Origin of the sequence: Limnobacter sp. SAORIC-690 (assembly GCF_002954425.1) — a bacterium.
Classification (GTDB): domain Bacteria; phylum Pseudomonadota; class Gammaproteobacteria; order Burkholderiales; family Burkholderiaceae_B; genus Limnobacter; species Limnobacter profundi.
Window position 1 is genome coordinate 3074271 of record NZ_MQVZ01000001.1, and the last position, 56533, is coordinate 3130803.

A 56533-nucleotide genomic window follows, 5' to 3' on the forward strand; every position below is an offset into this window, starting at 1 on the left:
ATCAACCACTGGGTCGGTGATACCTCCAACCACATCATCAACGATATCTGTGACTGGGTCGGTGATACCGCCAATGCCGTCAGTGATGCCACCCACAATGTCGGTAATAGGGTCAGTCACTGGCGACAAATCCAGATCAGGCAAGGAGCCCACCAGAGAAGCAATGTCATCAAACGTTGAATCAAGATTCAGCAAACTGCCCAACTGAGGATTGGCACCTACATTGATCGTACCCAACAGGTCGGTCAGTGCTGTGGAAACCTCGCCAGCGTCTTCAAAAATACTCAAACCCAAATCACTGCTGGGCAGACCATTTTGCGCCGCAAACTGGTTCTGGACATCGCCGCTCAAGTTATCAAATACAGGCTCGAACGTGGTGTTCAGCAAATTGATTTGATCAAGCACAGCATCGATTGCAGTTTGGAGGCTTTCAGGGCTGGGGTTTTGGCCCAAACTGCCGATCAGGCTGTTCAATGCATCGTCGGGGTTTATTCCGCCACCACCTTCCAGCATGGCCATAAGCTGAGCAAACTCTGCAGAGACCGGCACCAATGAACCATCGGGATTGGCGACAGGCTTGAGCAAAGTGAAATCTGAAACCTTTGAAAGATCAGTGGGCTGTGACAAAGCCTTGTTGCCCAAACCGGCCAAACTTGCAGACTCACCCACGGTGGTTTTACCAAAGGTAACCGGGGCTGCGCTGGCCACTTGAGCCGCCATGCCCATGGCACTGGATGCACCACTTAAATCGGCTGCTGCCACTGCACCCAAAAGGCCCGCACCTGAATACGCGGGGGACAATCCCGAAAAACCGCCACCAGATGGGTTCGATTGATGCAATTGACTTTTCGCCGCACTGCCAGGAAAACCGGAGTTGGCGCTTAAACCGTCGAATTCGGATGTGTTCAGGGTAGATTGCAAAAACTGCATGTTCAGAGCAGACGGATCAGCAAGCTGCTGTTCAGCACGCTCTACAGCCCGATCTTCGGCCGTGCTCTTCATGTTTTGAATATCATCGCCCATTTTTGTCATTCCTTTGGGAATCGCCCCACTCATGCCAGTTTCTCAGGGTTCCTGCCCTGCGAATGGATGAATTAAGGCAGTAAAATGCCCCTGTTTGACCAGTGTGAGCACTTTACTGACAAAAATCAAGACTTTACCGATAAAATCTGGGATCGAGAACAGGCGCTGGTTTCAGGGTTGGGCGCAGTTCTTTTTCAGTCGTACTGCCCTGCACGCGGCTGCGTTCCGAGCTTTTCTCAACCTCAAGCCGCTGCGCCGGGGTCAGTACAAATCCAGCTGCCTTCTCCACTTCGGTCTGGCTAACATCCAGGCCAAGCTTTTCCGCAATTTTTTGATCAGCCGGGCTGCTGGCAATGTCGGCCGTATCTTTCAAGCTACTCTCCAGGCGCTCGCGCTCGGGAGTTTTCGAGAAAAACAACTCAAACCAATCGCCCTCTGCACCGGGGGTTGGCATCATCAAGCCCATAGCATGCATCAAGCGGAAACTCGCATCCCGTGCATCAAACACTGCGTTAATGTATGCAATCAAAACGTTGAAGTACTCAACTTGGGCATCCAGCATCACGATCACGGTTTCACGGCCAAAATCACGAAGCCTTTTGCGGTTTTTGAATACCTGCAAAGAATCGGCATAAGCGCCGCGCAAGGTCACCGATCGCGACTGCCCGGCTGACCATTTGCCCCACTGAAAGCGGACACTTTCCTCGACCCGCAATCGGGCTGCGGCCAGTTGGGCACGCCGGGTATCAATCGTGGCTGCCGCCTGATTCACTCGAGCGACCTGTTCGCCGCCTGAAAAAGCGCTGTACTGCAAACGCAGGTTCACGGAGCTGTCGGTTCTGTCACCAGTAAAGGGGTCGGGTTCACCAAAAAATTGCTGAATACCCACCAGGTTCAAAGACGGGTACAGGCTTGCATCCTCAGCCGTGTAGTTGTGTCGCGCTTTCACGATCTGGCTTTCAGCCACACGAATTTCCGGGTTGGAAAACAGCGCTTTCGTGACCGCTTCATCTACCAGCTGGGGCAACATGTTGCGCTGAATTTCCAGTTCCGGCACGTTGTAGCCCTCGGGATAAACACCGAAGTAACGGAAGTAAGTGGCACGGGCCTCTTCAAACTGTCCTTCAAAATTCACCAGCCGGTCACGGGTGACCGCCAAACGGGCTTTCGCAAATTGTGCATCGGTGACGCCGCTTCCGCCCAACTCAACCCGACGCTCCTCAAGGGCCAGCAATTGGGCGACGGCTGCCTCTGCGGCTCGGGAGGCTTCCACCAACAAGGCATTGCGCGACAAAGTACTGCTGGCCAAAAAGCCTTCGAGCACCACGTCTTGAATTGTTTTTACAAATTGCCCATCTGCGATAGTCCCATCGGTTTCAGCCGCTTTTACTCTCGCAGTAATTCGACCCGCGGTGTACAGGGGCTGGGTCACCGTAATGTCGGTCGATTGTCGGTTGGTCACTGTTGAACTGGAACTGGCATTGGCACCCACAGTAATTCTGGGGTAATAGGCAGCGCGGGCACCATCTTCAATAAATTGCGAGGCATTCACATTGATGCGTGAAGTCACAATTTCAGGGTTGGTGCGCAACATGTTCAGAAAGCGAATTTTGGTGAGCTCTTCCTTGCTCATTTTTGCTGCCTCTGCCGGAGCTATGCGTCGGGCACGAAACTCGTTGTTGTCGTTACCTACATTGGCAGAAGGCTGGTCGCTCGCGGGCAGATCTTGCGCACCCACGGGAAATGCAAGAAGGCCCGCAATCAGCACACACAGTGCTTTGCGAGCCCATACGCCCCCCTGGGTCATGTCCAATTGTGTTGTCATGTGTTGCTTTATGGTTCTCTGAAGGCTTCTTGCTTCAGCTTCAATACAGGTTTTAACAAATAATAAATAAAGGGTTGCGAACCCACGTTAATGTCAACTTCAGCGGTCATGCCCGGTGAAATGCGCAGCGGCGCATCGGGCGTGCCAAAAAATGCCTTGTCTGTGCTCACAATCAAGCGGTAATAGGGGCCGGTTTCTTCCGTACCAGGGTCAGTGTCAGCTGCAATTTGGGTCACCTTGCCGGGCAAAGTGCCATAGCGCAAAAAGTCATAGGCAGACACCTTCACTTCCGAAGGTTGGTCCATGCTGACGTAGCCTCGGTCTGCGGGTGAAAGTCGGGTTTCAACCACCAACACTTCATCCACTGGCACCACTTCCATGATGGGCTCACCCTGGCGAACCACGTTGCCCACGGCCTGTAACTTCAAGTTTTTCACCACGCCATCGATGGGTGACCGAATCACGGCACGGTCGCGCTGATCGCTGGCTCGATCAATTTCATCTTTCAAACTGGCCAACTGGCGTTCAAGCGTTGTTAATTCATCCGCAGCCCTGCGGCGGAACTTGCCATCTTCTTCCACTCGGCGAGCACGGCTTTGCCCAACAGTGGCCTGGGCTGATGCAATGGTTTGCCGCATCGAGGCAATTTCAGCGGTCAAACTGTCGTAATCACGTTTCTTGGTCAAATATTCAAGCTGAGACACAAGGCGTTCGCGAACCAGTTCTCGGGTAATTTCCAGTTCACGCAGGGTAGTCACTGCGCGATTCTCCAAGCCTTCAAGCTTGGCTTGCAATTCGCCCACCTTACCCTGGTTGCCCAGCATCTGGCTGTCATTCACGCCCAGAATACCGTTCAATTCAGTAATGCGGGCAATGTAGGTGGACTGCTCGGTGCGATACAAATCGGGATAGTCTGCAATAATTTCTGCGGGATATTCTGGTGCCTTGCCCGAAGCCTCGCCCAGCAAACGCGCACGGCTCATCTCCAATGCGGCACGCCGGCTTTTCAATTCTTCAATGTTGATGCCCGAAGTGGCCAGGTTCAGTTGAACCAACATGGACCCTTCTTTCACCAAATCACCCTCTTTCACAGCCAGGTCCTGAACAATACCGCCTTCCAGGTGCTGAATACTTTTGACCCGGGTCGATGGAATCACCTTGCCCGGCGCAGTAACCACCTGGTCAACGCGGATGAACAAGGATGCGAACAAAGACAGCGCAATCAAACCCAGCGCAAACCTGCTTTTGGTGTCGAACCCACCACCATTGGGTTTGTAAAGGGCGGGGACCTCATAGGGCTTCAAATCATTTTTGCCGACTTCGGCCAATGCATTGTTCGACTTCATGATTTCTCGACCTTCGCTCATCACGCTTGAGCGGCCTTGCCGCCCGCATCCGTATTTGCCTGTCCTTCAGCACCATTGGCCCCCAGCGTCTGCTTGGCAGCCTCGGAAGTCACTTGCGACGCAGCTTTGGGCGCGGCTGGCACGGGCTTCGGTACAGAAATGCCATACAACAATTTCAGCATTTCCGGTGTCGCACCAACGTGCAACTTTGAAGCCTTGTCCAGATAAATGATCTTGTCGCAAATCGACATTAAACGCACTGAATGCGTCACCATGATGATGGTCTTCACGGTGGCCAAGCTTTTAAACACGGCCATCAAGTGGGTTTCTGCCGCAAAATCCAGGTCGTTCGTGGGTTCATCCAGCAACAACACGGGCGCGTCCGACAAAAACGCCTGGGTAATGGCAACCCTTCGGCGTTGCCCACCCGACAAGCGGTTACCCCCCTCGCCCACTTGCGTCATGTAGCCATCTGGCATTTTTGCGATGAATTCATGCGCACCAGAACGCTTGGCAGCCAACAAAATTTGCTCGTCACTGGCATCGGGGTTGGACCGGCGCAGGTTCTCAACAATCGTGCCTTCAAACAATTGCGATGTTTGGGGCAAAAAGCCAATCCACTTGGCAAGTTCCTGCCGAGAGAACTGTGACAAATCGTATTCGTCCAGCAACACACGGCCGCTTTGAGGCTCATAGAGACCACGCAGCAATTTCAACAAAGTTGATTTGCCCGCGCCGTTGTCACCTGCCAAGCCGTAAATACCACGGGGGCCAATTTGAGCCGAAACCGACTTGACCACTTCCTTTTGTGCACCAACGTGCTGATAACTTACATTTTCAAGGCGCAAAGCGCCCGAAGGCATGGGCAGGTTCAAACCAGTGTGTTGCTTCTCCTCATCTGCGGCAAACACTTTGTTCAAGCGGTCTGTGGCTTCACGGGAATGTGCAATCGAGCGCCAGTGACCAGTCAATGCAGCCAACGGGCCAATCGCCTTGGCAGCCAGCATGTTCGAGGCAATCAGTCCGCCCACCGTCATCCATTGGTTAATCACTGCGTAGGCGCCCACAGCCGTAATGGCCACGTTCACACACAGCATGATGGAGACCGACAACTCGCGCTGGTCTTCCATTTCACCATTTTTCTGAAATGATTCCTGGACCCAGGAGTTATAGCTTGACACCCAGGCCCGCTTGGCAGAATCGTCCTGCACCAAGCTTTTAATCGCTTCACGGCCCCGGCAAACCTCGGCCAGCACTTCATCCCGGCGGCGAGCGCGCGAAAATTCCTCCACTCGGCGCTTGCGGAATTCACCCGAGCTGTACCAAGACAAGGCGGCCAAACACACCAAGCCAATCAGCACCACGGGCAATACAGGCATAGCGATAGTGGCAATCAATCCAATGGCCAGAATGGCAAATGGCAGATCAAGAATGGTCATGGCAACCGCGCCACTCCAGACCACGCGCACGGTGTCCACATCTTTAAACAGGGAATACCAAGCCGCAGTTGAACGGGCCTCCAACTGTCGCAATGGGATCGACAGAATCTTGTTCATCAATTTGCTGGCGATTTGCCCGTCAATTTTTACCGCAGCCACACGCAGAACTCGAGCCCGGAACGAACGCAAAATCAGATCTGCTGCAAGCAAAATACCCATGCCGATCAACAAAGCGGTCAGTGTATTCAGGCCCGAGCGGTAAATAACCCTGTCATATACCTGCAAGGAAAATACCGCAGGGAATAAGGCCACCAGATTCACGAAAATCGACAACAACGCCGCACGCTTTAGCAAAGGCAAGGCGCTGCGAATGACCCCCTCAACTGTTTTTGAGTTGGATGCGTCGACCGCATTACTCCCATCGGCGGCGGCATCTCCCGATTTTTCCGGTTTCAAGCCGAAATTCCAGAGCGCTTCGAGTCTTTCTTTGAACAAATATTTAACCGACATTGCGAGTCCCTAGGTTACACAGCGCCTGCCGAACCAGCCATGCGCAACTGCTGCGCCTTGAGTCGTTCAAGCAATACCAGGTACGAGGCGATCAAACGGACAACAGCAGGGCGCATGCCGGCCAACTGTTCGCGAGTCAACTTGGCCAACGGGTTTTCCAAGCGGGTATGGGCATCGGGCTGCGCATCAATTGCACGGCATACCCGCTCAAATACATTGCTAAGCGCGGCGTCCACTTCAGCTTCAGTCATCGCGGAATACAACACTTGTGGCTTGGCATCAATCAAACTCAAACGCTCTTGCCAGTTCAGTACCGATTTGGCCAACACGGGGTCCAATCTCAACTGTCCTTCAAATGCGGTGCGCTCGGCTCCACGCATCACACCAAGTACGTAGTCGGCAGCCAACCAGTTTTTGTCGTCGTCAGTCATGCGGCCCCCTTATGCCATGTATCCGGATTGTTCAGCGTCCTGGCGACGCGAATTGTTCGCAGCCATGGTTGCCAAACCTTCGGACTGAAATTCGTCGTATACGGTTTTCAATTCGATCAAGCCCCTGCGAACCCAGGTTTTAACGGTGCCCAATGGCACGTCCAGGTGCTCTGATATCTCTGCATGGCTCATGCCGTGGGTATAAGCCAAAGTAAGCACCTGGCGATATTTGCCTTCAAGGCGTTGCACGCAGGCCTGCATTACCCGGCTGGTTTCCTTGTCATCGCTGCTGGTTGAATGAGCTTCAAACACCAATTCATTGGGTTCGTCGTCCTGGTCAGAAAACTGGTCCAGGGAAATTGAATTCACGGTGTGGCTTTGCTGGGCGATTAGGTCAAGTGCCCTGTTTCTCACCACTTGGTGCAACCAGGTTTCGGGTGCAGACAACTTGTTGTTGAAAGTGTGGGCGTATCGCCAAAGGCGGATATAGGCGTCCTGAAGCACGTCTTGAGCCATGCCAGGCTCCCGAACTATGCGCAACGCAACAGCAAACATCTTTCGAGACGTGAGTTGATACAACTCCTCAAACGCCTTTCGATCGCGATTTGCAATTCGTTCAATTAAAGAAGCGAGCTCTTCTCTCAACCTGGCTGTCCCCGAGATGAAGTCATCTGTGTGTGTTTGATACGTCCTGTCACTGTTAATTTACAGTCGAGCCAGACTTTGGTTTTGTCAAAAAGGCCAAGTTTTACTGCTCAAACCACTGAATAGGGCCACCCAACACGGGGGATGTAACTCCTAAGTATCCCCTAGCTAAGGGATACTAGCAAAAGTTCCGATTCCAGAACAGTACTTGCATTGTCTATTTGCTTACATAGTAGGTCGAAATGCAATCCCCCCCAAAGTAATTAACCCGCTTGAAATTACCTACGGAGCATTGAATCCAAAATTTATCGCCTGAAGTACAAAACGAATAAGCAGCAACCCAAACAAATCCAAAAGCGGGGCGAACGATGACCTTAATACCGAGCTGGCCGAGCCAGCCACACATGGGTGGGACTATGAAGAATGAAAAGGGCTTGGCAGGTCGACCACTAACGCCCCGCGAAACGGGCATTCAGAGTACCTCCCCGGGCAGGACCATCAGCCTTCAGCCATGTTCGTCACCAACCGGACAACCCTTGAAGAAATCGACAACCACCTGGCCAGCGCCGAAACGCGAATCGTGGTGATTACCATTGAAAAAGGCAACAGGCATGGCGAGGCCGTGGTTCAACACATTGGTGCAAGCTATTCCGATGTTCGAGTCGTATTGGTTTGCGAAGGCAATGCGCAAGACATTCTGGCGATGGCATTCAAACCTGGCGTGTGGGCTTGTGTAGGCCGCCAATCGTCAGTGGAAACGCTTCGCGAGGCAATAGACACCGTTGCCGCAGGCGCCCGTTATGTGGCCCCTGAACTGGTGAATAACAAAACAACCCCTTCTTACGGCTCTTCCGAGCAGCAAAACCTGGGGGGCCAAATTAATCCACTGGCCGACCAAGACGAAGGCGCTCAATTGACCCGCCGTGAACGTCAAGTGCTTACCTTGATTGCTCAAGGCCGTCCTCGCCGTGAAATCGCAGAACTGCTGAAGGTTTCACCGCGCACTATCGACGCTTACCGCGCGCGTTTGCTGCAAAAGTTGAATCTGGATTCCAGTGTTCAACTGGTGAAGTACGCAATTTCCGCGGGCATGGCCAGCTAAATGTAAGTTGGGCAAACCTCAATAACAGCAGATTAAAACCCCGCAACGCTGCGGGGTTTTTTATTTGTGCGGCTAAAATAGGGGTTTAGCGCAACTGAACCCTCCCCCAAACATGAACAAAAAAGCTCTGGTGCTGTTTTCAGGTGGACAGGACAGCACTGTTTGCCTGGCCTGGGCACTGTCCAAATTCGACCATGTTGAGACAATTGGTTTTGATTATGGGCAACGCCACCGCATTGAACTGGAATGCCGTCTGACTGTATTGGACAGAATCCGTGAGCAGTTTCCCGAATGGGCGCACAAACTTGGCGAAGACAGAGTGATTGACCTGAGCTGGCTGGGACAGATTTCCGATTGTGCACTGACGGAAGAGCGTGAGATCGAACTGAACGAGACAGGCTTGCCCAACACCTTTGTACCGGGCCGCAATCTGGTGTTCTTTTTGATTTCATCGGCTGTGGCTTACCGCAGAGGTTTGTCTACCCTTGTGGGCGGCATGTGTCAAACCGATTTTTCGGGTTATCCCGATTGCCGTGAGGACACGCTGAAAGCCCTACAAGTGGCCACCAACCTTGGCATGGCAAGCTCGTTCCGGTTTGAAACACCACTGATGTGGATCGACAAGACCGAAACTTTTCAGCTGGGCGAGCAGCTGGGCGGCAAAAAATTGCTGGAAATTATTGTTCGCGACACCCACACCTGCTACACGGGCGACAGAAGCCACGAACATGAATGGGGGTTCGGTTGTGGTGAATGCCCGGCCTGCGATTTGCGCAAACGTGGCTGGAAAAACTACATTTCACAACAGAATCAATAGCTTGAAACACCAAAGAACAACATCCCCGAAAGCCGCAACAGGCTTGGTTTTGCACAACTTTTAGGCAAGCGAAGAATAAATGAAATTATTTTGCAAAAACGTTTGACACAAAAATTTTTCTTGCTATAATTTCGTTCTCTCAACGACGACATGTTGTTGAAATGCGGGAATAGCTCAGTTGGTAGAGCGATACCTTGCCAAGGTATAGGTCGCGAGTTCGAGTCTCGTTTCCCGCTCCAAATTCCTAAGGGGAAGTGATACACTTCCCCTTTTCTTTGCCCGCCACATTTTGGTGGAACACCCTTGGCGGGGTGGCAGAGTGGTCATGCAGCGGACTGCAACTCCGTGTACGCCGGTTCGATTCCGACCCCCGCCTCCAAGTTTTCAAGCCATCAGCGGGTGGTGAAATTGGTAGACACAACGGACTTAAAATCCGTCGCTTACCGTAAAAGGGGCGTACCGGTTCGATTCCGGTCCCGGGCACCAAAACGTGTAGTTATATTCCTAAGGCATAATCGCCTACAATAATTTCCGCATTTATCCTGAATCGCCAAATTGCACCGAGGTGGAATGCGTTTGAACCATTTCCGCGGCAGTTTTGAGGTAACCCTATGCTAAATACCAAGGTTCTGATTGTGGACGATCATCCAGCAGTGAGAATGGCATTGCGCATGGTACTTGAACGCGAGGGCTTTGAAGTCAAGGAGGCCAGCGATGGAAGTCAAGCCATTCAGGCAACAAGAGAACATGAACCAAATCTGGTCGTTCTAGACATCGGTTTGCCCAAGCTGGATGGTCTGAATGTCATTCAACGCCTGCGCGCACTAACGCCAACGCTAAAAATCATCGTCTTGACTGGTCAACCAACTGAAATATTCGCTCAACGTAGCTTGCAGGCAGGAGCTTCCGGATTCATTCACAAACAGGAAGACCTATGCGACCTGGTGACCGCAGCGCGCGCTGTGTTGAGTGGTCATACCTATTTCCCATCAGTTGCACTGCCTGCCGGCCGCCCTTCTCAACATGGCGCTTCCGACCAGGAGTATCTTGCTACACTTTCAGACAGGGAATTGATTGTGCTAAAGCGTTTGGCGCGTGGCCAACGCAACCAACAAATTGCCGACGAGCTCTTGCTCAGCAGCAAAACCGTCAGTACATACAAAACCCGTCTCATGCAAAAAATCAACGCGTCCTCCCTAGTGGAACTGACTGACTTTGCCAGACGCAATGGACTTGCCTAACATTTTGTATTCGGCATGGCCTCGGCATTTGCTGAGCAACTGCATGATCTGCCTGATCTGTTTGATGGCTTGGCCGAACGTAGCCGCCGAGAGTTATTCCATCCCCATTCAATCAGCAGGTCAAAATGTGACGCCTCATTTAAGACTGGGTATCACTGCCCCCGATTACCCACCTTTCGATTTTGTGGTTCAAGGCAAATCGTATGAGGGGATCGGCGCAGACTATGCGCTGCTAGTACAGGACAAACTGGGCATTCCAGTTTTTGCGGTGCAGTTCAATAATCGCGATGAGGCCATCCGTGCCTTGCAAACGGGGAGCATCGACTTACTGGCCAATTCCAATACGTTTGAGGCCAGCCACACCGGTATTGTGCTCAGTACACCGTATCTGGATGATCTACCCGCCATTTCCACTCGGATTGATTTTGACTGGACACAGCAAAAAGACTACACAGACCTGACCGTAGTAGCTGCCTACGATTACCTGCCTTTGAACGTTTTACAAAGCCGATTCCCTGGTGCACTCATCAAGCAAATGGACTCGCCCGCCAAAGCGATGGCAGCACTGATTTATGGCCAGGCTGACTTGATGTTCAGCGAACTGCAGGTCGCCGGATACCTGATTGATCACAACTACCCCAACGCAGCAAAAATTGTCGCCACCGACCCGGCCCGTGAAAAGGGGCTTGGTTTTGCCTTAAATGCTGACAACACGCATTTACAGACCAGGATCAACAAAGCAATCCAGCAGATTGCACCCGCAGAACATGCACTAATCGCTCGCCGTTGGAGTGTGGCAGGCCTTGGAGCGACTTCGAGTGCGAGAACGGTCACACAGAACCAGACCTTGCGCGTGGTAGTAGACCGAAGCTCCCCACCATTGTCGTATTTCGATGAGCAAGGCACCTACCGCGGCATTACGGCAGATCTTCTGGCGCGCATTTCTCTGAGCACGGGCCTGCGGTTTGAGTTCAAACCTGTGAACGGTCTGGAAGATGCACTGCGCACAGTTAGAAATGGCCAAGCTGATATCTTGGTGGACTTCAATCCCGACAATGATCGTGAACAATACCTTCAGTTCAGTCGACCCTACTTAAGCAAGCCATTTGTCTGGATAGGTACCACCTCATCAATCGCAGCGCCTCCCGAGCCCGACCAATCTGTTTCAATTGCACTACCGAGGGCCCACACGCTCATTGCTTACCTTCAAGGCAAGTATCCAAAAGCACAGCTGATCGAAACCAACAACAACGCAGACAGCCTGGAGCGTGTCAAACAGGGGCAGGCTCAGTACACCGTCATGAACCTGAGCACCGCAAGTTACTACCTTTCCAGAAGCGAGGATTCACGACTCAAGATGCTCGGTGAATTGGATGAACCGCTGGCCAAAGCAAGTTTTGGAGTTTCACGGAACAATCTGGAGCTGCTCGGTTTGCTGGACAATGCCCTTCGCCAAATCCAGCCTGATGAAATCAATGCATTGGCCAACCGCTGGCGAAACAATGCGGTGGTTCAACTGAGCGACTGGCGAGACTACAAATCCATCTTGCTGCAAGGTGCCCTGCTTGTTATTGCTGCACTGGTACTGTTCGCTGCGTGGAACTTTGTCTTACGACGGCAAATCCGCTTGCGCAAAATGGCCGAGCAAGAGTTGACCGATCAACTCAACCAACGTCAGCAACTGCTCAATGAACTGGCCTCGGCAAAAAAACAGGCTGAAAAAGCCAATGCTGCCAAATCTGTTTTTCTGGCCACGATCAGCCATGAAATCAAAACACCACTCAGCGCAGTCATGGGCACACTTGAACTGGAACTGGAGAAAACAGCCGAGAATAGCGACCGAGTAGAACCTTTGAAAACCGCTTTGAGATCTGCGTCGGAGTTGTCGCGACTAATTAGCGACATCCTGGACACGGTTCAAATTGAAACCGGGCACTTGTCGGTTCACCCTGCCCCAACAAACTTGAAAAAACTGTGCGAAGAGCTTATCCAGAATTTCAGCGCAACTGCCGAACAGAAAAATCTTGCGCTGCAACTTCAGTGGACTGGCCCGGAACATACTGAGGCGATTCTCGACGACTTGCGGCTTCGACAAATACTGGGCAATTTGATCAGCAATGCAGTGAAGTACACCTTGACCGGACAAATCACATTGCATGTCAAAGTCAGCCAGAAAGCTCCCGACAATGCTGCTTTTCTATTTACAGTGACAGACACGGGGCCGGGGATCTCCACTGAACACCTTGAGAATTTATTCAAACCTTTTGAAAAGATACAATCTTCACCGGCTGGCGGCACACAAGGTACTGGGCTTGGACTGTACATTTGCAAAGAGCTCGCCAAACTCATGGGTGGGGAACTGTCCATGCAAAGCCAGCCAGGTGAAGGCACCCGCGCCAGTTTCAAACTGACTTGTCCTATCGCTGGTTCAGTCAGGCCAGAACATGCAGAATTCACTGCTGGTGAATCAGTTACCAAAACCATCCAACCTTTGCGCATATTGGTTGTTGATGACCATGCGCCCAATCGGATTTTGCTCGCGCAACAGCTAAATTATCTTGGGCATCAAACCTTGCAGGCCAGGAATGGTGCTGAGGCATTTGACTTGTGGAAGACCCATGCCTTTGATTGTGTGCTAACCGATTGCAGCATGCCAGTCATGGATGGATTTGAACTTGCAGAAGCCATTCGCCGGCAAGAACAATCCGAAGGCCAAACGGCTTGCCTGATACTGGGCATCACAGCCCACGAGGGGCCGGATATTCGCCAACAGTGTATGAATTGTGGCATGAATGATTGCCTGGCCAAACCACTGGGATTGCAAACTTTGAAGGCAAAGCTTTTCCAATACACGGTCAATCACAAACCGGCAGATCCCCTGTTCAAAATGTCAACACTGCGAACGCTCTCGGGCGACAACACCGAGAACATGCAAACACTGTTGCAAACGCTTTTGGATGCGAATCTTGAAGATCTGCTCAAACTCAAACAAAGTTTGATGGGCAACGCACATCAAGAGCAGGCAGAGATCATTCACCGCATTAAAGGTGCCGCCAAAATGATTGGTGCGTACCGTTTACTCAGAACCATAGAAACCTACGAAGGTGCCAGTAACATGGAACAACGCACCGCGCTGGCCCGTGAGGTTAGTGATGCATTGGAGCGGTTGATTGAAGCGATGCAGCAGCAGACTCATAACCCTCAATCGTGACCGAATGCTCACGTGGATTGCCCGAATTGTCAATGGCTGCAAAACGCACCAACGCACCTTGCACACCGGGACATGCAGGCAAATCGAATGTGGCGTCGCCAAACGGCATCAACATGCCAGCGTCCAGACGCTGGGTTTCTGGGCCGTCAGCATATTCTAGGTAAGCAAAGCTGACGTGATAAGGCCCAGGATTGCGAACGCTCAACTTGCATGCATTGGCCACTTGAGAAACCTGCCAATCCAGCATGGTAAGCGCCGTATCCGGTTTTATCGTCAGATTGGGTGGACGCACGAACACCTTGAGTTGTGTGCGCATGGTTACCACCAACTTGGCGGCCTCCTCGTCCATGTTTTGGGTTGATGGCGGCACTTCAAGCACATTGAGCCAATACAACAATTCCCGATCACTCGGTTTTCTCTCGGGCAGGTACAAAATCCGAAGGTTTTGCATATCGCCGGAATTCATTTTAAAAATGGGGGGCAACACCACGAAAGATGGGTCTGCTTCGTCTGGGCCCGTATCAGCCTCACCATGGTCAATCCAGGTTTGAACCAGTACGGGGTAAGAATTTAAGTTTTTCAGGGAAAGCGAAAATTCTTGACTCGTTGAATGAATAACCAGTCGCGTTGACTGCGCCACCACACCCGACCACGCTACATTTGAACAAATCAGGGCAAACACACAAACAATCAAACGAATAAACATTTTATTGAACACGGATCAGCACCTGTACGTTCGCCAGGATTTGCCCTGGCTTCACTTCAACGCCGGCAATTCGCTCGAGTTCAGCCTCAAACGCTTCATGATACAAATCAGTATCCCCAGGCCCCTTGTTCCAACCTTGGTTGGGTGAAGCCACGGGGTACCATCCACCCTGCTCACCGGCACCATATAAACGCTGCCCGCCCAAGATAATCATCGGACTGCCGTTTCGGTAAATCCGAATTGCCACACCTTTGGCAGAATACGATGCGCCGTAAGCGTCAGACACTATGTGAGACAAACCCAAAGTAGAGTTGAGAAGCCCCAAAGAATGTGCATTAGAGACTGAACCTTTCGAAGGCAAAAATCCAATCGCGGTCTGGTCTGCACTGGTACCGGATCGTGTTCCAGTCTGACAGTGAAACTCCAAATCGAAAGGTATCCTCCGTGTTTCACCCCGATTCAAGGCTTGCACTGTAATCGGCGCGAATTGAACCGTGGGTGTTACATTGAGCACTGCACAGGTACGTGAGCGCCGAATTGTAGTGCTCGAGCCGAACAAGCTAATCGCACCCGGCCAATTGTCATAACTGCCACCACGGCTGCTGGCAGAGGACGCGCCCACCGACGGATACTGCCGACCTGGGCCCTTGATGGCGATCATGCCATTCAAACTTGCGTGGTTATTCGCCGCTGACGACACTCGATCAATCACGCCCTCACTATTAGCTCGAATCAACTCAACGTTGATTGTGGCCAAATTCTTGGCCTTCACAAGCAAATATCCACGACTGTCGGTGTCCAGCCCTGTCAATGGCCGCTCCTGCCAAAAATGGCTGAAATACTGCCCGGTTGCCAAATTGGTGATGCGCATCAACATATCAGGAACTGCGGTTCGATAAGCTCCTTGCAAGCCAATTGAAGCTCCATCAGTCAAACCATCAGCGGCACCTCCGTAGCTGTCCAGTCCATTGGTGGCGTACATCTCGTACACCGCATCACTCGAAGCGCAACGAAAGAAAACATGTTCTGAATCGTAGCCCCAATTCCTACCAGAACGTCGCCTTCCGTAAAGGGCAAATGGTGCAACCGCTGAGTCAATAATCGAGCCCAAAGGCTGAAAAGACGCATCGGTTATATTGACTACGCTCGATAAACCCAAATCATTACCACAGCTGGGGCAGGCACCTTGCCAGGCATCTGCAACACCCTCACCCGGCAGAATCTGATTGTTCGGTGGTTGGCCGGTGCCGGTGTAAGTCCCAGTGACGCGGTAGCATGTAGCGTTGGCAGTCAATGTTGTTAAAAGTAGAAAGGCTGTACTGATAAACACAAAGACTATGCGAATGAATGAGTGTTTGGTCAAATTTTTCATGATCGCCCCCCCTGGGTCAGGCAATTGGACTCCAGCCGAATCAAAGGCATCTGCTGCTCATCTGCCGACAAGGAATAAGGCAACAAACACAGGCGCTCACCCTCAGTATCCAGTTCAACACTCAAATATCCCTCTTCGGCATCTACCCGAGCAAAAATTCTCGAAGCCTGCCCCACCGTGCCCACAACGCGTCCTTTCTTGTCTTTCACAATCGCCCCCAAAGGCAAGGTTTTACCTTTCTCACCCTTGGCGCGCACCAATACGCCGTAACCCCTCAGGGTATCAAAACGCAGTTTCACTGCTGCACCCGCATAAGGAGCCACCTCATGTTTACTGACCAATAAATCAGTGCGTTGGTCCATCTTCGCGGAGTCAATCGAAACCTCGTTGTAACGGTAAGGACTAAGCATGGCACCACGGCATATCCATCTTGATCAATTCGCGCGCCTTGTCCGTTTTTTACCTCTGCACCCTCAGCACCTTTGGCCTCCACCAGGGCGAAAGTCTCTCCCAAATAAGGCCCCAAGGTAAGCCCGCCATCATGAACAACTGCCGACCCCCGCATGGCCATTCCAACTTGGTAGTACCCCTCGCCTTGCGAAAACGAACCTGAAAGTGTTCCCACAGGCAAACGGGTTTGCGCGCTGATCCCGGCGTAGTTGGTGCGCTGATGGGTATCTCGGCCCACATCAATGCCATAACTTGTATTGTTCCGTTCGCCCAAAGTGCCACTGACCGAGCTTTGAAGCTGTGACCCGCTGTTTTGCTGGTGTGAAACAGAGGCTGATACGCTAGGCGCGGTGGGTAAATCATCAAGAGGTAACGAGATTGACAACATCGAAAGATTGTCCGGTGTGCCATCTTGCGTTTGACTGCGTGTGTGGGAAAAGCCGTAACCCAGTTGCCCAGCTGAATTGAAATAGGACAATTGCAACTGCTTGTCGCGATCTGGTGAGTTGTAATAATCGCTGCTGGAAGCGGTCAAATTGATCTGCCCCCATTTGCCCAGGGGTTGCCCAACGCTGAGCACCAATTGGTTACGTTGCTGCTGAAACAACGATTCAGCCAGGGCTTGCGACTGCACCACCTGAGCATTCCGCCTTGAGAAGGCTTGAGCCAAATCGACAAACCCTTCGGTTGAATAGCGGTAACCTGCCAAGGCAAAGGTGGTGTTAGTGACATCCAGATGCTTGCTGTAATTGGTTTCAAAACGCCAACCTTCAGATCGACCTGTGTCATCAACGCTTGTGGCTTGGGTCAAATTGACACCAAATGCACCATACCTGGTGGCCAGTACACCGCCCCCCAGAAATGAGGCATAGTCTCTGGCCAGACGAACCCCCGTATTCAGCGTGATCTCATTGCTCAAACCCAGTTGGTAAGTCATTTCACCGAACAGATCGTTCGATGAGTTTGAAACACCATCACGCAACTGCCCCAATGTGAAGCTGTAGCGCCCCATGCCAGGCCGAATCGATTCGGGAACCGCAGAATAAGGTACGGTGAAGCGTCGGCTTTGCCCGTTGGATTCCACCACTTCTACCTCCAGATCTCCCTGATAACTGCTTGCTGCCAAATCATCAATTACAAATGGCCCAGGCGACACAGTCGTTTCGTAAATCACCTGCTGATTCTGGCGAACAATCACCCGGGCGTTCGACGTTGCGGCGCCTCGCACCTGCGGGGCATAAAACCGCAAATAGCCTGGCAACATTCGTGTATCCGATTGCAAATTCAATCCCCTGTACCCCACGCTGCCAAATAGACTGCCAGAGACAAATGAATCGCCCAAAGTCATCTCGCTTTGTAGCGAAGGCAAAGCGCGCTGAACGTAAGTACGGATTGAATCCCAACGTTGGGTTCGAGCCCCGGCACGTTCGGAGGCGTTAAAGGAAGATTGGTGCCTGAAACGCCACAGCCCCACATTAAAACCAGTATTCAAACCCACAAAGGCGTAGCGGGACGGTCCGAAATTTTCTATTCGACTTTCCTGAATATTCACGCTGTAATTGGAAAACAGCATGGACTCACCCGCATCCCATTGGGATGGAGACACGTAGGCTCGGGGAGTACGGCGCATGCTGGCCTGCGGTATCGATATATCGAGTCGCAATTGGCCAACATCAAAGTGATGAAACGCACCCTCTACCCATTGCGCAATGGGTCTGCAATTGTTCGACTGTTCTTCGTCGACTTCACCCAACACCGCGCCTGCCTGCTCCAGCAGATCCCGCTTCAAGCAAGGCAATGGCTGCCCAGACTCATTGGCCTGAAAAGCTACATCTTCGCGCCCGGCAAATGCCTGGTTGATGTACAGATCAACGCGATAGTTGCCTGCCGGAAACCAGTCACTGGCATTAAAACGTGACAGATCAACCGATGCCCCCATCAGCAGACTACTGTCGAACTGATAAGCAACACCCGCCAGGTTTGCGCTGCTTTCTGCAAGCAAAGTCCCCGGGAATGCTGCGTACAGTACTGTCAGCAAAAACAATCGCCCTGCGAAGCACATGACAACTCACCTTTGCACGTTCGCAGTTCGGGGGCGGCCCGCGCCGTAATCATCAATCCACTGATAGCGAATGGAAATTTCACCCTGATCCGTAACCTCGGGATCGTCAACCATCCACATTTGGCGGGCGAATGGAGCCACCATTCGTGAGTCGACTGTGTAATCAGCAGTCTCAGAACTCAGTTTTAATCCGGTCAGAGTGATGAAAAATGGAGACGGATTGCTGGCCACCAAAACGTATCCCAAATCTCGCTTCTGAATCTGAAATTCAATGGCATCTCCCGCCGTAGCTGGGTCTGCGTGAATGGTTTCGGGTCTATAAAACAGTTTCAATCGATTCCTAATCATGACAAGCACCTTGTTGTTGTCCTGCTGATCCGAACTCACTGGCGGAACTTGCAGTACATTCAAGTAAAAAAGACTTTCCCTGTCTTTGGGCAAATCGTTTTCGAGGTACCGAAGCCTGAGCGATTGGCCACTTTTTGGCTCCATCCGAAACACGGGTGGAGTAATGAAAAAGCGCTCATCGTGTGCATCGGGTCTTGATTCAGGATCCCCAGAATCAACCCACACCTGAATCAGATTGGGAAAGTCATCCTCATTCGAAATTCGAACTTCCCGTTGAGCAACAGCAGCGCTGTAAACAACCCGGGTAGCCTCAATAACCACGCTAGCCTGGCTTGGCGCTGGAACCAACCAAGGACCCCGCGCCAACACCACATGCAACACAGCGCGCATCAAAGGTACGAATAATCGATCAGCAAAGATGGAATTGGTCGCATGCATACTTCATTCGCCTCAATCAGGGATAAGCCAACGAATACTGCAAAGAACCACCTACCGAACCAGCGGTGGCGTTATTGCTTGGCGTGAAATACCGAATCGCGTACTGACGTTCCGCTGAAGTGCTGCCAGCAGCAAGCGTGGCCAGGGGAACGGAGGAAGTTGTGCGCAAATTTACCGGTGTTCCGTTCACAGCATTCAACAACTGCAATTCCACATTGCTGGCCGTGCCTGTTGTATTGGCAATATTGCCAGCTGTGGTCATGTCAGCTGCGACAAACACTGTGCTCACCGAAATGGGATTTTCTTCATTTGCGGTGCATCCCTGTACCGAAATTGTGAACGGTGTTTCGCCCGCATTTCCGGTTCGATTCAATTGAGCAACTGCCACCGAGGGCAACAGAACAACCGGATTCGCTTGCAGACCATTGACAGAAACCGAACAGGTTTGTGCTGTTACCTCCCCGACAAAACGGATGGTGTTGTTGGCCTGGGCAAGTGCCGGCAAAGCACAAACTGCGGCTACAAAAGCAAACTTTTTTAACATCATGAATTCTCCTAAGTTTGTTAATCAAATCAGCCAGTTAAGCTTATGCTGCAGCGCAACTGAATGCTGTAATCCAAAACCTGTAGGGCTGTAGGAAATTTCTGATTCAAGAAAAGGAAAACCGGGTTATCGGTTGGTTGCAACTGCCTTCCCAAAGGGCGGCAGGCCAATGATTAGGGCGTACAATAGATGCCTTGCGTTTAGAACAACCTCAAAGAACAACATCGTGACTCGCCGAATTCTTGTTACCTCTGCCCTGCCCTATGCCAACGGTGCCATTCACTTGGGCCACTTGGTCGAATACATTCAGACCGATATCTGGGTTCGGTTCCAGAAAATGCAAAGCAACGAGGTGTACTACGTGTGTGCCGATGACACCCACGGCACTCCAGTCATGTTGCGTGCGCAAGCCGAGGGCATCAGCCCCGAAGAATTGATTGCTCGAGTCAGCACAGAACACCAACGCGACTTTGCCAGCTTCCATGTGGGCTTTGACAACTACTATTCCACCAACGCACCCGAGAACAAAGCCCATTGCGAGACCATTTACACGCGCTTGCGTGATGCGGGTTTGATCCAAACCCGTTCGGTTGAACAGTTCTATGATCCGGTCAAGGAAATGTTTTTGCCCGATCGCTTTATCAAGGGCGAGTGTCCAAAGTGCGGTGCGAAAGACCAATACGGTGATTCATGCGAGGTGTGCGGTGCCACCTATCAGCCCACTGAGCTGAAAAACGCCTACTCCACAGTGTCTGGTGCTGCCCCTGTGCGCAAAAGCTCCGACCATTACTTCTTCAAGCTTTCAGACCCGCGCTGCGAAAACTTCCTTCGCCAATGGACTCAAAGCGAAGGCCGCCTGCAAGTTGAAGCCAGTCGCAAAATGCAGGAATGGTTGGGTGAAGAAGGCAGCGGCAAACTGGCCGACTGGGACATTTCCCGCGACGCACCCTACTTCGGTTTCGAAATTCCAGATGCGCCCGGCAAGTACTTCTACGTGTGGCTGGATGCACCTGTAGGCTATTTCGCCAGCTTCCAGAATCTGTGTGAACGAATCGGCGTGGACTATCAGGAATTTCTGAAAGCAGACACCAACACCGAGATGGTTCACTTCATCGGCAAAGACATTCTGTATTTCCACGCCCTGTTTTGGCCAGCGATGCTTCAGTTTGCCGGTTTGCGCACGCCCACCAAGGTCAACGCACACGGCTTTTTGACAGTCGATGGCGCGAAAATGAGCAAAAGCCGCGGCACCTTCATTACCGCCGAAAGCTTCATTCAACAGGGCTTGAACCCGGAATGGCTGCGCTACTACTTTGCGGCCAAACTCAATTCCACCATGGAAGACCTGGACCTGAGTTTTTCAGATTTCACCGCCCGAGTGAACAGTGACCTGGTCGGCAAATACATCAATATCGCAAGCCGAAGCGCGGGTTTTCTGGTGAAAAACTTCGAAGGCCGCGTGCTTGATTCCGCCATGCAACACCCGCTGCTTGCAGACATTCGCGCACAGGCTGCCGCAATTGCTGCACATTACGACGAACGTGAATATGGCAAAGCCATTCGCGAAGTCATGGCCTGCGCCGACAAAGTGAATGCCTACGTGGATCAGGAAAAGCCATGGGAATTGGCCAAGAACCCGGACAAGCAAGCTGAATTGCAAACCGCTTGTTCGATTTGTCTTGAAGCGTTCCGCTTGCTCACCCTGTATTTGAAACCAGTGCTGCCAGTACTGGCCGGCAACGCCGAGAATATTTTGGGTGTCGCGCCAATGACCTGGGCCGATGTGAATACTCCGTTGAGCAGCGCGACACCTGTGCAGGCATTCAAACACCTGATGCAGCGCGTGGATCAAAAGCAAATCGACGCTTTGATAGACGCCAACAAACAATCTTTGGCGCCTACTTCAGCATCCCCTGTGAAAACCGACGCCAAAAAATCTGCCACGTCAGTTGCAAGCACCGCGTCAGGCGAATACATCAGTATTGATGACTTCACCAAGATTGACCTACGAATTGGTTTGGTGAAAGAGTGCAAGGCAGTGGAAGGCTCCACGAAATTACTTCAACTCACGGTCGATCTGGGCGAAGAAAAACCACGCAATATTTTTTCGGGTATCGCTGCGCACTATCAGGCAGAGCAACTGACAGGGCAGTACGTTGTGGTGGTGGCCAACCTGGCACCACGCAAAATGAAATTTGGACTTTCTGAAGGCATGGTGTTGTGTGCAGCATCGGATGACGACACCGCATTAAGCACCCTGACAGCGTTGGGCAAACTTACGCCAGGAATGAAAATCAGCTAAAAGGAAAACATGGCCACCCCCCAGTTTCTGAAAACGCTCAAGCCATTCAAACCACGTATTGTGGACAGCTTGCAGGGATACAACTCCCAGCGTTTTTTGAAAGACCTGGGGGCAGGCATTACCGTGGGCGTGGTTGCCCTTCCTTTGGCCATGGCCTTCGCAATTGCCAGCGGGCTTGAGCCCCAAACCGGCCTTTTCACCGCCATTGTGGCGGGCTTCATCATCTCCGCCTTTGGCGGATCCAGCGTTCAAATTGGCGGCCCTGCCGGTGCATTTATCGTGGTGGTGCTCGGCATCGTCAACCAATATGGCGTGGCCAACCTGATCGTTTGCACACTGATGGCTGGGGGGCTACTGTTCCTCATGGGCTTGACTGGCCTAGGAAGCCTAGTGCGACTCATACCGGTCAGCATTGTGATCGGCTTTACCAACGGCATCGCGGTATTAATTGCACTGTCTCAAATCAAAGATTTCTTTGGTTTGAACATTGATGTGACCCAAGGCAATTTTTTTGAAAAGAACTGGGCCTTGCTGCAGGCTATTCCTGGCCTCAATTGGTCTGCATTCGCGCTTGCCAGCATAAGCCTCGCGTTCCTTTTTCTATGGCCCAAATTGTTTGCTGTGCTCAGCAAAGAACACTCTGAAGGCACGTTTCCGAAAATTCTTCAAAGTGTTCCCGGCTCTGTGATATTGCTGGTTGCTGGCACCCTGGCTGCCTACATTCTTGGGCTTGACGTTGAAACCATCGGCAGCAAATTTGGCGAAATTCCACGCAGCCTTCCAACGTTGACCCTGCCGTCCATCGAGTTGGCCAGCGTTCAAACGCTAATTGGCCCCACCTTGACCATTGCATTTCTGTGCGCCATCGAATCGCTGTTGTGCGCGCGCGTGGCCGACGGCATTACCCATGAGAAACACGACCCCAACCAGGAATTGATGGCTCAGGGTTTGGCCAATATCGCCTCGCCCCTGTTCGGCGGCATGCCGGCCACGGGCACCATCGCCCGCACAGTGACCAATATCCGTTCTGGAGGCAACTCGCCGATTGCTGGCATCATCCATTCATTGGTGCTGCTCACCATAATGCTGTTGGCTGCACCACTGGCTTTTCACATACCTTTGGCGGTATTGTCGGCGGTGCTCATGTTCGTGGCCTACAACATGGGTGAATGGCGAGAATTCCCAAAATTGAAGCAGTACAGCAATGTCTACAAAATAATCATGCTGGCCACCTTTCTGCTCACCGTGATTGTTGACCTGACCGTGGCTGTTGAGGTTGGCCTGGTTCTAGCCGGGATATTTTTCATTTACCGGGTATCCACGCTCACCGAATTTATTCCCGTTTACCTCAAAGATGAAGACCGCGCCAAGGGTATTGTGGCCTACACAATTTATGGATCTCTCTTCTTTGCAGTGGTCGGGAAGATAGAGAATCTGATTTTGAACACCAGCAAGACCACTCGAATTTTGGTTCTCGATCTTCATCAAACCATTTCAATCGACACCACAGCGCTGGAATGCCTTGAAGAACTGAACGCTGATTTACAGCGTGCGGGTCACACACTGATCTTTTGCGGCTTGAACAGTCAGGCGTTATCCCTGTTCAAACGCAGCGGTTTCATGGCTCAGCTCCATGCCGGGCAACTACAAATCGACTTTTCTGCAGCGATGGCACACGCCCATGCAATTTCCATCGAGGATCGGGCTGGCGCCTGATAAAATAGAAATATCCTTTAAAAACCATTTATTTGGCACGCCACCATGCAATACGAATCTGAAGCAACCCAGTTTTTAACACAACTCAAAACTGAACGTCCCCATCTGGAAAACGAACAGCAAAAAGGTCGCGCCCTATTGTGGGACAAACAACTGGACAAGAAGCTTCAAGAAGGCTTTAAGGAAGCCAAGGTTGCACAAAAACCCTATGTGTATCAAAGCAAATAAAGTGCAGCCACTTTGAGCAGCGAACTCGACGACATCAGCGTACTAAACCCCAACGACAGCACCCCCAACACGGTGGATGGTGTGGGTTTGGCCCGTCTGTATGGCGCACCGCTGTTCAACATGCCCAAAGACCTGTACATACCACCAGACGCACTGGAGGTGTTTCTGGAGGCTTTTGAAGGCCCGCTGGATTTGCTGCTTTACCTGATCCGCAAGCAAAACTTCAACATTCTCGACATTCCCATGGCGGAACTGACCCGCCAGTACCTCACCTACATTGAAGAAATTCGTACCCGCAACCTTGAGTTGGCTGCTGAATACCTGCTCATGCCGCCATGCTGATCGAGATCAAATCTCGAATGCTGTTGCCCGTGATTCCCAAAGATGGTGAAGAAGAAGCGGAAGACCCGCGCGCCGAGCTGGCTCGCCGGCTGATTGAATACGAACAAATGAAGCTGGCAGCGCAAGAGCTCGACAAGGTGCCCCTGGTGGGTCGGGATTTCTGGATTGCTCACGCCTTCCACGACCCAAATACTGTTGAACGTTTTCCTGATGTAAACCCAGAAGAACTGCGTGATGCCTGGCAGGCGATTTTGCGTCGCGCATCCCTGGTGAAGGCGCACACAATCTCTCGAGAAGAATTGTCGGTGCGTGAACACATGACCATGATTTTGCGTCGTCTTCAAACCCAAAAGTTCGTTGAGTTTTTCGACATGTTCGACATTGAACGTGGCGTGCCCGTGGTGGTGGTGAACTTCATCGCCATGCTGGAGCTGACCCGTGAGGGCTTGGTGAAAGTAACGCAGGCTGAACCGTTTGCGCCGATCTATGTTCGGCTTGGGTATGAAGCCACAGGTGGCAACGGCGTCGACAGCATCATTCCTGCGTAAGTCGGCACATCCGTTTTCTGAGGGTGGCCCAGTCGCATACCCTTTTGCGCCAGAAAGCCTGACTACCCCCTTGTTGTTGATGAACCACCCTAAGCGCACCCGCTAAAAAGCGGGCGGGCTGCGCTTTCGGCTTTCAGCCGAACAGGCGGTGAATCAACACCAAGGGCAGGCTTTCTTGACTGGCGCTGCAAGGGCATGCTTACCGAGCCCGCGCAGCAAACGCTGGTGACTGGCGAGTTGCGGCTTGCGGCTTGCGGCTTGCGGCTTGCGGCTTGCGGCTTGCGGCTTGCGGCTTGCGGCTTGCGGCTTGCGCGAGCATGGTGCGCTACGTGAGGTTTGGATGCTGCACCGCCTTGCCGACTTTGCAAGGCTTCCCGGCGGATTCGCAGCGCGGGGCGATTGCGCAGCAATCGATGCGAAGACGCGTTCGCGTTTCGCATGCCCCAAGCCAGAAGCATCAAGCCGGAATCAGAAGACTTGCTAAGGCGAGGCGGTGCAGCACCCAAACCTTACAAAAACGTGCCAATGCCACGCAACAGTCAGTTAGCCGAAAAAGTCTTTGACCTTGTCCATCCAGCCTTTCGCCCGCGGCGAGTGCTTGTCACCATCAGCCGTGCAAGACTGCTCAAATTCCTTCAGCAACTCTTTCTGTCTTTCTGACAAGCGCACCGGCGTTTCCACCACAATGTGACAGAACAAATCACCAGGGTAGGATGAACGCACACCCTTGATGCCCTTGCCACGCAAACGGAATGTTTTACCTGTTTGCGTACCTTCAGGAATATCAAATGACGCTTTACCTCCCAAAGTGGGCACCTCAATGGTGCCGCCCAACGCAGCAGCGGCAAATGAAACCGGCATCTCGCAATGCAAGTCATCACCATCACGCTGGAAAACTGCATGCTCTTTCAGGTGTACTTCCACGTACAAATCACCAGCGGGGCCACCATTCACACCAGGCTCGCCCTTGCCACTCAAGCGAATGCGCATGCCATCGTCAATACCTGCGGGCACCTTCACTTCCAGGGTTTTATTGGTCTTCTTGCGACCCAAACCTTCACAGTCGTGGCAGGGGTGCGGAATCATCTTGCCGGTGCCATGGCACTTCGGGCAGGTTTGCTGCACGCTGAAAAAACCCTGGGTCATGCGCACCGCACCCGATCCACCACAGGTAGAACAGGTTTCAGGCTTGGTGCCCGGCTTGGCACCACTTCCAGAGCAAGTACCGCAGTTGTCCCAAACCGGCACGCGGATTTGGGTATCAAAACCTTTGGCCGCCTGCTCCAGCGTAATTTCCATGTTGTATTTCAGGTCTGAACCACGGTACATCTGCGACTGGCGAGAAGCACCACCGCCTGCGCGGCCACCAAAAATATCACCAAAAATATCGCCGAAGGCATCTGAGAAATCCGAGAAGCCACCTGCACCGCCGCCACCCATATTGGGGTCCACACCCGCATGGCCGTGTCTGTCATAGGCCGCACGTTTCTTGGGGTCAGTCAACATCTCATAGGCTTCTTTGGCCTCTTTGAACTTGGCCTCCGCATCCTTGCTGTCTGGGTTGCGGTCGGGGTGATACTTCATGGCCATTTTTCGATAGGCTTTTTTCAGCTCATCGTCTGTGGCATTTTTTTGTACACCCAAAATCTCGTAGAAGTCCCGTTTTGCCATGTCAGTCTCGTTTCATGCAGCTGTTCGCGAAACACTGCTTTTATTCGTACAAAAAGGGCTTCACTGAAAAACCGCAACATATGCAGCCAGCCAGTGTGCCCTTGGTTTTTGGCGAGGCACCCACAAAGGCGCCTCGCTGCCAACATTACTTGTCTTTCACTTCCTTGAAGTCTGCATCTACTACATCGTCAGCATCGTCTTTCTTGGAAGAGGCCTGCTGCTCGGCACCACCTGGGTTTGCACCTGCCGCGGCTCCTTCTGCAGCTTGTTGGGCCTGCATGTCTGCGTACATCTTCTCGCCCAATTTCTGGGCTGACTCGGCCAATTCTTTGGTGCGTGCATCAATGGCGTCTTTGTCTTCGCCCTTGGCAGCTTCTTCCAAAGCCTTGCATGCCGCTTCGATCTTTTCTTTTTCGCCAGCTTCCAGTTTGTCGCCATACTCGCCCAGCGACTTGCGGGTGCTATGCACCAGTGCATCTGCCTGGTTCTTGGCCTCCGCCAACTCACGGCGCTTGGCGTCATCGGCCGCATTCGCTTCGGCGTCTTTCACCATTTTCTGGATCTCATCTTCACTCAAACCAGAGTTGGCCTTAATCACAATCTTGTTTTCTTTGCCAGTGCCTTTGTCTTTTGCAGACACATGCAAAATACCGTTGGCATCAATGTCAAAGGTCACTTCAATCTGCGGCACGCCACGTGGCGCGGGTGGAATACCTTCCAGGTTAAATTCACCCAAACTCTTGTTGTCGTTGGCCATCTGGCGCTCACCCTGGAACACCTTGATGGTTACGGCAGGCTGGTTGTCATCCGCGGTTGAAAACACTTGGCTGAACTTGGTCGGGATGGTCGTGTTTTTCTCGATCATCTTCGTCATCACGCCGCCCATGGTTTCAATACCCAAAGACAACGGTGACACGTCCAGCAACAACACGTCTTTGCGATCACCACTCAACACGGAACCCTGAATTGCAGCACCAGCAGCCACGGCCTCATCTGGGTTTACGTCTTTGCGGGGCTCTTTGCCAAAGAAGTTTTTAACCGCTTCCTGTACTTTGGGCATGCGGGTCATACCGCCTACCAGAATAATGTCGTCAATTTGTGAAGTGGACACACCTGCATCTTTCAAAGCCATTTTCATGGGCTCAACTGTGCGGGCAATCAGGTCTTCAACCAGCGCTTCCAGCTTGGAGCGGCTCAGCTTGGTGGTCAGGTGCACGGGTGCGCCGTTGGCCATCGCAATGTAGGGCTCGTTGATTTCAGTTTGCTGTGAAGAAGACAATTCAATTTTCGCGCGCTCGGCGGCAGCCTTGATACGCTGCAAAGCGATTGGGTCTTTCGACAAATCAACGCCATTGTTCTTTTTGAACTCGTCGATGATGTGGTCAATAATGCGCTGGTCAAAATCTTCACCGCCCAGGAAAGTGTCACCGTTGGTAGAGAGCACTTCAAACTGCTTCTCGCCGTCGATGTCGGCAATTTCAATGATCGACACGTCGAAGGTACCACCACCCAAGTCGTACACTGCAATTTTGCGGTCGCCCTTCTCGGCCTTGTCCATACCAAACGCCAAAGCGGCTGCGGTGGGCTCGTTAATGATGCGCTTTACGTCCAGGCCGGCAATACGGCCGGCGTCTTTCGTCGCCTGGCGCTGGCTGTCATTGAAATAAGCAGGCACTGTAATCACGGCCTCAGTTACTTCTTCGCCCAAGTAGTCTTCCGCAGTTTTCTTCATTTTGCGCAGCACTTCAGCCGACACCTGTGGGGGCGCCAGTTTTTGATCACGTACGCCAACCCATGCGTCGCCGTTGTCAGCTTTCATGATGCTGAAAGGCATCATGTCGATGTCTTTCTGCACTTCGGCGTCTTCAAACTTGCGACCAATCAAACGCTTTACAGCGTACAAGGTGTTCTTGGGGTTGGTCACGGCCTGGCGCTTGGCGGGTGCACCCACCAGAATTTCACCATCTTCCATGTAAGCGATGATGGAAGGGGTTGTACGCGCACCTTCCGAGTTTTCGATCACTTTGTAACCACCGCCTTCAAATACCGCAACGCAAGAATTGGTGGTACCCAAGTCAATGCCAATAATCTTTCCCATGAATTTCTCCGTGATTTCTAAATTCAGTAATATTCGGTTAAAGCTGATATGGGGCTAAAGCCCTTCAGTTCAAGGGGTTTTTCAACCCAGCTTCAAAAATTTATTGCGCCGCCTATTGTGCAACTGAGACCAAAGCGGGTCGCAACACACGGTCATTGATCAAATAACCCTTTTGCAACACCGCCACCACATGGTTGGGCGCAACAGCGGGCTCAACAGAGTCTCCCGGCACCATGGCCACCGCCTGGTGCTGGTTGGGATTAAACTTTTCGCCCACGGGGTTAAGCACCATCACCCTGCCACGCTCAAATGCGGCTTCCAGCTGACGAAGTGTTGCAGCAACGCCGTCTTTCAATGCTTCCGGGGTCTGGTTTTCTACCGCCAGTGCCATTTCAAGACTGTCGCGAACCGGCACCAAGGATTCAGCAAACGATTCAATGGCGTACTTGTGTGCCTTGGCCACGTCTTCTTGCGTGCGACGACGAAGGTTTTCCATGTCAGCCGCCAGGCGCAAGTACACCTCCTTGGATTTCTCTACCTCATGGTGTGCATTTTCCAATGCCGCCTTCAGCACAGAGATTTCGTCTTGGGGCGCTTCTTGCTGAACAGCCTGTTCGGTCTCATTTTGGGTCTGCGCGCCTTGCTGCTGACCTTCTGGTGCCTGGGCAGACGTTTGTTCGTCCGTGGCCGGCTTTCCAGTGGGTTCTGACATGTCTTTTCCTCCATTAAAATTCAAAAGAGGCGACAGGCCTTTACCGGTCGCCCCTACTCTTGGCGGTAAATGAGGGCTTGAACGCGAAATTCAAGCCCACAAAGTAAAAATACGCAGAATTACGCTGAATTGTTGGCAGAAACTTATTGCGCGCCCATTTCAAGCGCCAATTTTCGACTCTCGGCAAGTTCCTGTGCCATGGATTCTTCGTAACCCATGTCGACTGGCCAGCCCTGCATGTGCTGCGCAGTAATTTCAGACAGCATGGCCGCGGCCAGCTCGCTGTCATTCAGGCAGGCAATGTAATGGAACTCGCCTCCCCCCGCATGCTGAAAGTCTTCCCGGCCTTCCTGATTAATTTCCTCCAGCGTTTCAAGGCAATCGGCCATAAAACCTGGGCACATCACATCAATACGCTTGGTACCAGCCTGCCCCAAGGCTTCCAGGGTTTTATCGGTGTATGGTTCCAGCCATTTGGCCTTGCCGAACCGGCTTTGGAACGTAACCCTGTAATTGCCCTTTTGCAGCCCCAATTCCTCGCCCAGTAAGCGCGCAGTTTTGTAACACTCGCAATGGTAAGGGTCGCCCTTGAGCAAAGTCATTTCAGGCACACCGTGAAAACTGAACAACAGCACATCACCCTGATCAAAATTCGGGCGCCCATTGACTTGCCAGTGCTTGCGCACGCTCTCAGCCAGGGCATGGACATAAGCCGGGTGATCGTGATAATGCTTCACCAAACGCAATTCGGGAATATTGCGGACCGGCTTGGCCCAGTCAAACACCGCATCAAACACCGACGCAGTAGTAGCCGCCGCATATTGAGGATACAGAGGGAACACCAGCACACGGTCATAACCATCTTTGCGAAGCTGATCCATTCGACTGGCCACCGAGGGGTTGCCATAACGCATCGCCAAATCAACACGAACATCCCAGCGCCGGGCCTTGAAAGCCTCGCTAAGCACCTTGACCTGCCTTTTACCAATGGCCAATAGAGGCGAGCCCTCGTCAGTCCACACCGTGGCGTATTTGGCTGCGGATTTTTTGGGGCGAATCTGCAAAATAATACAGTTCAAAATGATCCACCACACCAGCTTGGGAATTTCAACCACACGTGGGTCAGACAAAAATTCCTTCAAATAACGCCGAAGCGATGGTGTGTCTGCATTGTCTGGAGTGCCAAGGTTAACGAGTAAGACCGCGGTTTTCTGGGGCGTGCCGTGACGAAATGGAGCTTCGGTGCGCATGGATACTACCTAATGAACATCAAGGCTGAAAGTATACCCAAAGCTGACTGCCGGGGTGGCTTACCCTACTCCGGATCCGACAAAGCCGAAGAAACCAGCTTCGATGTGATGTCCACAATCGGAATCAACCGCTCGTAGGCCATGCGTGTGGGGCCAATCACGCCCAAAGTGCCAACCACCTCACCGTTCACATGGTAAGGCGCCGAGATCACGCTCATCTCCTCCATGGGCACCAAGCTGGAATCACCACCGATGAAAATTTGCACACCTTCGGCCCTGTTGGAGCTTTCAAGCAGGCGCAACAACGCAGTGCGTTGTTCAAACACGCCAAACATCTTTTTCAGGCGCTCCATGTCCGTCGACAAATCCGATACATCCAGCAGCTTTCGCTCTCCCGACAGCAACACACCATCGGCCTGGCTTTCCTCAGATTCTGTACCCGCATTCACGGCAGCTTGCATCAACTTGCTGATGTCCTGGCTGATTTGGTGCAATTCCTCCGACAACCTTTGTTTGGCCTGCTGAAAACTCAAACCTGCAAAATGCTGGTTGAAGAAATTCGCCGCCATGGTCAATTCACTTTGTGTGTAAGGCTTCTCGACAATCAATATTCTGTTTTGCACATCACCATCGGGCGTCACGATAATCAGCAAAACCTTTCGATCCGACAAACTTAAAAATTCCACGTGTCGAAACAAAGCCGCCTTTTTCGGCGCTGTAATCACCCCGGCAAAAGAGGACAAACTGGAAAGCAGGTTCACCGCCTTGTTTAAAACACGGTTGGGGTCCTCACGCAGAATTCCTCCGCTTAGGGCGGATTGCACATCGATTGCCAAAGGTTTTACGGTAAGCAGGGAGTCAACAAACATGCGGTACCCCTGAGGCGTGGGCACTCGACCCGCCGAAGTGTGGGGCGATACCACCAGGCGCAGTTCTTCAAGGTCCGCCATCACGTTTCGAATAGTGGCCGGGCTTAAATCGAGCGTCGAATATTTGGACAAAGCCCTCGAACCCACCGGGTTACCCTCAGTGATGTACCTTTCAACCAATGTTTTCAATATGGAACGGGCGCGTTCGTCTATCATCAATGTCACTTCAAATGCGGGTTGCGATACGATTGGGCTTAGGATTAAAACCAAGGCTTCACTTTACGACAAAAACAGGGAATCAAGAATGCCGAAACAGAAAGGGATGTGCATTGCTGTGTTTGCCAAACATGGCGCCTCCCCAAAACAGGCCATTTGGCGAAGTGTGGTTGACCTGCTGGCCGCCAACGCCTTCCAAGTGCTGGTGTGCGATTCCATGTTGAACAGCGGTTCTTCCAGAAAATCAAAACCTGAATGTGATGAAGCCAACTTCGAATTTGCCAATTTGGCCCTGATCAAGAAAAAGGCGAAAATTGCGGTCATCATTGGTGGCGACGGCACTTTTCTGGGCACAGCCCGAGAATTGGCCGACTGCAACATTCCCTTGATCGGCATTAATCAGGGCCGTCTGGGATTTCTCACCGACATTCGCCTCGACGACATCAACCCCACCCTGATCGACACCATCAACGGTCAATCGGTCTCGGAAAACCGGGCTTACCTTGAAGGTCAAATTTTGCGACAAGGCAAAGTGGTGGAAAATCACATTGCTTTAAATGACATTGTGATCAGCCGCGGTATCGTGGGCGGCATGGTCGAACTTCGCGTAGAGGTTGATGGTACGTTTATGTACGACCTGCGCGCAGACGGCCTTATTATTTCGACACCAACTGGTTCCACAGCCTATGCCTTGTCGGCCGATGGCCCAATTTTGCACCCAAGTCTGGCCGGCTTGCTTATCGTACCGGTAGCGCCGCATGCGCTTACCAACCGGCCAATCGCGCTGCCCCAACACAGCACGATTGATATCCATGTGACGGGCGGCAAGCAGACCGGCGTGCACTTTGACATGCAGTTCAATGGCCGCGCCAAAGTGGGTGATCAAATACGGATCAAGGTGTCACCACACCCTATCCAGCTTTTGCACCCGGCACGATATGATTACTTCGCCATGTTGAGGCAAAAACTGCACTGGAGTGCAAGCCCCACAGAAGCCCCCCACAAAACTCGAGGACTCAGAGACAGCGGCCATGCTAAGTAGTTTGACCATTCAAGATTTCGTTATTGTCGACAAACTCGATTTGCATTTCGCCCCAGGCATGTCGGTGTTGTCCGGCGAAACTGGCGCGGGCAAGTCCATTTTGATTGATGCGCTGTCGCTGTGCCTCGGTGCGCGCGCAGACGCCTCGCAGGTTCGGGAAGGTTGTGAACGCGCCAATATCACCGCGGTATTCGAGTTAAACCCTGCGGCCAAAGCCATTCTCGATGAACAATCCATCGACTGTAGCGAGGGCGAAATGCACCTTCGCCGGGCCATTGAATCGAATGGCAGGTCAAAGGCCTACATCAACGGGACGCCGGTGCCTGCCAGCACGCTGAAAGAATTGTCTGAAACCTTGATCGACATTCACGGGCAACACGCGTTTCAAACGCTTGCAAAGCCTGGGGAGCAACTGCGCTTGCTGGACGACTTCGGCCAACACGGCGACCTGGTCCAGGCCACTACCCAAACTTATTCCCGATTGAAAACTGCGGAAAAAACCCTGAAACAGGCCCAAAGCAGCCAGGAAGACCGAGCAGCGCGCCTTGAAAATTTGCAATGGAAACTGGACTCACTGAGCAAAGTGGCACCGAAGGCCGGCGAATGGGAAACACTCAGCAGTGACTTTGATCGGTTGAGCCATGGCGCCGAATTGATCGAGGGCACGCAACACGCAAGCGATGTGCTGTCGCAAAATGAAAATGCCCTGCTCGATCAACTTACCCAAGTCATCGAAAAGCTTAGCCACTTAAGCACCCGCGACCCGGCTCTGGAAGGCGTGGTCAAAACACTGTCTGAAGGCGAAATATTGATTCGGGAAGCCAGCTACGATTTGGGCAATTACCTGAAACACAGCGACCTGGACCCAGACACACTGGCTGAAGTGGAAGCACGCATGTCGCTTTGGCATGAAACCGCCCGCAAACTGCGCATTCAGCCGGAAACCCTTCACACGGAAATGGAAAGCGTACAAGCCGAAATCAAGGGGCTTGAGGAAGGTTTCGATGTAGAAAAGCTGCAGAAGGAACTGGCTGCCGCGCGGCAAGCTTATGAAACACAAGCCGATCTGCTTTGTACAGCGCGCAAAAAAGCTGCTCTGGCTTTGTCAAAACGCGTGACTGAATCCATGCAAACACTCAGCATGCAAGGTGGCGTTTTCGTAGTTGATGTGGCCAAAGGTGAGCCCTCTGCCAAAGGCAGCGACAACATTGAATTCCGCGTGGCCGGGCACCCGGGCGTTACACCCCAAGCCATTCAGAAAGTGGCCTCAGGTGGCGAACTTGCGCGTATCAGCCTGGCGATTACCGTGAACACAGTTGAAAGCACGCCTGTGCCCACTCTGATCTTCGATGAGGTGGACAGTGGCATCGGGGGTGCGGTTGCTGAAACTGTGGGGCGTTACCTTCGCCTGTTGGCCTCGAACAAACAAGTGCTTTGCGTAACCCACCTGCCTCAGGTGGCCGCACAGGGCCACAACCATTTTCAGGTCAGCAAAGACATTTCAGCGCAAACCACGCGCTCAAAGATTGTGCAACTTGAGGCCAAAGCCCGGGTGGAAGAAATCGCAAGAATGCTGGGCGGACAAGTGATCACCGAGGCCACGCGCACTGCGGCGCATGAAATGATTGCCTCGGCCAACGGTTAACTTCACTGGCGGGTGTGCTTTACCAAGGCCTGATTATTTGCGCCTGTTCTCACAATCTTTCTTGGTACATGAACCGTAAAGGGAAAGTGCATGATCGTGAAGTTCAAACCCGCGGTCTTTGGCAATCATCTTTTGGCGACGCTCAATTTCTTCGTCAAAAAACTCTACAACTTTGCCGCACTGCACGCACACCAAATGGTCGTGGTGAGCGCCTTCATTCAGCTCAAACACCGACTTGCCCGTCTCAAAATGCTGGCGAGCCAGTAAACCTGCCTGTTCAAACTGCGTTAAAACCCGGTAAACGGTGGCCAGACCGATGTCCAGGTCTTCTTGCAGCAGCAATTTGTAAACGTCTTCAGCACTCAGGTGACGATGCTGCCCGCTCTGGAACAATTCCAGAATTTTCATTCGTGGCAGCGTTGCCTTTAAACCAATGCTTTTGAGATCCGTTGCTGTAGTCATGAGTTTGGTACCATTCTGAGGCTTAATCGAGTTCAAGTAGCTTATGATAACGCCTTTGCAGGATATGTTAGCGCACCGAATAAGGTACTCTGTTCCCACTTCACATGCGAATTCACAAAACAATGCGTATTTTACGACTGAATTTGATTCTTTGCTCGGCCATGGCCCTAGGGGTTTCCGCGTGTTCAATCATTCCGGACAACTACGTCCCCTCTTTCGTCAAACCCTACAAGTTTGATATTCAGCAGGGTAACTTCATTACCCAGCAAGACGTGGCCAAGCTGCAAGTGGGCATGACCAAAGAGCAGGTGCGCTTTATTCTGGGCACACCGTTGTTGAATGACGCCTTCCACGCCAACCGCTGGGACTATGTTTACCGTTTGTTGCGCGCTGATGGGCAAACCACACAGTCGCGTTACACCGTGATTTTCGAGAATGAACGCGTGGCCCGCCATGGGGGTGAAAACCTGCCTGTCAGCCCAACCGATTTATTGGGCCCAGACAGCTCCACCAAAGTGCCAACAGAACCCTTGCCCTCAGAAAAACCAGCCGATGACATCAAGGATTCTGAATCTGCAGTGGGCGGCACAGAACGCGCACCCGTACTTAAATAAATAGCCATGACCAAGCCAATTCAAATTGCAATTGCCGGCGCCAGTGGGCGCATGGGCAAAACATTGATAGAAGCCATTCTGAACCACCCCGGCTGCGAACTCGCAGGCGCTTTTGATCAAACTGGTTCACCCAGCATTGGTCGCGATGCTGGCGACTTCATGGGTATTTCATCGGGAGTGCTGGTTACTGACAACACAGACAGCGCCTTGGCCAATGCCGATGTTTTAATCGACTTCACCCGCCCCGAGGGCACTTTGCACCACCTGGCCTTGTGCGAGAAACACGGCGTGAAGGCCGTGATTGGCACTACTGGGTTCGAGCCCAAGCAACTGGAAGCGCTGAAAAAAGCATCCGAGAAAGTGGCCATGGTGTGGTCTCCCAACATGGCTGTTGGCGTTAACGCCACATTCAAACTGCTGGAAGTGGCTGCAAAAATTTTGTCACAAGGCTACGATATCGAAGTGATTGAAGCCCACCACAGCAAAAAAGTAGATGCCCCTTCGGGCACTGCCTTGCGCATGGGCGAAGTGCTTGCCAAGGGCCTGGGGGTTGATCTTCAAGACGTAGGCGTTTTCGCCCGGGAAGGCATTACCGGCGAGCGCAAGGCTGGCACCATCGGCTTCTCGACCATTCGTGGTGGCGATATTGTGGGCGACCACACTGTACTATTTGCCGGCATTGGCGAGCGTATTGAAATTACGCACAAATCTTCAAGCCGCATGACTTATGCACAAGGCTCAATTCGGGCAGCCCAGTTTTTGATTGGTCATGAAAAAGGTTTGTTTGACATGCAAGACGTGTTGGGCTTGAAAACTTTGTTTTAACCTAAAGCGAAACTGTAGTAGATTGCCGTAAGCAACTGTATAGTCTAGTTAAAATACCAACAACAGCAACCCTCGGGAATTATTACCCGAAGATGGAGCCAGCCAATGACGCAATCACTGCTTGCGAAACTCGACGAACTTCAAGTCAAAGTGTCCAGCCTGGCCAAAGCCCTTGATCAAAGCCGCCTGGACAACAAGTCGGCCAGGGAACAAATTGAAGCCCTGCGCCGGGAAAATGAATTGCTTCACAAAAAAGTGAATCATGCACAAGGTCAAATCAACCAAATGCTGAATCAATGGTTCCCTGAACTTGAATTGAACTCGGAGGAATAATTGGAAGCACTTGACGTGAAAATCATGGGCCGGGAATTCCGCATTGCCTGCAAGCCCGAAGAACGCGCAGCCTTGCAGCAGGCTGTCAATATTGTAGAAACAAAAATGTCCAGCATCCGCAACACCGGCAAGGTGGTGGGGCTTGATAAAATCGCAGTCATGGCGGCCTTACAAATCGCGCATGAATCGCTCGTTGGTAGTAACCCTTCCAACCCTGTTTTAGGACTGGACATTGAGACGATTGAGCGTAAAATCGAGGCTATCGAACAAATGGTTGATGGCAGCCTGAACAATGCGGCTGCTGGCAAGCCCAAGAATGCCGACTTGTTCGAATAAGGAATTTTGTTTTATCTCTGCCGTGTCTGTATTGGTCAGTATTCCGTGAACCAATATCTGTGATCCCGGTTGCGGACTTTTCAGGGTTGGTGTGATTCCCTCTTTGTCAGGGAAACCTAAAAACCCTAACACTGCGACCCACTTGAACCTTAGGTTCAGGGATCGGGCCAGTATGGCATCGGCAGAGACCCCCACACCGGGGCGATTGAACCTACGTTCAGTCGCCTCTTTTTTTATCCTGTCCAGATTCAAACCAAAAAAATTTAATCGCCATGTTCGATCCGGTTTTTATAGTTTCACTGCTTGTTTTGGGTGTAGTCAGCGGCGTGTTGGCTGGCTTGTTGGGCATTGGTGGCGGCATGCTGCTGGTGCCCTTTCTCACTTTCCTGATGGTTAGCCAGGGCGTGCCCGTCGAGCATGTGGTGCACTCCTCCATTGCCACCTCACTGGCCATCATCATGTTTACCAGTATTTCGAGCATGCGTGCTCACCACAAGGCTGGCGCGGTGCGATGGGACATCGTGAAGTTCCTCACCCCAGGTATTCTCATCGGTGGGTTTATTGGATCAAAAGTGGTGTCTTATTTGCCCACCAAAGAACTGGCATTCGTATTCGGTGCTTTTGTTATTTTTTCCGCTTACCAAATGTATGCCGACAAGAAACCCAAACCAAGCCGCACTTTGCCGGGGAAAGCAGGTCTTGCGGCTGTGGGTGGCGTAATTGGGGCAGCCTCGGCAATTGTAGGCGCCGGGGGTGGGTTTCTGTCGGTGCCCTTTATGGTGTGGAGCAACATCAACCTGCGCAATGCTGTGGCAACATCCGCTGCCTTGGGTTTCCCGATTGCCGTGTTTTCAAGTGCCGCTTACGTAATCAACGGGCAACATTTGCAAGGCATGCCAGCCGGGTCACTGGGCTATGTTTATTTGCCCGCTGTGGCCTGCGTGGCAGCGATGAGCGTACTATTTGCCCCTTATGGTGCAAAACTGGCGCACACCCTGCCTGTCAAAAAGATCAAGCGCATTTTTGCACTGCTGCTGGCTTTCATTGCCATGTCCATGATTTACAAGGCAGTTACCGGCTTTTAATTCAATATCACTTGCTGCGTTTGCTGCCCTTGCCTGCTTTTGCCTGGGCAGCTTCCAACGCAGTCATGGTTTCAAGCCCTGTGGGCTTGTTTTTCGACCATGCCAACAAGGCGAATCCACCCAGAATCATGGGCACACACAACCATTGCCCCATCGACAATCCCAGAGAAAGCGTACCCAAAAAGCGGTCTGGCTCACGGGCATACTCCACCACAAAACGGGCGGCACCATAGCCAATCAAAAACCAGGCTGACACTGCCGCACGCGGGCGTGGCTTGCTGGCAAACCACCAAAGCCCAATGAACAAAGCAATACCTTCCAAACTCATTTGGTAAAGCTGTGATGGGTGGCGTGCAATTGCATCGCCCGCCTGCGGAAACACAACCCCCCACCAGCCATCGGTCGGGCGCCCCCACAACTCACCATTGATAAAGTTGCCAAGACGACCCAAGGCCAATCCGATTGGAACAGCGGGCGCCACAAAATCCATCACATCAAAAAACTTCCAGTCTTTGTACCTGCCGTAAATAAAACACACCAGCAACACGCCGAGAAACCCACCATGAAAAGACATTCCGCCTTCCCAAATTGCGAGAATTTCGCCAGGGTTGGCCATGTAGTAGTCAGGCTTGTAAAAAAAAACATAGCCCAATCGACCACCCAGAATGACACCCAAAACCGCCCAGGTCAGCATATTGTCCACATCGGACATTTTGATGGCCGGGAACAAATGCAAGCGGCGCTTGGCGAGCATGATGAAGGCAACAAAAGCCAACAAATACATCAAACCGTACCAGCGAATGGCCACAGGGCCGATCGAAATGGCAATAGGATCGAATTCAGGATGTACAAACATGGAAAACCCGGAATGTGAAAAACCGTTCAATTGTACTGCCCTAGGGACTACCCTTTGATGAATGAACGTCTTCCTGCGCCCAGCGGAGCATCATAAAATGGTAAATTCTCGTTTTGAATCCAATTCCACCTGCGAGCTTTTGCAATGAGCATCAATCGACGTTCCAAGAACATTACCCAGGGCGTAGCCCGTTCGCCCAACCGAGCGATGTATTTCGCCATGGGTTACAAAGACGAAGACTTCAACAACCCCATGATTGGTATTGCCAACGGTCATTCCACTATCACGCCTTGCAACAGTGGCCTGCAGCCATTGGCCGATGCAGCGGTGAAAGCAGTAAAAGAAGCTGGCGGCAACCCGCAAATTTTCGGAACCCCAACCATCTCCGATGGCATGAGCATGGGCACTGAGGGGATGAAGTATTCACTGGTCAGCCGTGAAGTGATTGCTGACTGTATCGAAACTGCGGTGCAAGGCCAGTGGATGGACGGAGTTCTTGTCATCGGTGGCTGCGACAAGAACATGCCTGGTGGCATGATCGGCATGGCCCGCATGAATGTGCCCGGCATTTACGTTTATGGCGGCACCATCAAGCCTGGGCGTTACAAAGGCAAAGACCTGACAATTGTGTCTGCCTTCGAAGCGGTGGGTGAATTCACTGCTGGCCGCATGAGCGAAGAAGATTTCAAGGGCATCGAGAAGAATGCATGCCCAAGTTCTGGTTCTTGTGGCGGCATGTACACAGCCAACACCATGAGCTCGGCATTCGAGGCATTGGGCATGAGCCTGCCCTACTCCAGCACCATGTCAAATATCGATGCGGAAAAGGTCACTTCGACTGAAGAATCAGCTCGCGTGCTGATCGAAGCGGTGCGCAACGACCTGAAGCCCCGCGACATCATTACCAAAAAGTCGATTGAAAATGCAGTGGCTGTGCTGATGGCCACTGGCGGATCGACCAATGCTGTGCTGCACTTCCTGGCCATCGCCAAGGCAGCAGATGTGGCCTGGAGCTACGAGGACTTCGAACGCGTGCGCCTACGTACACCTGTCATTTGCAATTTGAAGCCTTCTGGTCAGTATGTTGCAACCGACCTGCACGACGCGGGTGGTATTCCACAAGTCATGAAGATTTTGCTGGACGCCGGCCTGCTGCACGGCGATTGCATCACGATTACCGGCAAAACGATTGCTGAAACACTGGCAGATATTCCGTCGGTGCCCCGTGCAGATCAAAACGTGATCATGCCCATCGAGAAAGCCCTGTACAAGCAAGGTCACTTGGCGATTTTGAAAGGCAACCTGGCGCCTGAAGGGGCTGTGGCCAAGATTACCGGCTTGAAGAACCCTGTGATTACCGGCCCAGCCAAGGTGTTTGATGACGAGCAAAGCGCGATGGACGCAATTTTGGGCGACAAAATCAAAGACGGCGATGTGATTATTCTTCGCTATCTGGGCCCCAAAGGCGGCCCAGGCATGCCCGAAATGCTTGCCCCAACCTCGGCAATTATTGGCAAAGGTCTCGGCGAAACAGTCGGCCTGATTACCGACGGTCGTTTCTCAGGCGGTACCTGGGGTATGGTGGTGGGCCACGTGGCACCGGAGGCTTACGTTGGTGGCCCAATTGCACTGATCAAGGAAGGCGATTCCATCACTATGGACGCGCACCAGAAATTGTTGCAGATCAATGTTAGCGACGAAGAATTGGCGAAGCGCCGTGAAAGCTGGGTAAAACCCAAACCACGTTACACCACGGGTGTACTGGCCAAATTCGCAGCCTTGGCCAGCAGCGCCAGCAAAGGTGCCGTCACCGATGGTGATCTCGACCTGTAAACTTGCAAACGCTTACCTAAAAGGAAAACCCCGGCGCTGGCGTCGGGGTTTTTTGTTTTGAAAATGTCGAATACGTGCCTCTAGCTGGCGCTTTCTAAACTGCTGTCGGCGAACATCCAGGCCAAGCCAAGGTTCAAAAAGTTCAAACCAGCAAATGGCCATGAGGAAGGGCAAAGCAATGGAGAACCATTCCCAATTGCTTACGGGATGAACACCGCCTAGTTTCATTGTGAGCAAAAGGATGCCCAGAAGGATAAAAATCATGCTGTTTCACATGACAAACAACTGCGTTGTCTGCCAAAATGACGCCCGAGACGTTATTAATGTGATAACTGTAACAAAGTGAGGAGTTCAGTATGATCAAGCAAATGGGTGTCTTGGCGATTGCAGCCACCATGGTTGCTCTACCGTTGTCAGCCAGCGCCGACGAAGCATTGGCCAAGAGCAAAGCCTGCTTGGCCTGCCATCAGGTTCAGAAAAAAGTAGTTGGTCCGGCTTTTAAAGACGTTGCCGCCAAGTACAAAGGTCAAGCAGGTGCAGAAGCAATGCTGGCCGGCAAAATCAAGAACGGTACCAAAGGCGTTTGGGGTCCTGTTCCCATGCCTGCTCAAAACGTGACCGAAGACGAAGCCAAGAAATTGGCCGCCTGGGTACTGGCGCTGTAATTAGTTTGCAAGCAATTCAAAAAGCCAAGGTGTTGCGCCTTGGCTTTTTTTCATTCCAGATTAACCATCAAGACCCGTCAAACTGAATGTTCTGCTTTTTCACCAAAGCGTGCATTCGTTCCATTTCCTGCCTGATTTCAGCAGCATGTTGAGCAGGTGTGTTTCCCACAGGCTCTGCACCGCTGGCCCGCAGGCGTTCCTGAACTTCAGGTAGCTTGAGAACTTTCACTGTGGCGGCGTTCAACTTTTGAACAATGGAATCGGGAGTGGCAGCAGGTGCAACCAACCCATACCAAACTGGTTCATTCACTGCCGTTAATCCCAACTCTTTAAACGTGGGTACATTCGGAAGTGATTCAAGCCGGTTAGGCCAGGCCACAGCCAAGGCGCGCAAGCGATCTGCCTTGATGTGCGACATGGATGAAGGCAGATTGTCGAACATCATGTCCACAGACCCGCCCAGCAGGTCATTCAGTGCAGGGCCGGCACCGCGATACGGCACATGCAAAATATCAGTGCCTGTTTCAACCTTGAACTGCTCACCCACCATTTGCTGAATACTGCACTGCCCTGATGTTGCAAAACTCAACTTGCCCGGGTTCTTTTTCACATGCGTCAAAAACTGTTTGAAGTCTTGCGCGGGAAACTTTGGATTCACGGTTAAAACATTTGGAGAACCCGCCATATTGGTAATGGCCTTGAAGTCTTTGACCGGGTTGTAGGGTACTTTCGGGTTGCAGGCCGAGATTACCGCATGTGTTGACAGTGTAGACACACCCAAGGTGTACCCATCGGGTGCTGCCTTGGCCACCAAGCCAGCACCAATGCTGCCACCGCCGCCACCGCGGTTGTCGACGATCACAGATTGTCCCAGTTCTTTACCCAACTTGTCCGCCACAATTCTGGCAACAATGTCAGTAGTTCCTCCCGCCGCAAACGGCACTACCAGTGTGATAGTTTTGCTGGGGTAATTGTCAGCGATGGCTGAGCCTGTTGCACAGGTCAGCAGCATTGCAGTGAATAGTGTTTTTTTGATACCGCAGAAAATCATTCATCATCTCCACTTGTTATTGGCCACAACCTGAGGCGGTTGTGGCTCAACACTTAAGTGGTGGATGATCAACAGAAGTTCGTGACTGTTAAAAATTAATACTGATTAAATTTACAAAATAAAAATGTATCCCCCATCGGTCCAACGCTGCTGGATTAATTCACAACCTTGACCGGAAACTTTCCTTGAGGGCCATAAGAATTCAATGTCACCGCAGCATTCAGCACATCACCGACTTCATCAAATGCAATAGTCCCAATCACTCCCTCGTGCCGAATCTCTTTCAACTTCGGAAGATACTTCTTGGGGTCTGCTGACTTTGCATTTTTCATGGCCATGCCCATGGTCATGACTGCATCGTATACAAAAGGCGCATAAACCTGAATGTCCGCCTTGAACTGGGCTTTGAATCGTTTCTCGAATGCAGGTCCGCCCGGCATTTTGCTCAAGGCCATACCGCCCTCGGCGCAAAGCACATTCGATCCAACATTGTCCCCGCCAAGACGCATTAATTCCGTTGTACAAATACCATCACCGCCAATCAGCTTTGCCTTGATACCCAATTGCTTCATCTGGCGCAGCATTGGGCCTGCCTGTGCGTCCATACCCCCGTAAAACACCAGGTCAGGATTCACACGCTTGACCGAGGTCAAGATGGCCGCAAAGTCAGTGGCCTTGTCATTGGTGTAGTGGCGCTCCAGCACCTTCACGCCTTTGGCTTCAAGCTGCTTCGTAAAAATATCAGCCAATGGCTGTCCATAACCGGTGCGGTCATCAATGACCACCACCCGCTTCACTTTCATTTCGTCGACTGCATACTTGGCCAAGGCAACGCCCAACACTCCATCGTGCGCAATCACTCTGAACACCGACTCAAACCCTTGCTTTGTTACTTTGGGTGTGGTGGCTGAAGGTGTAATTTGGGGAATTCCGCAGTCATAATAAATACGGGATGCGGGAATGGTGGTGCCGCTGTTCAAGTGCCCAACAATTCCGTTTACTTTCATGTCACACAATTTTTGCGCCACGATCGCACCAGTTTTTGGGTCAGCGGCATCGTCTTCTGCAACCAGCTGAAACTTGGCGGTGCCACCATCCACCTGAATTTTCATTTTATTCAAATCGTCGATCGCCAACCTGGCGCCCGATTCATTGTCTTTGCCGTAGTGGGCCTGTGGTCCCGAGAGCGGGGCAATGTGCCCTATCTTGACCAACACGTCCTTGGCGTGGACAGCACCGCCTGCCAAAGTCATCAACACCGGTACGCACAACAATGAATGTTTTAAATACCGGAAACGGGAAAGGTTCATGGCCACCTCCAACTTGTTTTTATGATTAATTCCATCAATGTAGCATCTAAACCGGGAATGGGTTCAGCTGTCAATTAACTGACTTCTTTCTGAAGAAATACGCGAAACCCAAACCCAATTTGCTCTATTCTTTTTCCGACAACCCTTATCTCAATCGCATTGGCGTACATGGATATATTTGCTCAACAACTGATCAACGGCTTGGTACTTGGCAGTATTTATGCCTTGGTGGCACTCGGGTACACGATGGTGTATGGCGTGTTGGGTTTGATCAATTTCGCCCATGGCGAAGTGGTTATGATCGGTGCCATGGTGGCCTTTAGCGCCATCACTTTGTTTATGGGTGTTTTCCCGGAAACTCCGGGCTGGATTCTTTTCCTGGTGGGTGTGCTGTTCGCTGTGCCTGTGTGCATGCTGGTCAGTTTCTCAATTGAACGCTTGGCCTATCGCCCCTTGCGAAATGCACCCCGGCTTGCACCCTTGATTTCGGCCATCGGCGTTTCAATCATTTTGCAAACCTTGGCCATGATCATTTGGGGGCGCAATTACCTCATCTTTCCGGCCACCTTGCCCACAGACCCGATTGTGTTGTACACCTTTGCCCCAGTCCTCGATAACGACTACGAAAGAATTGTATCCATCACACCGGTACAACTTCTAATTGTGGTGGTATCGGCTGCACTCATGTTTGGCCTTACTTACACAGTGAACAAAACCCGCTTGGGAAAAGCCATGCGCGCCACCTCTGAAAATCCCCAATTGGCAGGTCTCATGGGTATCAATGCCAATTCAGTGATCGCCGCTACATTTGTGATCGGAGCGGCTTTGGCCGGAGTGGCCGGGGTCATGGTGGCCGCCAACTATTCAGTGGCCCATTTTTACATGGGCTTTTTACCCGGTTTGAAAGCCTTTACTGCCGCCGTACTTGGCGGTATCGGCAACATTTACGGTGCCATGTTGGGCGGCCTGCTTTTAGGCATTGTCGAAAGCCTGGGGGCTGGTTATCTGGGCCAATTGACCGGTGGTTTTTTAGGCTCCCACTATCAGGATATTTTTGCCTTCGCCGTATTGATTTTGGTGCTTACTCTTCGGCCATCTGGTCTGTTGGGTGAAAGGGTGTCGGACCGCGCATGAACAAACTTGCCAACCGCCATCAACAAATTATCGGTTTCCTGCTGGTTGCTGTCGCATTGGCTGCCCTTCCCTGGGTTGCAGGCTTGATTGGCAACAGCTGGGTTCGAATTTTGAACATCGCCTTGCTGTACGTCATGCTTGCGCTGGGGCTCAATATTGTCGTGGGTTTCGCCGGTTTACTCGATCTGGGTTACATCGCCTTTTACGCTGTGGGCGCTTATGTTTACGGTTTGTTGGCATCGCCACACTTAACGGACAATTTTGAAACCATCGCAGCCCTGTTCCCCGATGGCCTGCATCTTTCAATTTGGTTAATGATTCCACTGGGAGCACTAACCGCTGCGCTATTCGGCGTGTTGCTGGGTGCACCCACCCTTCGGCTACGGGGCGACTATCTCGCCATTGTTACCCTGGGTTTCGGTGAAATCATTCGCCTGTTTTTAAACAATCTGAATGCACCAGTCAATATCACCAACGGCCCCCAAGGCATCAACATGATTGAGCCCGTTCAAATTGCGGGGGTTCGTTTTTCACGCACTGTCGATTTGTTCGGCATCGAGGTGCCTGCGCTCCACCTTTACTACTATTTGTTTCTGGCGCTTACCCTGCTTATCATCTTGGTGTGTATGCGCCTGCAAAACAGCCGAATCGGCCGCGCATGGACCGCAATACGTGACGACGAAATTGCGGCAAAATCCATGGGAATCAACACCCGCAACATGAAACTGCTGGCCTTTGCCCTGGGTGCCTCTTTTGGCGGCGTAGCAGGTGCCATGTTCTCTGCATTTCAGGGCTTTGTCAGCCCAGAGTCCTTCGGCCTGATGGAATCAATCATCGTACTTTGCATGGTGGTACTAGGGGGCATGGGTCACATTCCCGGCGTCATTTTGGGCGCACTTTTACTGGCAGGTTTTCCGGAGATGCTGCGGCAAGTGGTTACACCCGTTCAAGAGTTTTTATTTGGTACTGTGCTGGTGGATGCAGAAATACTTCGCTCCCTCATCTACGGACTCACCATGGTGCTGGTGATGCTGTATCGCCCCAATGGGCTTTGGCCACAACGCAAATGAACGCTCCCTTGTTTAGCGCCTCCAACCTGAGAAAAAGCTTCGGCGGTATTGCTGCCGTGGATGATGTCAGCCTGTGTATTCAGGCTGGGCAAGTGATCGGGCTGATTGGCCCGAATGGCGCAGGCAAAACCACCTGTTTTAATTTGATCACCGGTTTGTACACACCCGATGCCGGGCAACTCGCATTCAAGGGCAAGCCCTACAAACCTGCTTCGCCCCACCATGTTGCGCAAATGGGTTTGGCCCGCACCTTTCAAAATATTCGTTTGTTCAAAAGTATGACAGCGCTTGAAAATGTGGCAGTGGGCATGCACAGCAAAACCAGTCAGGGTGTATTGGGCGCCATACTTCGTACCCCAGCACAACGCCGCGAGGAAATAAAGGTTCAGCAGCAAGCCATGCATTGGTTACATTACGTGGGCATTCGCGCCTACAGCAATCACCTGGCCGGGCAGCTTTCCTATGGCGATCAGCGACGCCTTGAAATAGCACGCGCACTGGCCAGCGAACCCGCCCTGCTTGCCCTGGACGAACCCGCTGCCGGCATGAATGCCACCGAAAAATTAAAGCTGCGCGAGTTGCTGCTTCAAATTCGACATGATGGCAAATCAATACTGCTGATTGAACACGATGTCAAACTGGTGATGGGTATTTGTGACGAGGTTACCGTGCTGGACTATGGCAAAGTAATCGCCCAAGGCACCCCCACACAAGTTCAGCAATCCCCCGCCGTCATTGAAGCTTATCTCGGGGGGCTGCACCATGCTGAATCCCGTGAGTAACAACATGCTGAACATTCAAGGGCTGACTGTCGCCTACGGCGGAATTCAGGCTGTGAAGGGTTTGAGTTTTCAGGTGCATGCGGGTGAACTGGTGTGCTTGATTGGCTGCAATGGTGCGGGTAAAACTTCAACCATGAAAGCCATTGCAGGCTTGTTGCCTTTTGAAGCGCATGCAGCAACCTTCAAAGGTGCAATCGACCTGACTGCCCTGCCTGCACATGAAAGGCTACCAAACGGCCTGGCTTTGGTGCCCGAGGGGCGCGGAATTTTCACCCGCATGACCGTGCTTGAAAATCTTGAATTGGGTGCAAATGCGCGCTTGCATGCTGGTTGCCCACAATCCGAGATTCACGCTGATCTCGAAAAAATGCTGATGCTGTTTCCGCGCATCAAAGAAAGGCTGAAGCAATCCGCCGGGACATTGAGCGGTGGAGAACAACAGATGTTGGCCATGGCACGCGCCCTGATGGGCAAACCCGATTTGCTGCTGCTGGACGAACCCAGTATGGGATTGGCCCCAATGATGGTCGAAAAAATTTTTGAAGTAATACAACAGGTGCACCGAGATGGCATGACTATCTTGCTGGTGGAGCAAAATGCGCACATTGCCCTGCAACTGGCCAACCGTGCCTATGTAATGGACTCTGGTTTGATTGATTACGAAGGCAAGGCCTGTGAACTGATCAACGACCCGAGAATTCGCGAAACTTATTTGGGGCAGGTGTCGCCATAAAGCGTACTTCGCCTATCAGGCATCTGCCATTGAGGTGAAAGAGTCTGCAAAAAACTCGTCCTCGGGCAAGCCACACTGAGCGGTGAAATCACGCTGCGCTGACTCAATCACAATGGGCGCACCACAGGCGTACACCTGATGTGTGCTCAAATCCGGGAAGTCCTGCATGACCGCATGGTGCACAAAACCTGTTCGCCCCGTCCAGTTACACTCGGCTGTGGCATCAGAAAGCACCGGCACAAACTTGAAATTTGAATGCTCCCCAGCCCATTGCATGGGCAAATTCAGCATGTACAAATCGGCCTTGGTTCGTGCACCCCAGTACAACACAAACTCGCGGCTGTTGTTTTTGAAAAAGGCCTGTTCCAATAAGGATTTAATTGGGGCGAAACCTGTGCCACTGGCCAGCAACACCACAGGTTTCGTAGAGTCGTCGCGCAAGAAAAACGTACCGAAGGGTCCTTCAAAACGCAAAATTTCCCGTTCTTTCATAGTGCTGAATACATGGTCAGTGAACAAGCCACCCGGCATGTGCCGAATGTGCAGTTCGATCCCGCCTTCCTGATAAGGCGCATTGGCCAGCGAATAACTGCGGCGCGAACCATCGCGAAGCATGAATTCTATGTACTGCCCCGCATTGAATTGCAACACCTCATTGGCCGGCAACTGCAACTTGAGAACAGCCACATCAGTCGCAGGTTTCTCGATGCTTTGCAAACGGCAAGGCATTTTCTTGATGGGAATGTCACCCAAACCGGACAGTTCCCTCACCTTCAATTTCACTGGGCTCAATGGCTTCGCGCAACAAGTAAGCACCTTCCCGCGCACGCGTTCCTCTTCACTCAGGGCGCGCGACTGATAGGTGCCATAATCCACCCGGCCCTCGATCAAATCGGCCTTGCACGATCCACATGCGCCGTCTTTGCAGCCATATGGCAAAATGACATTGGCGCGCAGTGCCGCTGACAACAAAGTATCGTCGGCCTCGCATTCAAACTGTTTTTGACTGGGAAGAATTTCTACGTTGTGAATCATCAAACTACTTTCCGTGACATCGACAAACCCGGCGGGCTATTTTTCAAACGCAGTTTGCCCCGGCGCTTTCGGCAAAGCAATATAAGCGTTGCGGGCTGCGGGCAAGTGGGTTTGGTCTTGTTACAAACCTTTCCAGATCAACATTTTACAGCGACTTATCGCCCTGGGGCGGACACAGCAGCAAAGCGCGCTGCCATCTTGGCGCACAACGCTCGGCCACTGGCCATTGATTTGAATTTGAAGAGCGACCTGTTGCGCCTGATTTCAATGGGTCACCGAATCATCTGGATGGCGCCACCCGACTCATCCGTGCACACTGACACCACACTGAAAAAACTGGTGCTGTGGGCAGCCACAAGGGCCAAGGCTCACGGTAAACCCGCACCGCGAATCAGCTATGTGTCTACCACTGGTGTTTACGGCAATGCGCAAGGGCAATGGATTAATGAATACACGCCATTGAATGCTCAATCGGACAGAGCGAAGCGGCGGGTTCACGCCGAGACGCAACTTCGACTGGGACTAAAACATGGTGTGCATGTACACCTGCTACGTGCGCCAGGCATATACGGCGACAACAGATTACCAATTGACCGTATCAAGAATCGCACACCTGCCTTGCTGCCTGATCAAGATGCGTGGTCAAACCACATTCACGAACTCGATTTGGGCCGTTTAAGCCGATGGGTCAATTACAAAGGCGGTGCCTTTGAGGTGCTGAACGCCTGCGATGCAAAGCCCAGCAAAATGGGAGACTACTTTGATCTGGTGGCCGATGCTTATCAGCTTCCACGCCCACCCCGCTTTTCACGGGAGGAGGTGAAACAAATGGTCAGTCCGATGATGTGGAGTTTCATGTCCGAATCACGACGTATTGAGTCGCTGAATCAAAAAAAACTCGGGTTTCGTCTTCGCTATCCCAGCGTTGCTGATTTTTTAGCCGATAAAGATTGATCCAATACGGACCGCTCGTTCAAGCAAACATTTTGTCGATATTTTTGTCGATTTCCGCCTGAATTTTTCCCTTGAATGCTTTCAGCATGAAGCCCAAGGAAATGTCGACAGTGACGTCTTTGTCAGTCACATCCAGCTTACCCTTCACACCTGAACGCGTGAAATTTAGCGTGTTGCCTTGCCACTGGCTATCCAGCTGGAATTCTTTTTGAAGTTGATCTGCCAGTTTTTGCGCAGTTTGCTTGGCTTCTTCCAGGGTCAAATTGTGTGCTTTGCGGGCGTGAATATCAGACATGTTGGCTCACTCTTGAAGGTGTTATGCCTGCATATTAACCCAGCCTGGGTTTACACGGTAGAGAACCAAAAATCGAAGGCCATTTTAGAAGAAGGTGTCAGGTCATTCTCAAAACCAACTACACGTTTGGCAAAACGCATTTGGGAATCAATGATGCGCTTGAAAATCCGACTGTTGGCTGATTCTCGCGCAATGATTTTGCGCCAGGCAGTCAGCTGCGCCTTCAAAATATCGTCCGGGGTGACGTAATAACGAACACCCTGCTTGCGGCGCATTTCCTCATAATCGGTTGAAAACCGGTCAGAGGCCTTCCAGCTTAAATCTGCAGAAGAGGCCTGCAAGGCATATCGAATAATTGAGCGCAGGGCAAAAGGCAAGCTGTCAAAACGCTGCTTGTTGAAAATAACTTCAAATACTTCGCTGCTTTGGTGAAAGCTGCGAATCATGCACACCGACGACACACTGGGAAAACCCAAGGCACGATCGGAACTGGGGTTGTTAAACTCCGCTGCATCAATCAGGCCTTTGTCCAGCCAAGGCACAATATCGGCGGGCTGCAAGGCGGTGGTGGTTAAGCCAAGTTCCTTGAACACTTCAGCGGCCAAACCCACGGCCCGAAAACGCATCTTGTCGAGGTCTTTGATGCTCTCGATCCGATTCTTGAACCAGCCCAAAGGCTGAGGTGTCAATGGCCCGTACATGAAGCCTTGAATATTCAGGTTCATTTCTTTTTGAACCAGTTCGTCATAGAGCTGTTGACCACCGCCGTACTGAAACCACGCCAGAATCTGGTTCGAGCTCATGCCAAAACTGGGGCCGCTGCCGAACAGGGAAAAGGCAGCGTGGCGATCGTGCCAATAAGTTGGAACTCCATGACCACCGTCAAGCTGCCCTTTGTGCACAGCATTCTGAATACCGAAAGCTTTCACAATGCTGTTAGTGGGGTACACATCAATGCGCAACTCGCCGCCCGACATGTCATTGACCTTCTTTGCAAAATCCTGGGCAAACTCATTGAAAATGTCTTTGGTGGGCCAAGTACTTTGAAACTTGAACACGACAGGTTTTGCGGTTTTAACGAGCGATGCAGACTGGGAAGCCGCGGGAGTGGCTATCGCACCAGCCGCTCCTGCCGCCAAAGCTTTTTGTACAAAGCGTCGCCGGGAATCGTCGCGCATGCTTATTTGCCGACCAGAATCAAATGCACCCTGTAAGGGCCATGTGCACCCAACACAATGGTTTGTTCGATGTCGGCAGTGCGTGACGGGCCAGATACAAAATTCAGTGCACGCGGCATAATCCGCCCTTCTTTTCGTAGCATTTCAAATGCGTCTTCCATGGTGTGCACCACTTGGTCTTCCCGAACAATTGCAATATGTGTTTCAGGCAGCAAGTGGGTGCTGGCGGGTTCGTCAGCTTTGCTGGCAAACACCAGAGTGCCGGTTTCAGCCACAGCGCAAGCCACAGCACTGATACCAATCAAGTCATCACCCGTGGGGGCGCCCAAACGCGCCACATGCGGCAACACCGACCAGTCCAACTGATTCAACGCTGGCCAAATGGCCACTGTGCCCTTCAATTCGTTCTCGGCTAGATAAGCAGCACAGGCTTGAGGCACTTCGGCATTGCTTTTCACTCGTTGCACGGTACAAAGCATTGCCCGGGATTTCTCCTCAAACAAAGCCACCACATTTTCTACCGGGCTTGGCGCCGGGCCGCGAGTTTTCCGGGCCAGGTAACCCTTGGCCAAGGTCATCTCATTGTCGCGCATGGTGACAGGCCTGGATTGAAGACTGCGAATCCGATTCAGAATTTCTGACCGGGCCGCGGAAGTATCCAGATCATCATCGTTGAAAGATTGGCTCAAAGTGCATCCTAGGCATATATTCGTAGTACTCATTATAGAAAAACCGCGCCACCGCCGCCCCTAGGGTATGCCCCATGCCAGTTGGTGAATTCGAGCGGAGGTTCAGGTGCAATGCAGCCCAATCGATTACAATGTCTCGTTATCTTGCTTAACCAAACATTTTCACCATGACACACGTAGTTACCGAGTCTTGTATCAAGTGCAAATACACCGATTGTGTGGATGTATGTCCAGTCGACTGTTTTCGCGAAGGCCCCAATTTCCTGGTGATCGATCCAGACGAGTGCATCGACTGCGCTGTTTGCATTCCTGAATGCCCTGTCAACGCGATTTACGCTGAGGAAGATGTACCCGCCGACCAGGTGAAGTTCATCGACATGAACGTAGAACTGGCCAAAGATTGGCCGAGCATTACGCGCATGAAGGCACACCTGCCAGATGCCGATGACTGGAAGGACGTGAAAGACAAGCTGCAATACCTTGAAAAGTAATCCACTTCAAGGCAGTTCCAATCGAGTAGTTGCATGAGTGAAGTTGAAGACAAATACACCCGAGAAACAATCACCAGCATGCGTGTTTGGGTGCCAGGCAAATTGTTTTCCTTCACCTGCACACGCCCAACAGGCTTTCGCTTCACAGCCGGCCAATTTGCCCGGCTGGGTGTTGATAACACTTTGCAACTACCGGGCGAACCGGAAATCATCTGGCGAGCCTACTCCATGGTCTCGGGCCCATTTGACGAGCATCTTGAGTTTTTCTCAATTGTCGTGCCCGAAGGAGCTTTTACCAGTCACCTAAGTCAGCTTCAGGTGGGTTCTCCTGTTTACATCGACAAAACCAATTTCGGCTTTCTCACCACGGCCCGCTTTGAAACCGGCCATGATCTTTGGCTGTTGGGCTCAGGAACCGGTCTGGCGCCATTTCTATCGATTCTTCACGACCCGCACACTTGGGAACAGTTCGAGAACATCGTGCTGGTGCACAGTGCCCGCACCGCTGAGGAACTGGTGTATCAAGACATGATCAAGGGTTTTGTGGAACACCCCGTGCTTAGCGAACTGATCGAGAACGTCAAGAAACGATTTGTCTACGTGCCAGTGGTTACCCGCGAGAAAGTGCCCAATTGCTTGGGTGAACGAATTACCACCTTGTTGGAACAAGGCACCCTGGCTGAACACACGGGCTTGCCCATGAATGTAGAACGCAGTCGATTCATGATTTGCGGCAACCCGGATATGGTTACAGATATTCGCAAAGTACTGAAACTAAAAGGTTACTCCCCAGCCCGACGAAACACCCCCGGTGAAATCGCTGTAGAAAACTATTGGTGATCGAAGAATCATTCAAACATGTTGCGTTGCAGCAATGTTTGCAAGATAATCGTCAGGAACCTGACACATAATTGTCAAAACAAGACAATCGCCTAACAAAGCCGGAGGCACTCTCATGCTGTACCAAATGCACGAATTTCAGCGAGCGCTGCTTAACCCCATGACCATTTGGGCTGAAGCAGGTTCCAAGCTATACAGCAACCCGTTCAGCCCCTTGGCGCACCTGCCCATGGCACGCCGTATTTCAGCGGGTTTCGAATTGATGTACCGCTTGGGCAAAGAATATGAAAAACCCGAATTCGGCATTACCACAGTGAAGTGCGGCGATCGCGAAGTGTCGATTGCCCAGGAAATCGTTGAAACCAAGCCATTTTGCAAGCTGATTCATTTCCGCAAAATGATTCCTGCCGAATCCAAACCCTTGAAGCCACAACCCAAGGTATTGGTGTTTGCCCCTCTATCTGGCCACCATGCCACCCTGCTGCGCGACACTGTCAAAACCCTGCTTCAAGACCACGATGTCTACATCACCGATTGGGTAGACGCCCGCATGGTGCCCTTGTCAGAAGGCGAGTTCCATCTGGACGACTACGTGCATTACTGCATTGAGTTCATACAGCTGCTGGGGCCCAATGTCCACCTGATCTCGGTTTGCCAGCCCACCGTGCCGGTAATGGCGGCAGTATCGCTGATGGCATCGAACAACGACCCCAAGCAAGCCAAAAGCATGACCATGATGGGCGGCCCCATCGACACCCGCGAAAGCCCCACCGAGGTGAACAATCTGGCCACCAAAAAGCCCTACTCCTGGTTTGAAAACAATGTGATTTACAGTGTGCCCCACACTTACCCCGGCTACCTGCGCCGCGTGTACCCCGGCTTCTTGCAACATTTGGGTTTTGTCAGCATGAACCCGGACAAGCACGCACAAAGCCACTACGACTTTTACATGCACCTGGTAGAGGGTGACGGCGAAAGCGCTGAAAGCCACCGTCAGTTTTACGATGAATACAATGCGGTGCTGGACATGCCTGCTGAGTATTACCTGGACACAATCAAAACTGTGTTTCAAGATCACGCCCTGCCAACAGGTACCTGGGAAGTTCGCGGCCAGCGCGTAAAGCCGGAAGACGTGAAAACAGTGGCACTGTTAACCATTGAAGGCGAGCTGGATGACATTTCCGGTCCTGGCCAAACCAAAGCTGCACTCAAGCTGTGCAAAAGCCTGCCTGCGGACAAGAAAGAACATTACGAAGCCATGGAATGCGGACACTATGGTATCTTCAGCGGTCGCCGTTGGCGCGAGAAGGTTTACCCGAAAATCCGCGAATTCATAGCCAAGAATGCATGAGCAACTTGTACAACAAATAGACGATCTACTTCCTCAAACCCAATGCACACAGTGCGGGTTTGAGGGCTGTTTGCCTTACGCCAAAGCCTTGGCGAGCCGGGAAGCTGATTTAAACCGTTGCCCCCCGGGCGGCGAGAGCACAATCGCGGCCTTGTCTGCCCTGTTGAGTCTCCCAGAAAAACCAGTTGACCCCAGCTGCGGCACCTCCATTGAACGGCACATCGCCAGCATCCACCCCCAGCATTGTATTGGCTGCACCTTGTGTATCAAAGCATGCCCGGTTGATGCAATTGTGGGCAGCAGCAAACGCAGGCACGCCGTATTGGCTGAGTTGTGTACAGGCTGCGAATTGTGCATTCCCCCCTGTCCCGTCGACTGCATCGACATGGTGTTCATGCCTGAATTCAGCGCGTGGGACCAAGCCCAGGCGCATGCTGCCCGCGCGCGCATGCACACTCGGGAAAACCGTTTGAAGCGGCAAAAGGAAGAACAGGCTGAAAGACTCGAAGCCAAGGCAATTCACAAACTGGACGAGTTAGACGACACACCCAGCCCCGATGCAGCTGCCAAAAAGGCCGTGGTGCAAGCTGCACTGGCCAGGGCACGGGCACGGCGACAGGCACAAACACCATGAACAAAGAAAAGCGTACCGAGATTTTCAAACGGTTTCAGCAGGCCAACCCGGAACCAAAAACCGAGCTGGAGTATTCAACTCCGTTTGAACTGCTGGCTGCAGTTTTGCTGAGTGCACAGGCCACCGACAAAGGCGTGAACATTGCCACACGAAAACTGTTTGCCGTGGCAAATACGCCAGCAGCAATTGCAGCGCTTGGTGTTGCCGGTGTTGAGGAATACATCAAAACAATTGGTCTGTTTCGGTCGAAGGCAAAACACCTTGTGCAAACCGCGGAAATTCTGCGAGATCAACACAACGGTGAAGTACCAGCAGACCGGGAAGCACTTGAAAGCCTCCCGGGCGTCGGCCGCAAAACCGCCAACGTGGTGCTGAACACCGCATTCGGGCAACCCACGATGGCTGTCGATACGCATATTTTCCGCATCAGCAACCGCACCGGCATTGCCCCAGGGAAAGATGTGCTTGAAGTTGAAAAAAGGCTGTTGAAGCTGGTGCCCCAAGAGTTTATGTTAAACGCTCACCATTGGCTGATTTTGCATGGGCGCTATGTGTGCAAGGCACGCAAACCGGAATGTACTCGTTGTAGTATCGTGGACTTGTGCGAATTCAAAAAGAAAACAACATGAGCCACGCAATTTGCGTTCAAGTGTTCAGTGATGCCCGGCTTGAAGACGCCGCTGCACTGGTTGAAAGTGCGGTTGAAAAGGCCGGGCTTCGCCGCCACTCCGACTACATCAGCCGGGTTATTTTGTTATGCACACCGCATTTCGCTTCGCTTTTGCAAGACCTTGCACAGTTGTGCGTCAGCAAAACCAACTGCATGAATGTGTGGGGTGGCTGTGCCTCAGGCCTGTTGGGACAGGGCGAGGTGTTTAGCAACGAACCCACCGTGTTGATCGCCGTGTTTGGCAAAGAATTTGAAACCCCACAAGGCAATATTCCTGCACGGCACACTGCCTTGAACCTGTGCATGGTTGAGCACGAGCAAGTTCTGACCGACCACTGGACATTGGCCGACTACGAGCCTGATTCTAGCATCGTGCAAGCAGACACCTTGGGCTTGTTGTCGTACGGCGCCAATTACGCAAAAATGCCGCGCGTTGAACACGGCCGTATCTGCGGTGAAGCCATTTGTGCAACCCAACTGCTGGTGCAAACCCCCTTGATTCTCAACTCGGAAGGACTCACATTTCTGGGACCGTATCAAACAGTGAGCGAAAGCAATGGTCTGTTTCTGATTCGTGTAGGTGATGAAAAAGCGGCCTCGGCGCTTCGATGCCCAAGCGAACAACCCCGCCCGGTGGGCATGCGTTTGCAAGTGGTGCACGACAAAGGGGAAAGCTGGATACCCGTGATGGAAATTCATGCCGATGGCACTTTGGGACTGGCCGCGCCAGTGCTCAAAGGGCAAAAAGTGCGACTGGCCCACCGAACCCCTAAGGCAATCGATCAAGAAATCCATGAGTGGATGCCCGCCGTGCGTACTCATTTCAATGCCAAAGCGCCCGACATAGGCATTCTTTTCGCCGGTTTCGAGCGAAGCCAAATGTGCCATGCCGATGACAACGACATCGCCACTGTGTTAGCCAGTTTCCCCGATACAGAATGGATAGGCGTATTTGGTCAAGCTGCTTGGTTAAACCAGGGTGACACCGTGGTAACACCGCCCAGAAACAATCGACTCAGTCTGTGCCTGTTCAATAGCCCACAGATGTAATACACGAGGTAACCTTTTCATGTTCAACCCAACGCGAGACCAGGCAAGGCTGTTTTTTTGAACAGCTGGAAGAAATACCACAAAGAAGAGCCACTGAGCGAAGCAGAA

55 protein-coding genes, 2 tRNA genes, 1 other RNA gene and 1 pseudogene (2 of these 59 only partly in view) are annotated in these 56533 nt (G+C 52.0%); 32 read left to right on the forward strand and 27 right to left on the reverse strand.

Annotation, left to right across the window (positions count from 1 at the left end; translation table 11 throughout):
- The 6 genes from BSZ31_RS14615 to BSZ31_RS14640 all read right to left on the reverse strand — a co-directional run.
- Nucleotides 1-1056, reverse strand: partial view of a hypothetical protein gene (locus BSZ31_RS14615; RefSeq protein WP_105029359.1) — the 5' portion only. The gene continues 366 nt to the left of window position 1, outside the view; 1056 of the gene's 1422 nt are visible here — the first part of the coding sequence; the start codon lies at nucleotides 1054-1056; the stop codon falls past the left edge of the window.
- Nucleotides 1057-1156: 100 nt separating this feature from the next.
- Nucleotides 1157-2848: a TolC family protein gene (locus BSZ31_RS14620; RefSeq protein WP_105029360.1), complete on the reverse strand. Its 1692-nt coding sequence runs from the start codon at nucleotides 2846-2848 to the stop codon at nucleotides 1157-1159.
- A gap of 8 nt (nucleotides 2849-2856) precedes the next feature.
- The gene (locus BSZ31_RS14625; RefSeq protein ID WP_168427003.1) at nucleotides 2857-4194 is read right to left on the reverse strand and encodes an HlyD family type I secretion periplasmic adaptor subunit; all 1338 of its coding nucleotides are present in this window, start codon (nucleotides 4192-4194) and stop codon (nucleotides 2857-2859) included.
- A 20-nt stretch (nucleotides 4195-4214) separates the two neighbouring features.
- Complete coding sequence (locus BSZ31_RS14630; RefSeq protein ID WP_105029362.1) at nucleotides 4215-6143, reverse strand: peptidase domain-containing ABC transporter; 1929 nt, start codon at nucleotides 6141-6143, stop codon at nucleotides 4215-4217.
- 14 nt (nucleotides 6144-6157) lie between these two features.
- Nucleotides 6158-6574: a hypothetical protein gene (locus tag BSZ31_RS14635; protein ID WP_105029363.1), complete on the reverse strand. Its 417-nt coding sequence runs from the start codon at nucleotides 6572-6574 to the stop codon at nucleotides 6158-6160.
- Between the two features lie 9 nt (nucleotides 6575-6583).
- Entirely contained in the window at nucleotides 6584-7219 is a 636-nt protein-coding gene (locus BSZ31_RS14640) for an RNA polymerase sigma factor (RefSeq protein ID WP_291768507.1), read from the reverse strand.
- A 511-nt stretch (nucleotides 7220-7730) separates the two neighbouring features.
- Here BSZ31_RS14640 and BSZ31_RS14645 point away from each other — a divergent pair.
- From BSZ31_RS14645 to BSZ31_RS14675, 6 genes are all read left to right on the forward strand, one after another.
- Entirely contained in the window at nucleotides 7731-8321 is a 591-nt protein-coding gene (locus tag BSZ31_RS14645; RefSeq protein ID WP_105029365.1) for a response regulator transcription factor, read from the forward strand.
- Nucleotides 8322-8433: 112 nt separating this feature from the next.
- Nucleotides 8434-9138 (forward strand): 7-cyano-7-deazaguanine synthase QueC, encoded by a 705-nt coding sequence (queC, locus tag BSZ31_RS14650; RefSeq protein ID WP_105029366.1) that lies wholly within the window; start codon nucleotides 8434-8436, stop codon nucleotides 9136-9138.
- Between the two features lie 163 nt (nucleotides 9139-9301).
- A tRNA-Gly gene (locus BSZ31_RS14655) sits at nucleotides 9302-9377 on the forward strand.
- Between the two features lie 66 nt (nucleotides 9378-9443).
- Nucleotides 9444-9517: transfer RNA gene (locus tag BSZ31_RS14660), tRNA-Cys, on the forward strand.
- Between the two features lie 232 nt (nucleotides 9518-9749).
- Nucleotides 9750-10379 (forward strand): response regulator transcription factor, encoded by a 630-nt coding sequence (locus tag BSZ31_RS14670; protein WP_105029367.1) that lies wholly within the window; start codon nucleotides 9750-9752, stop codon nucleotides 10377-10379.
- Between the two features lie 64 nt (nucleotides 10380-10443).
- Nucleotides 10444-13590, forward strand: a complete 3147-nt coding sequence (locus BSZ31_RS14675) for a transporter substrate-binding domain-containing protein (RefSeq protein ID WP_168427004.1) — start codon at nucleotides 10444-10446, stop codon at nucleotides 13588-13590.
- Here BSZ31_RS14675 and BSZ31_RS14680 read toward each other — a convergent pair.
- From BSZ31_RS14680 to BSZ31_RS14705, 6 genes are all read right to left on the reverse strand, one after another.
- Nucleotides 13526-14308 (reverse strand): molecular chaperone, encoded by a 783-nt coding sequence (locus BSZ31_RS14680; protein ID WP_146106716.1) that lies wholly within the window; start codon nucleotides 14306-14308, stop codon nucleotides 13526-13528. The genes BSZ31_RS14675 and BSZ31_RS14680 overlap by 65 nt on opposite strands.
- The gene (locus BSZ31_RS14685; RefSeq protein WP_168427005.1) at nucleotides 14298-15278 is read right to left on the reverse strand and encodes a fimbrial protein; all 981 of its coding nucleotides are present in this window, start codon (nucleotides 15276-15278) and stop codon (nucleotides 14298-14300) included. The genes BSZ31_RS14680 and BSZ31_RS14685 overlap by 11 nt, the downstream gene beginning before the upstream one ends.
- A gap of 386 nt (nucleotides 15279-15664) precedes the next feature.
- On the reverse strand, nucleotides 15665-15967 hold the full coding sequence (locus tag BSZ31_RS14690; RefSeq protein WP_168427006.1) for a FimD/PapC C-terminal domain-containing protein: 303 nt from the start codon (nucleotides 15965-15967) through the stop codon (nucleotides 15665-15667).
- Entirely contained in the window at nucleotides 15964-18156 is a 2193-nt protein-coding gene (locus BSZ31_RS14695) for a fimbria/pilus outer membrane usher protein (protein WP_168427007.1), read from the reverse strand. Before BSZ31_RS14695 ends, BSZ31_RS14690 begins: the two co-directional genes overlap by 4 nt.
- A 30-nt stretch (nucleotides 18157-18186) precedes the next feature.
- Complete coding sequence (locus BSZ31_RS14700; protein WP_105029373.1) at nucleotides 18187-18966, reverse strand: molecular chaperone; 780 nt, start codon at nucleotides 18964-18966, stop codon at nucleotides 18187-18189.
- 16 nt (nucleotides 18967-18982) lie between these two features.
- Nucleotides 18983-19513, reverse strand: a complete 531-nt coding sequence (locus BSZ31_RS14705) for a fimbrial protein (protein WP_105029374.1) — start codon at nucleotides 19511-19513, stop codon at nucleotides 18983-18985.
- Between the two features lie 223 nt (nucleotides 19514-19736).
- On the opposite strand from BSZ31_RS14705, the gene metG reads away from it, so the two are divergent.
- The 4 genes and pseudogenes from metG (at nucleotide 19737) to BSZ31_RS14725 (ending at nucleotide 24646) form a co-directional block, all read left to right on the forward strand.
- On the forward strand, nucleotides 19737-21812 hold the full coding sequence (metG, locus tag BSZ31_RS14710; protein WP_105029375.1) for a methionine--tRNA ligase: 2076 nt from the start codon (nucleotides 19737-19739) through the stop codon (nucleotides 21810-21812).
- Between the two features lie 9 nt (nucleotides 21813-21821).
- Complete coding sequence (locus tag BSZ31_RS14715; protein WP_105029376.1) at nucleotides 21822-23528, forward strand: SulP family inorganic anion transporter; 1707 nt, start codon at nucleotides 21822-21824, stop codon at nucleotides 23526-23528.
- A 45-nt stretch (nucleotides 23529-23573) separates the two neighbouring features.
- The gene (locus BSZ31_RS14720; RefSeq protein ID WP_105029377.1) at nucleotides 23574-23756 is read left to right on the forward strand and encodes a DUF3460 family protein; all 183 of its coding nucleotides are present in this window, start codon (nucleotides 23574-23576) and stop codon (nucleotides 23754-23756) included.
- A 12-nt stretch (nucleotides 23757-23768) separates the two neighbouring features.
- A pseudogene (locus BSZ31_RS14725) lies at nucleotides 23769-24646 on the forward strand (ScpA family protein).
- An 89-nt stretch (nucleotides 24647-24735) separates the two neighbouring features.
- Here BSZ31_RS14725 and BSZ31_RS16960 read toward each other — a convergent pair.
- The 6 genes from BSZ31_RS16960 to hrcA all read right to left on the reverse strand — a co-directional run bounded on the left by BSZ31_RS16960 (nucleotide 24736) and on the right by hrcA (nucleotide 31459).
- A complete protein-coding gene (locus tag BSZ31_RS16960) occupies nucleotides 24736-25086 on the reverse strand; it encodes a hypothetical protein (RefSeq protein ID WP_168427008.1) in 351 nt (116 codons plus the stop codon).
- 103 nt (nucleotides 25087-25189) lie between these two features.
- A complete protein-coding gene (gene dnaJ, locus BSZ31_RS14735; RefSeq protein WP_105029379.1) occupies nucleotides 25190-26317 on the reverse strand; it encodes a molecular chaperone DnaJ in 1128 nt (375 codons plus the stop codon).
- Nucleotides 26318-26462: 145 nt separating this feature from the next.
- Nucleotides 26463-28415, reverse strand: coding sequence for a molecular chaperone DnaK (gene dnaK, locus BSZ31_RS14740; RefSeq protein ID WP_105029380.1), 1953 nt, complete (start codon nucleotides 28413-28415; stop codon nucleotides 26463-26465).
- Nucleotides 28416-28527: 112 nt separating this feature from the next.
- Nucleotides 28528-29127, reverse strand: coding sequence for a nucleotide exchange factor GrpE (gene grpE / locus BSZ31_RS14745; protein WP_105029381.1), 600 nt, complete (start codon nucleotides 29125-29127; stop codon nucleotides 28528-28530).
- Between the two features lie 143 nt (nucleotides 29128-29270).
- The gene (gene hemH / locus BSZ31_RS14750) at nucleotides 29271-30377 is read right to left on the reverse strand and encodes a ferrochelatase (protein WP_105029382.1); all 1107 of its coding nucleotides are present in this window, start codon (nucleotides 30375-30377) and stop codon (nucleotides 29271-29273) included.
- Between the two features lie 65 nt (nucleotides 30378-30442).
- Entirely contained in the window at nucleotides 30443-31459 is a 1017-nt protein-coding gene (gene hrcA / locus BSZ31_RS14755) for a heat-inducible transcriptional repressor HrcA (RefSeq protein WP_168427070.1), read from the reverse strand.
- 91 nt (nucleotides 31460-31550) lie between these two features.
- Here hrcA and BSZ31_RS14760 point away from each other — a divergent pair, with 91 nt between their 5' ends.
- A complete protein-coding gene (locus BSZ31_RS14760; RefSeq protein WP_168427009.1) occupies nucleotides 31551-32504 on the forward strand; it encodes an NAD(+)/NADH kinase in 954 nt (317 codons plus the stop codon).
- Entirely contained in the window at nucleotides 32494-34149 is a 1656-nt protein-coding gene (gene recN / locus BSZ31_RS14765) for a DNA repair protein RecN (protein WP_105029385.1), read from the forward strand. Before BSZ31_RS14760 ends, recN begins: the two co-directional genes overlap by 11 nt.
- Nucleotides 34150-34182: 33 nt before the next feature.
- On the opposite strand, the gene fur is transcribed toward recN, so the two are convergent.
- Nucleotides 34183-34611, reverse strand: a complete 429-nt coding sequence (fur, locus tag BSZ31_RS14770) for a ferric iron uptake transcriptional regulator (RefSeq protein ID WP_105029386.1) — start codon at nucleotides 34609-34611, stop codon at nucleotides 34183-34185.
- A 122-nt stretch (nucleotides 34612-34733) separates the two neighbouring features.
- Here fur and BSZ31_RS14775 point away from each other — a divergent pair, with 122 nt between their 5' ends.
- From BSZ31_RS14775 to BSZ31_RS14800, 6 genes are all read left to right on the forward strand, one after another.
- The gene (locus tag BSZ31_RS14775) at nucleotides 34734-35225 is read left to right on the forward strand and encodes an outer membrane protein assembly factor BamE (protein ID WP_105029901.1); all 492 of its coding nucleotides are present in this window, start codon (nucleotides 34734-34736) and stop codon (nucleotides 35223-35225) included.
- Between the two features lie 6 nt (nucleotides 35226-35231).
- Complete coding sequence (dapB, locus tag BSZ31_RS14780) at nucleotides 35232-36050, forward strand: 4-hydroxy-tetrahydrodipicolinate reductase (RefSeq protein WP_206018623.1); 819 nt, start codon at nucleotides 35232-35234, stop codon at nucleotides 36048-36050.
- Between the two features lie 105 nt (nucleotides 36051-36155).
- On the forward strand, nucleotides 36156-36383 hold the full coding sequence (locus BSZ31_RS14785) for a hypothetical protein (RefSeq protein WP_105029387.1): 228 nt from the start codon (nucleotides 36156-36158) through the stop codon (nucleotides 36381-36383).
- A complete protein-coding gene (locus tag BSZ31_RS14790; protein ID WP_105029388.1) occupies nucleotides 36384-36719 on the forward strand; it encodes a cell division protein ZapA in 336 nt (111 codons plus the stop codon). It begins immediately after the preceding gene.
- 11 nt (nucleotides 36720-36730) lie between these two features.
- A non-coding RNA gene (ssrS, locus tag BSZ31_RS14795) (6S RNA) lies at nucleotides 36731-36911 on the forward strand.
- 80 nt (nucleotides 36912-36991) lie between these two features.
- Complete coding sequence (locus tag BSZ31_RS14800) at nucleotides 36992-37804, forward strand: sulfite exporter TauE/SafE family protein (RefSeq protein ID WP_105029389.1); 813 nt, start codon at nucleotides 36992-36994, stop codon at nucleotides 37802-37804.
- Nucleotides 37805-37811: 7 nt separating this feature from the next.
- On the opposite strand, the gene lgt is transcribed toward BSZ31_RS14800, so the two are convergent.
- On the reverse strand, nucleotides 37812-38660 hold the full coding sequence (lgt, locus tag BSZ31_RS14805; protein ID WP_105029390.1) for a prolipoprotein diacylglyceryl transferase: 849 nt from the start codon (nucleotides 38658-38660) through the stop codon (nucleotides 37812-37814).
- Nucleotides 38661-38804: 144 nt separating this feature from the next.
- On the opposite strand from lgt, the gene ilvD reads away from it, so the two are divergent.
- A complete protein-coding gene (gene ilvD, locus BSZ31_RS14810) occupies nucleotides 38805-40493 on the forward strand; it encodes a dihydroxy-acid dehydratase (protein WP_105029391.1) in 1689 nt (562 codons plus the stop codon).
- 12 nt (nucleotides 40494-40505) lie between these two features.
- On the opposite strand, the gene BSZ31_RS17845 is transcribed toward ilvD, so the two are convergent.
- The gene (locus tag BSZ31_RS17845; protein WP_105029392.1) at nucleotides 40506-40757 is read right to left on the reverse strand and encodes a TIGR04438 family Trp-rich protein; all 252 of its coding nucleotides are present in this window, start codon (nucleotides 40755-40757) and stop codon (nucleotides 40506-40508) included.
- 92 nt (nucleotides 40758-40849) lie between these two features.
- Here BSZ31_RS17845 and BSZ31_RS14820 point away from each other — a divergent pair, with 92 nt between their 5' ends.
- Nucleotides 40850-41158: a c-type cytochrome gene (locus tag BSZ31_RS14820; RefSeq protein ID WP_105029393.1), complete on the forward strand. Its 309-nt coding sequence runs from the start codon at nucleotides 40850-40852 to the stop codon at nucleotides 41156-41158.
- A 67-nt stretch (nucleotides 41159-41225) separates the two neighbouring features.
- Here BSZ31_RS14820 and BSZ31_RS14825 read toward each other — a convergent pair whose 3' ends face one another.
- Together BSZ31_RS14825 and BSZ31_RS14830 are read right to left on the reverse strand one after the other, a co-directional pair.
- The gene (locus BSZ31_RS14825) at nucleotides 41226-42209 is read right to left on the reverse strand and encodes a tripartite tricarboxylate transporter substrate binding protein BugE (protein ID WP_240605723.1); all 984 of its coding nucleotides are present in this window, start codon (nucleotides 42207-42209) and stop codon (nucleotides 41226-41228) included.
- A 155-nt stretch (nucleotides 42210-42364) separates the two neighbouring features.
- Entirely contained in the window at nucleotides 42365-43519 is a 1155-nt protein-coding gene (locus BSZ31_RS14830) for a branched-chain amino acid ABC transporter substrate-binding protein (protein WP_369907272.1), read from the reverse strand.
- Between the two features lie 246 nt (nucleotides 43520-43765).
- Between BSZ31_RS14830 and BSZ31_RS14835 the strand changes: the two genes are divergently transcribed.
- The 4 genes from BSZ31_RS14835 to BSZ31_RS14850 are packed head-to-tail and all read left to right on the forward strand — an operon-like array spanning nucleotide 43766 to nucleotide 47238.
- On the forward strand, nucleotides 43766-44653 hold the full coding sequence (locus BSZ31_RS14835) for a branched-chain amino acid ABC transporter permease (protein ID WP_369907293.1): 888 nt from the start codon (nucleotides 43766-43768) through the stop codon (nucleotides 44651-44653).
- Complete coding sequence (locus BSZ31_RS14840) at nucleotides 44650-45723, forward strand: ABC transporter ATP-binding protein (RefSeq protein WP_105029396.1); 1074 nt, start codon at nucleotides 44650-44652, stop codon at nucleotides 45721-45723. The genes BSZ31_RS14835 and BSZ31_RS14840 overlap by 4 nt, the downstream gene beginning before the upstream one ends.
- Complete coding sequence (locus BSZ31_RS14845) at nucleotides 45720-46505, forward strand: ABC transporter ATP-binding protein (RefSeq protein WP_105029397.1); 786 nt, start codon at nucleotides 45720-45722, stop codon at nucleotides 46503-46505. Before BSZ31_RS14840 ends, BSZ31_RS14845 begins: the two co-directional genes overlap by 4 nt.
- Before the next feature lie 4 nt (nucleotides 46506-46509).
- A complete protein-coding gene (locus tag BSZ31_RS14850) occupies nucleotides 46510-47238 on the forward strand; it encodes an ABC transporter ATP-binding protein (protein WP_105029904.1) in 729 nt (242 codons plus the stop codon).
- A 15-nt stretch (nucleotides 47239-47253) separates the two neighbouring features.
- On the opposite strand, the gene BSZ31_RS14855 is transcribed toward BSZ31_RS14850, so the two are convergent.
- On the reverse strand, nucleotides 47254-48273 hold the full coding sequence (locus tag BSZ31_RS14855; protein WP_105029398.1) for a CDP-6-deoxy-delta-3,4-glucoseen reductase: 1020 nt from the start codon (nucleotides 48271-48273) through the stop codon (nucleotides 47254-47256).
- Between BSZ31_RS14855 and BSZ31_RS14860 the strand changes: the two genes are divergently transcribed.
- A complete protein-coding gene (locus BSZ31_RS14860; protein ID WP_146106718.1) occupies nucleotides 48265-49227 on the forward strand; it encodes an SDR family NAD(P)-dependent oxidoreductase in 963 nt (320 codons plus the stop codon). The two genes, BSZ31_RS14855 and BSZ31_RS14860, sit on opposite strands and share 9 nt — an antisense overlap.
- Nucleotides 49228-49246: 19 nt before the next feature.
- Here BSZ31_RS14860 and BSZ31_RS14865 read toward each other — a convergent pair whose 3' ends face one another.
- Genes BSZ31_RS14865 through BSZ31_RS14875 form a run of 3 tightly spaced genes read right to left on the reverse strand, consistent with a single transcriptional unit; the run spans nucleotide 49247 to nucleotide 51389 of the window.
- Nucleotides 49247-49522, reverse strand: a complete 276-nt coding sequence (locus BSZ31_RS14865) for a polyhydroxyalkanoic acid system family protein (protein WP_105029400.1) — start codon at nucleotides 49520-49522, stop codon at nucleotides 49247-49249.
- A 50-nt stretch (nucleotides 49523-49572) separates the two neighbouring features.
- Entirely contained in the window at nucleotides 49573-50700 is a 1128-nt protein-coding gene (locus BSZ31_RS14870) for a TRAP transporter substrate-binding protein (protein ID WP_105029401.1), read from the reverse strand.
- Between the two features lie 2 nt (nucleotides 50701-50702).
- Nucleotides 50703-51389: a lactate utilization protein C gene (locus BSZ31_RS14875; protein WP_240605724.1), complete on the reverse strand. Its 687-nt coding sequence runs from the start codon at nucleotides 51387-51389 to the stop codon at nucleotides 50703-50705.
- A 167-nt stretch (nucleotides 51390-51556) separates the two neighbouring features.
- Here BSZ31_RS14875 and fdxA point away from each other — a divergent pair, with 167 nt between their 5' ends.
- From fdxA to BSZ31_RS14910, 7 genes are all read left to right on the forward strand, one after another.
- The gene (gene fdxA / locus BSZ31_RS14880; protein WP_008248660.1) at nucleotides 51557-51880 is read left to right on the forward strand and encodes a ferredoxin FdxA; all 324 of its coding nucleotides are present in this window, start codon (nucleotides 51557-51559) and stop codon (nucleotides 51878-51880) included.
- 33 nt (nucleotides 51881-51913) lie between these two features.
- Nucleotides 51914-52720, forward strand: coding sequence for a ferredoxin--NADP reductase (locus BSZ31_RS14885; protein ID WP_105029402.1), 807 nt, complete (start codon nucleotides 51914-51916; stop codon nucleotides 52718-52720).
- A gap of 115 nt (nucleotides 52721-52835) precedes the next feature.
- The gene (locus tag BSZ31_RS14890; RefSeq protein ID WP_105029403.1) at nucleotides 52836-54071 is read left to right on the forward strand and encodes a polyhydroxyalkanoate depolymerase; all 1236 of its coding nucleotides are present in this window, start codon (nucleotides 52836-52838) and stop codon (nucleotides 54069-54071) included.
- The gene (locus BSZ31_RS14895) at nucleotides 54064-54705 is read left to right on the forward strand and encodes an RnfABCDGE type electron transport complex subunit B (protein ID WP_105029404.1); all 642 of its coding nucleotides are present in this window, start codon (nucleotides 54064-54066) and stop codon (nucleotides 54703-54705) included. The genes BSZ31_RS14890 and BSZ31_RS14895 overlap by 8 nt, the downstream gene beginning before the upstream one ends.
- A complete protein-coding gene (gene nth / locus BSZ31_RS14900) occupies nucleotides 54702-55334 on the forward strand; it encodes an endonuclease III (RefSeq protein ID WP_105029405.1) in 633 nt (210 codons plus the stop codon). The genes BSZ31_RS14895 and nth overlap by 4 nt, the downstream gene beginning before the upstream one ends.
- A complete protein-coding gene (locus tag BSZ31_RS14905; RefSeq protein ID WP_105029406.1) occupies nucleotides 55331-56425 on the forward strand; it encodes a hypothetical protein in 1095 nt (364 codons plus the stop codon). The genes nth and BSZ31_RS14905 overlap by 4 nt, the downstream gene beginning before the upstream one ends.
- 57 nt (nucleotides 56426-56482) lie before the next feature.
- A protein-coding gene (locus BSZ31_RS14910; protein WP_240605725.1) for a DUF1841 family protein crosses the window boundary here: on the forward strand, nucleotides 56483-56533 show its start. The gene runs 345 nt beyond the window's last position; the window shows 51 of its 396 coding nt (coding positions 1-51); its start codon is at nucleotides 56483-56485; its stop codon lies off the right edge, out of view.

Excerpts from the sequence above, each read along its gene's own strand:
- BSZ31_RS14620 (WP_105029360.1), bottom strand. The coding sequence starts at position 2,848 with ATGACAACACAATTGGACATGACCCAGGGGGGCGTATGGGCTCGCAAA.
- BSZ31_RS14625 (WP_168427003.1), bottom strand. The coding sequence starts at position 4,194 with ATGAAGTCGAACAATGCATTGGCCGAAGTCGGCAAAAATGATTTGAAG.
- BSZ31_RS14630 (WP_105029362.1), bottom strand. The coding sequence starts at position 6,143 with ATGTCGGTTAAATATTTGTTCAAAGAAAGACTCGAAGCGCTCTGGAAT.
- BSZ31_RS14635 (WP_105029363.1), bottom strand. The coding sequence starts at position 6,574 with ATGACTGACGACGACAAAAACTGGTTGGCTGCCGACTACGTACTTGGT.
- BSZ31_RS14645 (WP_105029365.1), top strand. The coding sequence starts at position 7,731 with ATGTTCGTCACCAACCGGACAACCCTTGAAGAAATCGACAACCACCTG.
- queC (WP_105029366.1), top strand. The coding sequence starts at position 8,434 with ATGAACAAAAAAGCTCTGGTGCTGTTTTCAGGTGGACAGGACAGCACT.
- BSZ31_RS14670 (WP_105029367.1), top strand. The coding sequence starts at position 9,750 with ATGCTAAATACCAAGGTTCTGATTGTGGACGATCATCCAGCAGTGAGA.
- BSZ31_RS14675 (WP_168427004.1), top strand. The coding sequence starts at position 10,444 with ATGGCTTGGCCGAACGTAGCCGCCGAGAGTTATTCCATCCCCATTCAA.
- BSZ31_RS14685 (WP_168427005.1), bottom strand. The coding sequence starts at position 15,278 with ATGTACGCCACCAATGGACTGGACAGCTACGGAGGTGCCGCTGATGGT.
- BSZ31_RS14700 (WP_105029373.1), bottom strand. The coding sequence starts at position 18,966 with ATGCATGCGACCAATTCCATCTTTGCTGATCGATTATTCGTACCTTTG.
- BSZ31_RS14705 (WP_105029374.1), bottom strand. The coding sequence starts at position 19,513 with ATGATGTTAAAAAAGTTTGCTTTTGTAGCCGCAGTTTGTGCTTTGCCG.
- BSZ31_RS14715 (WP_105029376.1), top strand. The coding sequence starts at position 21,822 with ATGGCCACCCCCCAGTTTCTGAAAACGCTCAAGCCATTCAAACCACGT.
- BSZ31_RS14720 (WP_105029377.1), top strand. The coding sequence starts at position 23,574 with ATGCAATACGAATCTGAAGCAACCCAGTTTTTAACACAACTCAAAACT.
- BSZ31_RS16960 (WP_168427008.1), bottom strand. The coding sequence starts at position 25,086 with ATGCGAAACGCGAACGCGTCTTCGCATCGATTGCTGCGCAATCGCCCC.
- dnaJ (WP_105029379.1), bottom strand. The coding sequence starts at position 26,317 with ATGGCAAAACGGGACTTCTACGAGATTTTGGGTGTACAAAAAAATGCC.
- dnaK (WP_105029380.1), bottom strand. The coding sequence starts at position 28,415 with ATGGGAAAGATTATTGGCATTGACTTGGGTACCACCAATTCTTGCGTT.
- grpE (WP_105029381.1), bottom strand. The coding sequence starts at position 29,127 with ATGTCAGAACCCACTGGAAAGCCGGCCACGGACGAACAAACGTCTGCC.
- hemH (WP_105029382.1), bottom strand. The coding sequence starts at position 30,377 with ATGCGCACCGAAGCTCCATTTCGTCACGGCACGCCCCAGAAAACCGCG.
- BSZ31_RS14760 (WP_168427009.1), top strand. The coding sequence starts at position 31,551 with ATGCCGAAACAGAAAGGGATGTGCATTGCTGTGTTTGCCAAACATGGC.
- recN (WP_105029385.1), top strand. The coding sequence starts at position 32,494 with ATGCTAAGTAGTTTGACCATTCAAGATTTCGTTATTGTCGACAAACTC.
- fur (WP_105029386.1), bottom strand. The coding sequence starts at position 34,611 with ATGACTACAGCAACGGATCTCAAAAGCATTGGTTTAAAGGCAACGCTG.
- BSZ31_RS14775 (WP_105029901.1), top strand. The coding sequence starts at position 34,734 with ATGCGTATTTTACGACTGAATTTGATTCTTTGCTCGGCCATGGCCCTA.
- dapB (WP_206018623.1), top strand. The coding sequence starts at position 35,232 with ATGACCAAGCCAATTCAAATTGCAATTGCCGGCGCCAGTGGGCGCATG.
- BSZ31_RS14785 (WP_105029387.1), top strand. The coding sequence starts at position 36,156 with ATGACGCAATCACTGCTTGCGAAACTCGACGAACTTCAAGTCAAAGTG.
- BSZ31_RS14800 (WP_105029389.1), top strand. The coding sequence starts at position 36,992 with ATGTTCGATCCGGTTTTTATAGTTTCACTGCTTGTTTTGGGTGTAGTC.
- lgt (WP_105029390.1), bottom strand. The coding sequence starts at position 38,660 with ATGTTTGTACATCCTGAATTCGATCCTATTGCCATTTCGATCGGCCCT.
- ilvD (WP_105029391.1), top strand. The coding sequence starts at position 38,805 with ATGAGCATCAATCGACGTTCCAAGAACATTACCCAGGGCGTAGCCCGT.
- BSZ31_RS17845 (WP_105029392.1), bottom strand. The coding sequence starts at position 40,757 with ATGATTTTTATCCTTCTGGGCATCCTTTTGCTCACAATGAAACTAGGC.
- BSZ31_RS14820 (WP_105029393.1), top strand. The coding sequence starts at position 40,850 with ATGATCAAGCAAATGGGTGTCTTGGCGATTGCAGCCACCATGGTTGCT.
- BSZ31_RS14825 (WP_240605723.1), bottom strand. The coding sequence starts at position 42,209 with ATGATTTTCTGCGGTATCAAAAAAACACTATTCACTGCAATGCTGCTG.
- BSZ31_RS14830 (WP_369907272.1), bottom strand. The coding sequence starts at position 43,519 with ATGAACCTTTCCCGTTTCCGGTATTTAAAACATTCATTGTTGTGCGTA.
- BSZ31_RS14835 (WP_369907293.1), top strand. The coding sequence starts at position 43,766 with ATGGTGTATGGCGTGTTGGGTTTGATCAATTTCGCCCATGGCGAAGTG.
- BSZ31_RS14840 (WP_105029396.1), top strand. The coding sequence starts at position 44,650 with ATGAACAAACTTGCCAACCGCCATCAACAAATTATCGGTTTCCTGCTG.
- BSZ31_RS14845 (WP_105029397.1), top strand. The coding sequence starts at position 45,720 with ATGAACGCTCCCTTGTTTAGCGCCTCCAACCTGAGAAAAAGCTTCGGC.
- BSZ31_RS14850 (WP_105029904.1), top strand. The coding sequence starts at position 46,510 with ATGCTGAACATTCAAGGGCTGACTGTCGCCTACGGCGGAATTCAGGCT.
- BSZ31_RS14855 (WP_105029398.1), bottom strand. The coding sequence starts at position 48,273 with ATGATTCACAACGTAGAAATTCTTCCCAGTCAAAAACAGTTTGAATGC.
- BSZ31_RS14865 (WP_105029400.1), bottom strand. The coding sequence starts at position 49,522 with ATGTCTGATATTCACGCCCGCAAAGCACACAATTTGACCCTGGAAGAA.
- BSZ31_RS14870 (WP_105029401.1), bottom strand. The coding sequence starts at position 50,700 with ATGCGCGACGATTCCCGGCGACGCTTTGTACAAAAAGCTTTGGCGGCA.
- fdxA (WP_008248660.1), top strand. The coding sequence starts at position 51,557 with ATGACACACGTAGTTACCGAGTCTTGTATCAAGTGCAAATACACCGAT.
- BSZ31_RS14885 (WP_105029402.1), top strand. The coding sequence starts at position 51,914 with ATGAGTGAAGTTGAAGACAAATACACCCGAGAAACAATCACCAGCATG.
- BSZ31_RS14890 (WP_105029403.1), top strand. The coding sequence starts at position 52,836 with ATGCTGTACCAAATGCACGAATTTCAGCGAGCGCTGCTTAACCCCATG.
- BSZ31_RS14895 (WP_105029404.1), top strand. The coding sequence starts at position 54,064 with ATGCATGAGCAACTTGTACAACAAATAGACGATCTACTTCCTCAAACC.
- nth (WP_105029405.1), top strand. The coding sequence starts at position 54,702 with ATGAACAAAGAAAAGCGTACCGAGATTTTCAAACGGTTTCAGCAGGCC.
- BSZ31_RS14905 (WP_105029406.1), top strand. The coding sequence starts at position 55,331 with ATGAGCCACGCAATTTGCGTTCAAGTGTTCAGTGATGCCCGGCTTGAA.